General features: G+C 66.9%; 56 protein-coding genes (1 of these 56 running past the window's edge). 24 read left to right on the top strand and 32 right to left on the bottom strand.

Annotated features, from left to right (window positions below):
• Positions 1-665, top strand: partial view of an oxygenase MpaB family protein gene (locus ACFXNW_RS16215; protein WP_379418465.1) — the 3' portion only. 184 nt of this gene lie to the left of the window's left edge; the window shows 665 of its 849 coding nt (coding positions 185-849); its start codon lies off the left edge, out of view; its stop codon occupies positions 663-665.
• A 10-nt stretch (positions 666-675) separates the two neighbouring features.
• On the opposite strand, the gene ACFXNW_RS16210 is transcribed toward ACFXNW_RS16215, so the two are convergent.
• The gene (locus ACFXNW_RS16210) at positions 676-1302 is read right to left on the bottom strand and encodes a TetR/AcrR family transcriptional regulator (RefSeq protein ID WP_379418464.1); all 627 of its coding nucleotides are present in this window, start codon (positions 1300-1302) and stop codon (positions 676-678) included.
• A 131-nt stretch (positions 1303-1433) separates the two neighbouring features.
• Here ACFXNW_RS16210 and ACFXNW_RS16205 point away from each other — a divergent pair, with 131 nt between their 5' ends.
• Entirely contained in the window at positions 1434-2294 is an 861-nt protein-coding gene (locus ACFXNW_RS16205) for an oxygenase MpaB family protein (protein ID WP_379418463.1), read from the top strand.
• Between the two features lie 9 nt (positions 2295-2303).
• On the opposite strand, the gene ACFXNW_RS16200 is transcribed toward ACFXNW_RS16205, so the two are convergent.
• Both ACFXNW_RS16200 and pruA read right to left on the bottom strand, forming a co-directional pair.
• Positions 2304-3206: a proline dehydrogenase family protein gene (locus tag ACFXNW_RS16200; protein WP_379418667.1), complete on the bottom strand. Its 903-nt coding sequence runs from the start codon at positions 3204-3206 to the stop codon at positions 2304-2306.
• A gap of 44 nt (positions 3207-3250) precedes the next feature.
• Complete coding sequence (gene pruA / locus ACFXNW_RS16195) at positions 3251-4891, bottom strand: L-glutamate gamma-semialdehyde dehydrogenase (RefSeq protein ID WP_379418462.1); 1641 nt, start codon at positions 4889-4891, stop codon at positions 3251-3253.
• A 105-nt stretch (positions 4892-4996) separates the two neighbouring features.
• Here pruA and ACFXNW_RS16190 point away from each other — a divergent pair, with 105 nt between their 5' ends.
• Positions 4997-5392 (top strand): hypothetical protein, encoded by a 396-nt coding sequence (locus tag ACFXNW_RS16190; RefSeq protein ID WP_379418461.1) that lies wholly within the window; start codon positions 4997-4999, stop codon positions 5390-5392.
• Between the two features lie 25 nt (positions 5393-5417).
• Here the strand turns inward: ACFXNW_RS16190 and dapC are convergent, their stop codons facing one another.
• From dapC to ACFXNW_RS16175, 3 genes are all read right to left on the bottom strand, one after another.
• Positions 5418-6509 carry a succinyldiaminopimelate transaminase gene (gene dapC, locus ACFXNW_RS16185; RefSeq protein ID WP_379418666.1) on the bottom strand — a complete coding sequence of 364 codons (1092 nt, stop codon included), beginning with the start codon at positions 6507-6509 and terminating at the stop codon, positions 5418-5420.
• Positions 6510-6547: 38 nt separating this feature from the next.
• Positions 6548-6871 carry a ferredoxin gene (gene fdxA, locus ACFXNW_RS16180; RefSeq protein WP_163824164.1) on the bottom strand — a complete coding sequence of 108 codons (324 nt, stop codon included), beginning with the start codon at positions 6869-6871 and terminating at the stop codon, positions 6548-6550.
• A 109-nt stretch (positions 6872-6980) separates the two neighbouring features.
• Positions 6981-9566 (bottom strand): bifunctional FO biosynthesis protein CofGH, encoded by a 2586-nt coding sequence (locus ACFXNW_RS16175; protein ID WP_379418460.1) that lies wholly within the window; start codon positions 9564-9566, stop codon positions 6981-6983.
• A 99-nt stretch (positions 9567-9665) separates the two neighbouring features.
• Between ACFXNW_RS16175 and ACFXNW_RS16170 the strand changes: the two genes are divergently transcribed.
• A complete protein-coding gene (locus ACFXNW_RS16170) occupies positions 9666-10163 on the top strand; it encodes a PH domain-containing protein (protein WP_379418459.1) in 498 nt (165 codons plus the stop codon).
• A complete protein-coding gene (locus tag ACFXNW_RS16165) occupies positions 10160-11944 on the top strand; it encodes a PH domain-containing protein (RefSeq protein ID WP_379418458.1) in 1785 nt (594 codons plus the stop codon). Before ACFXNW_RS16170 ends, ACFXNW_RS16165 begins: the two co-directional genes overlap by 4 nt.
• 138 nt (positions 11945-12082) lie before the next feature.
• On the opposite strand, the gene ACFXNW_RS16160 is transcribed toward ACFXNW_RS16165, so the two are convergent.
• The 5 genes from ACFXNW_RS16160 to typA all read right to left on the bottom strand — a co-directional run bounded on the left by ACFXNW_RS16160 (position 12083) and on the right by typA (position 17381).
• Complete coding sequence (locus tag ACFXNW_RS16160) at positions 12083-12538, bottom strand: hypothetical protein (protein ID WP_379418457.1); 456 nt, start codon at positions 12536-12538, stop codon at positions 12083-12085.
• Positions 12535-12693 carry a hypothetical protein gene (locus tag ACFXNW_RS16155; protein ID WP_175582958.1) on the bottom strand — a complete coding sequence of 53 codons (159 nt, stop codon included), beginning with the start codon at positions 12691-12693 and terminating at the stop codon, positions 12535-12537. Before ACFXNW_RS16155 ends, ACFXNW_RS16160 begins: the two co-directional genes overlap by 4 nt.
• A 10-nt stretch (positions 12694-12703) precedes the next feature.
• A complete protein-coding gene (gene mshB, locus ACFXNW_RS16150; protein WP_379418456.1) occupies positions 12704-13591 on the bottom strand; it encodes an N-acetyl-1-D-myo-inositol-2-amino-2-deoxy-alpha-D-glucopyranoside deacetylase in 888 nt (295 codons plus the stop codon).
• Positions 13588-15324 carry an ABC transporter family substrate-binding protein gene (locus ACFXNW_RS16145; RefSeq protein WP_379418665.1) on the bottom strand — a complete coding sequence of 579 codons (1737 nt, stop codon included), beginning with the start codon at positions 15322-15324 and terminating at the stop codon, positions 13588-13590. The genes mshB and ACFXNW_RS16145 overlap by 4 nt, the downstream gene beginning before the upstream one ends.
• Before the next feature lie 155 nt (positions 15325-15479).
• Positions 15480-17381, bottom strand: coding sequence for a translational GTPase TypA (gene typA / locus ACFXNW_RS16140; RefSeq protein WP_379418455.1), 1902 nt, complete (start codon positions 17379-17381; stop codon positions 15480-15482).
• Between the two features lie 152 nt (positions 17382-17533).
• On the opposite strand from typA, the gene ACFXNW_RS16135 reads away from it, so the two are divergent.
• Complete coding sequence (locus tag ACFXNW_RS16135) at positions 17534-17710, top strand: hypothetical protein (protein WP_280233269.1); 177 nt, start codon at positions 17534-17536, stop codon at positions 17708-17710.
• 52 nt (positions 17711-17762) lie between these two features.
• On the top strand, positions 17763-18062 hold the full coding sequence (locus ACFXNW_RS16130; protein ID WP_379418454.1) for a 4a-hydroxytetrahydrobiopterin dehydratase: 300 nt from the start codon (positions 17763-17765) through the stop codon (positions 18060-18062).
• Here ACFXNW_RS16130 and ACFXNW_RS16125 read toward each other — a convergent pair.
• Positions 18001-19257: a mannosyltransferase gene (locus ACFXNW_RS16125; RefSeq protein ID WP_379418453.1), complete on the bottom strand. Its 1257-nt coding sequence runs from the start codon at positions 19255-19257 to the stop codon at positions 18001-18003. The two genes, ACFXNW_RS16130 and ACFXNW_RS16125, sit on opposite strands and share 62 nt — an antisense overlap.
• 362 nt (positions 19258-19619) lie before the next feature.
• Between ACFXNW_RS16125 and ACFXNW_RS16120 the strand changes: the two genes are divergently transcribed.
• Both ACFXNW_RS16120 and ACFXNW_RS16115 read left to right on the top strand, forming a co-directional pair.
• Positions 19620-20399, top strand: coding sequence for a hypothetical protein (locus ACFXNW_RS16120; protein ID WP_379418452.1), 780 nt, complete (start codon positions 19620-19622; stop codon positions 20397-20399).
• 141 nt (positions 20400-20540) lie between these two features.
• A complete protein-coding gene (locus tag ACFXNW_RS16115; protein WP_379418451.1) occupies positions 20541-20900 on the top strand; it encodes a hypothetical protein in 360 nt (119 codons plus the stop codon).
• 16 nt (positions 20901-20916) lie between these two features.
• Here the strand turns inward: ACFXNW_RS16115 and ACFXNW_RS16110 are convergent, their stop codons facing one another.
• From ACFXNW_RS16110 to ACFXNW_RS16095, 4 genes are all read right to left on the bottom strand, one after another.
• Positions 20917-21633 (bottom strand): DUF1906 domain-containing protein, encoded by a 717-nt coding sequence (locus tag ACFXNW_RS16110; protein WP_379418450.1) that lies wholly within the window; start codon positions 21631-21633, stop codon positions 20917-20919.
• Positions 21634-21880: 247 nt separating this feature from the next.
• Positions 21881-23023, bottom strand: a complete 1143-nt coding sequence (locus tag ACFXNW_RS16105; RefSeq protein WP_379418449.1) for a hypothetical protein — start codon at positions 23021-23023, stop codon at positions 21881-21883.
• A gap of 268 nt (positions 23024-23291) precedes the next feature.
• Positions 23292-23921, bottom strand: a complete 630-nt coding sequence (locus ACFXNW_RS16100; protein ID WP_379418448.1) for a CHAP domain-containing protein — start codon at positions 23919-23921, stop codon at positions 23292-23294.
• A gap of 156 nt (positions 23922-24077) precedes the next feature.
• Positions 24078-25520 carry an MFS transporter gene (locus tag ACFXNW_RS16095; RefSeq protein WP_379418447.1) on the bottom strand — a complete coding sequence of 481 codons (1443 nt, stop codon included), beginning with the start codon at positions 25518-25520 and terminating at the stop codon, positions 24078-24080.
• Between the two features lie 75 nt (positions 25521-25595).
• Between ACFXNW_RS16095 and ACFXNW_RS16090 the strand changes: the two genes are divergently transcribed.
• From ACFXNW_RS16090 to ACFXNW_RS16070, 5 genes are all read left to right on the top strand, one after another.
• Complete coding sequence (locus ACFXNW_RS16090) at positions 25596-26090, top strand: MarR family winged helix-turn-helix transcriptional regulator (protein ID WP_379418446.1); 495 nt, start codon at positions 25596-25598, stop codon at positions 26088-26090.
• A gap of 91 nt (positions 26091-26181) precedes the next feature.
• On the top strand, positions 26182-26832 hold the full coding sequence (locus ACFXNW_RS16085) for an ABC transporter permease (RefSeq protein WP_379418664.1): 651 nt from the start codon (positions 26182-26184) through the stop codon (positions 26830-26832).
• Positions 26825-28024: an ABC transporter ATP-binding protein gene (locus ACFXNW_RS16080; RefSeq protein WP_379418445.1), complete on the top strand. Its 1200-nt coding sequence runs from the start codon at positions 26825-26827 to the stop codon at positions 28022-28024. The genes ACFXNW_RS16085 and ACFXNW_RS16080 overlap by 8 nt, the downstream gene beginning before the upstream one ends.
• Complete coding sequence (locus ACFXNW_RS16075; RefSeq protein WP_379418444.1) at positions 28021-28812, top strand: ABC transporter permease; 792 nt, start codon at positions 28021-28023, stop codon at positions 28810-28812. The genes ACFXNW_RS16080 and ACFXNW_RS16075 overlap by 4 nt, the downstream gene beginning before the upstream one ends.
• On the top strand, positions 28809-29801 hold the full coding sequence (locus ACFXNW_RS16070) for a glycine betaine ABC transporter substrate-binding protein (RefSeq protein ID WP_379418443.1): 993 nt from the start codon (positions 28809-28811) through the stop codon (positions 29799-29801). Before ACFXNW_RS16075 ends, ACFXNW_RS16070 begins: the two co-directional genes overlap by 4 nt.
• A gap of 123 nt (positions 29802-29924) precedes the next feature.
• On the opposite strand, the gene ACFXNW_RS16065 is transcribed toward ACFXNW_RS16070, so the two are convergent.
• Complete coding sequence (locus ACFXNW_RS16065; protein WP_379418442.1) at positions 29925-30374, bottom strand: MarR family winged helix-turn-helix transcriptional regulator; 450 nt, start codon at positions 30372-30374, stop codon at positions 29925-29927.
• A 74-nt stretch (positions 30375-30448) separates the two neighbouring features.
• Here ACFXNW_RS16065 and ACFXNW_RS16060 point away from each other — a divergent pair, with 74 nt between their 5' ends.
• Both ACFXNW_RS16060 and ACFXNW_RS16055 read left to right on the top strand, forming a co-directional pair.
• The gene (locus tag ACFXNW_RS16060; RefSeq protein ID WP_379418441.1) at positions 30449-31081 is read left to right on the top strand and encodes a MarR family winged helix-turn-helix transcriptional regulator; all 633 of its coding nucleotides are present in this window, start codon (positions 30449-30451) and stop codon (positions 31079-31081) included.
• A gap of 115 nt (positions 31082-31196) precedes the next feature.
• The gene (locus ACFXNW_RS16055; protein ID WP_379418440.1) at positions 31197-32858 is read left to right on the top strand and encodes an FUSC family protein; all 1662 of its coding nucleotides are present in this window, start codon (positions 31197-31199) and stop codon (positions 32856-32858) included.
• A gap of 248 nt (positions 32859-33106) precedes the next feature.
• On the opposite strand, the gene ACFXNW_RS16050 is transcribed toward ACFXNW_RS16055, so the two are convergent.
• Together ACFXNW_RS16050 and ACFXNW_RS16045 are read right to left on the bottom strand one after the other, a co-directional pair.
• Positions 33107-33595 (bottom strand): FBP domain-containing protein, encoded by a 489-nt coding sequence (locus ACFXNW_RS16050; RefSeq protein WP_379418439.1) that lies wholly within the window; start codon positions 33593-33595, stop codon positions 33107-33109.
• A gap of 93 nt (positions 33596-33688) precedes the next feature.
• Positions 33689-34279: a GNAT family N-acetyltransferase gene (locus tag ACFXNW_RS16045; protein ID WP_379418438.1), complete on the bottom strand. Its 591-nt coding sequence runs from the start codon at positions 34277-34279 to the stop codon at positions 33689-33691.
• A gap of 96 nt (positions 34280-34375) precedes the next feature.
• Between ACFXNW_RS16045 and ACFXNW_RS16040 the strand changes: the two genes are divergently transcribed.
• Positions 34376-35140, top strand: coding sequence for a hypothetical protein (locus ACFXNW_RS16040; RefSeq protein WP_379418437.1), 765 nt, complete (start codon positions 34376-34378; stop codon positions 35138-35140).
• Positions 35141-35285: 145 nt separating this feature from the next.
• Positions 35286-36296, top strand: a complete 1011-nt coding sequence (locus ACFXNW_RS16035) for an alpha/beta hydrolase (RefSeq protein ID WP_379418663.1) — start codon at positions 35286-35288, stop codon at positions 36294-36296.
• A 91-nt stretch (positions 36297-36387) separates the two neighbouring features.
• Here the strand turns inward: ACFXNW_RS16035 and ACFXNW_RS16030 are convergent, their stop codons facing one another.
• The 4 genes from ACFXNW_RS16030 to ACFXNW_RS16015 all read right to left on the bottom strand — a co-directional run bounded on the left by ACFXNW_RS16030 (position 36388) and on the right by ACFXNW_RS16015 (position 39926).
• Positions 36388-37476 (bottom strand): hypothetical protein, encoded by a 1089-nt coding sequence (locus ACFXNW_RS16030; RefSeq protein ID WP_379418436.1) that lies wholly within the window; start codon positions 37474-37476, stop codon positions 36388-36390.
• A gap of 268 nt (positions 37477-37744) precedes the next feature.
• Positions 37745-38260: a carboxymuconolactone decarboxylase family protein gene (locus tag ACFXNW_RS16025; RefSeq protein WP_379418435.1), complete on the bottom strand. Its 516-nt coding sequence runs from the start codon at positions 38258-38260 to the stop codon at positions 37745-37747.
• A 30-nt stretch (positions 38261-38290) separates the two neighbouring features.
• A complete protein-coding gene (locus ACFXNW_RS16020) occupies positions 38291-38728 on the bottom strand; it encodes a DoxX family protein (RefSeq protein ID WP_379418434.1) in 438 nt (145 codons plus the stop codon).
• A 28-nt stretch (positions 38729-38756) separates the two neighbouring features.
• Entirely contained in the window at positions 38757-39926 is a 1170-nt protein-coding gene (locus ACFXNW_RS16015; RefSeq protein WP_379418433.1) for a serine hydrolase domain-containing protein, read from the bottom strand.
• Positions 39927-40089: 163 nt separating this feature from the next.
• Between ACFXNW_RS16015 and ACFXNW_RS16010 the strand changes: the two genes are divergently transcribed.
• The gene (locus ACFXNW_RS16010) at positions 40090-40968 is read left to right on the top strand and encodes a sigma-70 family RNA polymerase sigma factor (protein WP_379418432.1); all 879 of its coding nucleotides are present in this window, start codon (positions 40090-40092) and stop codon (positions 40966-40968) included.
• Between the two features lie 94 nt (positions 40969-41062).
• Here ACFXNW_RS16010 and ACFXNW_RS16005 read toward each other — a convergent pair whose 3' ends face one another.
• Complete coding sequence (locus ACFXNW_RS16005; protein WP_379418431.1) at positions 41063-42598, bottom strand: alpha/beta hydrolase; 1536 nt, start codon at positions 42596-42598, stop codon at positions 41063-41065.
• Positions 42599-42854: 256 nt separating this feature from the next.
• Here ACFXNW_RS16005 and sdhC point away from each other — a divergent pair, with 256 nt between their 5' ends.
• The 3 genes from sdhC to ACFXNW_RS15990 all read left to right on the top strand — a co-directional run bounded on the left by sdhC (position 42855) and on the right by ACFXNW_RS15990 (position 44271).
• The gene (gene sdhC, locus ACFXNW_RS16000) at positions 42855-43253 is read left to right on the top strand and encodes a succinate dehydrogenase, cytochrome b556 subunit (protein ID WP_379418430.1); all 399 of its coding nucleotides are present in this window, start codon (positions 42855-42857) and stop codon (positions 43251-43253) included.
• Between the two features lie 12 nt (positions 43254-43265).
• Positions 43266-43688 carry a succinate dehydrogenase gene (locus ACFXNW_RS15995; RefSeq protein ID WP_379418429.1) on the top strand — a complete coding sequence of 141 codons (423 nt, stop codon included), beginning with the start codon at positions 43266-43268 and terminating at the stop codon, positions 43686-43688.
• 115 nt (positions 43689-43803) lie between these two features.
• A complete protein-coding gene (locus ACFXNW_RS15990; protein ID WP_379418428.1) occupies positions 43804-44271 on the top strand; it encodes a hypothetical protein in 468 nt (155 codons plus the stop codon).
• A gap of 88 nt (positions 44272-44359) precedes the next feature.
• Here the strand turns inward: ACFXNW_RS15990 and ACFXNW_RS15985 are convergent, their stop codons facing one another.
• Positions 44360-46078, bottom strand: coding sequence for a hypothetical protein (locus ACFXNW_RS15985; RefSeq protein ID WP_379418427.1), 1719 nt, complete (start codon positions 46076-46078; stop codon positions 44360-44362).
• 258 nt (positions 46079-46336) lie between these two features.
• Between ACFXNW_RS15985 and ACFXNW_RS15980 the strand changes: the two genes are divergently transcribed.
• On the top strand, positions 46337-47179 hold the full coding sequence (locus ACFXNW_RS15980) for a hypothetical protein (protein WP_379418426.1): 843 nt from the start codon (positions 46337-46339) through the stop codon (positions 47177-47179).
• 36 nt (positions 47180-47215) lie between these two features.
• Here ACFXNW_RS15980 and ACFXNW_RS15975 read toward each other — a convergent pair whose 3' ends face one another.
• The 4 genes from ACFXNW_RS15975 to ACFXNW_RS15960 all read right to left on the bottom strand — a co-directional run bounded on the left by ACFXNW_RS15975 (position 47216) and on the right by ACFXNW_RS15960 (position 51891).
• Positions 47216-48181 carry a hypothetical protein gene (locus tag ACFXNW_RS15975; RefSeq protein ID WP_379418425.1) on the bottom strand — a complete coding sequence of 322 codons (966 nt, stop codon included), beginning with the start codon at positions 48179-48181 and terminating at the stop codon, positions 47216-47218.
• Positions 48182-48458: 277 nt separating this feature from the next.
• The gene (locus tag ACFXNW_RS15970) at positions 48459-50204 is read right to left on the bottom strand and encodes a hypothetical protein (RefSeq protein ID WP_379418424.1); all 1746 of its coding nucleotides are present in this window, start codon (positions 50202-50204) and stop codon (positions 48459-48461) included.
• Positions 50205-50363: 159 nt separating this feature from the next.
• On the bottom strand, positions 50364-51320 hold the full coding sequence (locus tag ACFXNW_RS15965; RefSeq protein WP_379418423.1) for an alpha/beta fold hydrolase: 957 nt from the start codon (positions 51318-51320) through the stop codon (positions 50364-50366).
• A gap of 121 nt (positions 51321-51441) precedes the next feature.
• Complete coding sequence (locus ACFXNW_RS15960) at positions 51442-51891, bottom strand: cupin domain-containing protein (RefSeq protein ID WP_379418422.1); 450 nt, start codon at positions 51889-51891, stop codon at positions 51442-51444.
• Between the two features lie 78 nt (positions 51892-51969).
• Here ACFXNW_RS15960 and ACFXNW_RS15955 point away from each other — a divergent pair, with 78 nt between their 5' ends.
• On the top strand, positions 51970-52581 hold the full coding sequence (locus ACFXNW_RS15955) for a TetR/AcrR family transcriptional regulator (protein WP_379418421.1): 612 nt from the start codon (positions 51970-51972) through the stop codon (positions 52579-52581).
• 286 nt (positions 52582-52867) lie between these two features.
• Here ACFXNW_RS15955 and ACFXNW_RS15950 read toward each other — a convergent pair whose 3' ends face one another.
• The 3 genes from ACFXNW_RS15950 to ACFXNW_RS15940 form a co-directional block, all read right to left on the bottom strand.
• Positions 52868-53761 carry an Abi family protein gene (locus ACFXNW_RS15950; protein WP_379418420.1) on the bottom strand — a complete coding sequence of 298 codons (894 nt, stop codon included), beginning with the start codon at positions 53759-53761 and terminating at the stop codon, positions 52868-52870.
• 116 nt (positions 53762-53877) lie between these two features.
• Complete coding sequence (locus tag ACFXNW_RS15945; RefSeq protein ID WP_379418419.1) at positions 53878-54999, bottom strand: XRE family transcriptional regulator; 1122 nt, start codon at positions 54997-54999, stop codon at positions 53878-53880.
• Positions 54992-55693: a hypothetical protein gene (locus tag ACFXNW_RS15940; protein WP_379418418.1), complete on the bottom strand. Its 702-nt coding sequence runs from the start codon at positions 55691-55693 to the stop codon at positions 54992-54994. The genes ACFXNW_RS15945 and ACFXNW_RS15940 overlap by 8 nt, the downstream gene beginning before the upstream one ends.
• Between the last annotated feature and the right edge of the window lie 597 nt (positions 55694-56290).

Below are 56290 nucleotides of genomic sequence, written 5' to 3'. Positions count from 1 at the left end.
CGATCAAACGCACCCGCACCACGCTCACTTTCCTGGCCGTGGCCGTGCTGGGCAGCGACGAGGAACGCGCGGCCTATCGCGAGGCCCTCAACCACTCGCATCGCCCGGTCCATTCGAACCGATCCAGCCCGGTGCAGTACAACGCCTTCGATCCGCGCCTGCAACTCTGGGTGGCGGCCTGCTTGTACTGGGGCGGACGTGACATGCACGATCGCCTGCACGGCCCGATGGACGACGCCACCGCCGATGCCTTCTACCAGCACGCCGTCCGCCTCGGCACCACCCTGCAGATGCCGCAGCGTCTGTGGCCCGCCGATCGCGCTGCGTTCGACCGGTTCTGGACCGAGAGCCTGGCGGGCACCTCGATCGATCCCCCGGTCCGGGACATGCTCGACGACATCGTCGATCTGAAGATGTTCCCGCCGCCGGTGCGGGTCCCACTGCGCCGCTTCCACCGGTTCGTCACGGCCGGCCTGCTGCCGCCGCACCTGCGTGAGCAGATGGGCATGGACTGGAGCGAGCAGGACGAACGCAGGCTGGACCGCGTGCTACGCACCGTCGGCGCGGTCGAAGCTCGCCTGCCGGTCGCCGTGAAGACCTTCCCGGTCAACGTGTTTCTGACGGATCTGCGGATACGCCGCCGCCTCGGCATGCGTTTGGTCTAGCGGTTCCCGATCACGGGATCCGGAACGACACCACCACGTGATCGCGCGCGAACGCCCGCGCCGCCGCGTCGTCATCGAGCGGGATCACCGTCTGCGGCGTCAGCGCCAGCGACAGCGCGGTCCTGGCGATCATCTCGGCCAGCGGCAGCGGGTCGTAGTCGGGCAGCTTGCCCTCACGCTGCAACCGGGTGATGAATTCGGCGACGTAGTCGCGGCCGAGTTCGATGACCGGCCCACCCTTGACCGTCAGGTAGGGCAGCACGATTTCCGGCTCGGTCTGCAACAACCGGTCGAGCAGCTTGTTGCCGCGCAGCCCGTCGAGGAAAGCCACGAACAATTCGACGATCTGATCCTCGGCACCGGCATCCCGTTCGATCTGCCGCTGCACGGCCGCGTCGACACCGTCGATGAACTCGCGCGTCTGCTGCAATCCGACGGCTTGGATCAGGTCGGTCTTGCCCGCGAAGCGCCGGTAGAGCGTCGCCAGCGAGAGCCCGCCACGCCGGGCCACCTCGCCCATACTGGTGCGCTTGATACCGAAGTCCAGGAACGCCAGCAGCGCCGCGGACAACACGGTTTGATCCTGATCCTTGCGCTGGGTGCGCACCAGCGGGAGCAGATCGGCCAGCGCGGCCATATCGGTACCTCCGGCAGACTCGGCGAAGCAATGACACACCAAGCATCGCACAATTTCACTCTCGATTGACACGCGCCGTGAGCAAATGAGAAAGTTTCCGCGTTACCTTCTCACCGGAAGTGAGGTCAACGATGACCGCTGTCGCGCCCGCCACCCCCGGCGAACCCGTCCCCGCACCTGCGGCGGACTTCGTCGTCGAGGACTACATCGACGGTGTCTCCGCCTTCCTCGGCGGCACCGCCAACGTCATCATGCAGCTGGGCCTGCGACCGGTCGCCTACGGGGTACTGGAGAGCGACGTCGACAGCGGCAAGGTGATGGTGCATCCGCTCAAGCGGCTGCGCACCACCCTCACCTATCTCGCCGTGGCGATGATGGGCAGCGAAGCTGAACGCGCCGCCTACCGCGAGGCCGTCAACGGCTCACATCGCACCATTCGGTCCACGCCGTCCAGCCCGGTGAAATACAACGCTTTCGACCCGAACCTGCAACTGTGGGTCGCCGCGTGCCTGTACTACGGTTTCGCCGACATGCTCGACAAGCTGCGCGGCGGCATCGACGACGCCGCCGCCGACGCCTTCTACCAGCACAGCGTCCGGCTCGGCGCCACCTTGCAGATGCGCCCGGAGATGTGGCCCGCCGACCGCGCGGCCTTCGACGAGTACTGGGAAACGAACCTGGCCGCCACCCGGATCGACCCGGTGATCCGCGACTACTTCAACGATCTGATCGATCTGAAGATGATGCCGCGAATCGTGCAGGTGCTGTTCGCACGTTTCCAGCGGTTCGTCGTCACCGGCGTGCTGCCGTGGCATCTGCGCCGGGAGATGGGCATGCGCTGGTCGGCGCGCGATCAGCGCTGGTTCGACCGGCTGATGCGGCTCATCGGCGTGGTGGTCACCCGATTGCCCGAGCGGGCCAGGATGTTCCCGCTCAACTTCTACCTGTGGGATCTGCGCAGGCGGATGCGCAAGGGCGCGCCGCTGGTGTGACCGGTTCGGCTATCGGCCTGCGAGCGCTCGCAGGAAGAACCCGAGGTTCGCCGGCCGTTCCGCCAGCCTGCGCATGAGATAGCCGTACCACTGGTTGCCGTAGGGCACGTACACCCGCATGGTGTTTCCGGCTATGGCGATGCGGTCTTGTTCGTCGTCACGGATGCCGTAGAGCATCTGGTATTCGACGTCGCCCGCGCCGCGGCCGGTGTCGGCGAGCAGCAAGTCGGCGGCGGCGATCATCGCCGGATCGTGGGACGCGACCATCGGATAGCCCTCGCCGCGCATCAGCACCTCCAGGCAGCGCCGGTAGGAGGCGTCGACCTCGTCGCGGTGCTGATAGGCCACCTCTTCGGGTTCCCGGTAGGCACCCTTGCACAACCGGATCCGGGAGCCAGGGCCCGCGAAGTCGCGGCAGTCGCCTTCGGTGCGCCGCAGATAGGCCTGCAATACGGTGCCCAGCCACGGGAATTCGTCCCGGAGTTCGGCGACGGCGGCGAGGGTGGCATCGGTGGTGGTGTGGTCCTCGGCGTCGACGGTCACCCAGATGCCTGCCTGTACCGCCTTGGTGCACAAGGTCCGCAGATTCTCGGTGGCGATCGCGGGGCCTTCATCGGGCAGGGTCTGACCGAGCGCCGATAACTTCACCGACACCTCCAATGGCGCCGCACCCGCGGGCCCGAGCGAAACATCCAGCGCCGACAGGTCATTGAGCAGCGACAGATATTCCGCCACCGCCGCGTCGGCCTGCGCGCGATCGGTGGTGTTCTCGCCGAGATAGTCGACGCTGATGGCCCGCCCGCTCGCCAATAAGGTCCTGGCCACCGGGATCAGGTTCGCCCTTGTCTCCCCCGCCACGAATCGCCGCACGATATCCGCGGTCACCGGTGTGCCGGTGACCAGCCGCTTCATCCGCGGCGACCCGGCCGCGGCGAGAATGGCGGGCCGCAGCGGGTTCACGCCTGCGACCCCATATGCGGGTACCGGTGCTCGACCGGTGGGACGAAGGTCTCCTTGAGCACGCGCGGGGCGACCCACCGCAGCAGGTTCAACGGCGAACCGGCCTTGTCATCGGTACCGGACGAGCGTGCACCACCGAACGGCTGCTGGCCGACGACCGCGCCGGTCGGCTTGTCATTGACGTAGAAATTGCCCGCCGCGAACCGCAATGTCGCCGACGCCTGCTCGATCGCATGCCGGTCCTGGGCGAATATCGCACCGGTCAACGCGTACGGTGCCGCCGATTCCACCTCCGACAACACCGTGGCGTAGGCGCCCGGCTCGGCGTCGTCGTAGACGTGCACCGACAGGATCGGGCCGAAATACTCGGTGGTGAAGGCCTCGTCGCGCGGATCGTCGGACAGCAGCACCGTCGGCCGGACGAACCAGCCTTCGCTGTCCTCATAAGTGCCGCCGACTGGAATGCTCAGCCCCGCCGACCTGGCGCGCTCGATGGCGGCCACGCTCTTGTCGTAGGCGCGCCGGTCGATCACCGCACCACCGAAGTTGGACAGATCCGCGACGTCGCCGTAGTTGAGTTTTCCGGTCAGGTTCAGGAAGTCGTCACCCATTTCGCGCCATAGCGAGCGCGGCAAGTATGCGCGGGAGGCCGCCGAACACTTCTGCCCCTGATATTCGTAGGCGCCGCGCACCAGGGCGGTGGTCAGTGCGGCCGGCTCCGCGGAGGCATGCGCGACGATGAAATCCTTGCCACCGGTCTCCCCGACCAGGCGCGGATAGCCGCGGTAGCTACCGATATTCGTGCCTACCTGGCGCCACAGGTACTGGAAGGTCTTGGTGGACCCGGTGAAGTGGATACCCGCCAGCCGGGGATCGGACAGCGCCACCTCCGACAGCTCCACACCGTCACCGGTGACCATATTGATCACACCTGGCGGCAGTCCGGCCGCCTCCAGCAGCCGCATCGTGTAATACGCGGCCAGGGTCTGGGTGGGCGAAGGCTTCCACACCACCGTGTTGCCCATGAGGGCAGGCGCGGTCGGCAGGTTGCCCGCAATGGCGGTGAAATTGAACGGAGTGATCGCGTAGACGAACCCTTCGAGCGGCCGGTAGTCCATCCGGTTCCATACGCCCGCGCTCGAGTGCGGTTGCTGCTCGAGGATTTCACGGGCGAAGGCGACGTTGAACCGCCAGAAGTCGATCAGCTCGCACGGGGCGTCGATCTCGGCCTGCTGCACCGATTTCGACTGGCCGAGCATGGTCGCCGCGGCCACCGTCTCCCGCCACGGCCCCGACAGCAGGTCGGCCGCACGCAGCAGTACTGCCGCGCGTTCGTCGAAGGGCAGCGCGCGCCAGCCGGGCGCGGCGGCGATGGCGGCGTCGATAGCATCGCCGGCCTCGCCGTGGGTGATATCGGTGTAGGTGCCCAAGACCTGCCGATGCCGGTGCGGTGCGACGATCTCGTGCCGGGCGCCGATTCCTGGCCGGTGTTTACCACCGATGACCAGCGGTATCTCGACTGTCTCGGCGGAGATCGCGGCCAGCTTGCTCGCCAGCCGCTCCCGCTCGGGACTGCCCGGCGCGTAGGTGTGCACCGGTTCGTTTTCAGGGGCAGGGACAACCGTGACAGCGTCCATAACCAAGGCTAACTCCGGCACGCGCCGCAGCGCAGAAACCACGCCCACCTGCACCGAAGGTGAATCGCAAGGTTTTCTTCAGCACGAGTCCGGACACTGACGCCCATGTCCGGTTACTCGCGGCGCACCTCGCCGATCATGCTGTTCGCGCTCGTCGCTCTGTCGGCCTTCGCGGTCCTGTTCGGACCTGCGGCCGCCGCGCAACCCGCGCCCGCCTCGCAGACCTACCGGGTCGAATTCGCACCGGGCGCCGACGAAACCACCGTCGAGGGTGGGTTGATCCGCACAACCACCAACACCCACCTGGTGAATGCGCAGGCCGGGCAGGCCATGCGGGTCTCCATCGTCTCGGCCGAAGACAACGCGGTCTTCGATATCTACGCCCCCAGCGGCGCCCGCATCGACATGGCCGCCGCGCTTCCCGAAACCGGTGATTACCGGATCGTGGTCGGCGCTACCCGCGGCAACGCGTCCTACCGGCTCCACATCCAGGTGCGTTGACCCGCGACGTCGTGGTCTGCATCGTTCAGGCGAGCCGGGTCGCTGCTTCCGCGATCCGCTCGTCGGTGGCCGTCAACGCGATCCGCACGTGCTTGGCACCGGCAGGCCCGTAGAAATCGCCGGGAGCGGCGAGGATGCCGCGGTCGGCGAGCCAGTCGAGGGTGGTGCGGCAGGGTTCACCGCGGGTGGACCACAGGTACAGGCCCGCCTCGGAATGGTCGATCTGGAAACCGGCGGCCCGCAGAGCCGTGCGCAGAGTTTCGCGGCGGGCGCGGTAACGCTCGCGCTGCTGGTTCTCATGCGCGTCGTCGCCGAGTGCCGCGGTCATCGCCGCCTGGATCGGGAACGGCACCATCATGCCGGAGTGCTTGCGCACCTCCAGCAGTTCGGCGACCAGTTCCGGATCACCGGTGACGAAGCCCGCGCGGTAGCTGGCCAGATTCGACGTCTTCGACAGCGAATGCACCGCGAGCAGACCGGTGTGGTCGCCGTCGCAGACCTCGGGGTCGAGCACCGACACGGCCCGGCCTTCCCAGCTCAAACCCAGGTAGCACTCGTCGGAGGCGACGATGGCCCCGCGCTCACGGGCGAACGCGACGACCTTGCGCAGATGTTCGACACCGAGCACCTTGCCGGTCGGGTTCGACGGCGAGTTGAGATAGATCAGCGCGGGCGACTGCGGACCCAGCTGGGTCAGCCCGTCCGCGCGCGCGATCCTGGTGCCCGCCAGCAGCGCGCCCACCTCGTAGGTGGGATAAGCGACTTCGGGGATGACCACCAGATCGGCGGCACCGAGCCCGAGCAAGCGGGGCAGCCCGGCGATCAGTTCCTTGGTACCGATGACCGGCAGCACCGCCGCCTGGTCGATCCCGGTGATCCCATACCGGCGACGCAGCGCACCGACCGCCGCCTCACGCAGTGCGGCGGTGCCGTGCGTGGTCGGATATCCGGGAACCTCCGCGACCGAGTTCAGTGCGGCGCGGATCAGCGGGTCGACCGGATCGACCGGCGTACCGACCGACAGATCGACGATCCCACCGGGATGTGCCGCGGCCTTGGCCTTCGCGCCTGCGATGGTGTCCCAGGGGAAATCCGGCAGCAGCGAGCTGACCCGCACGCGTGCTGCCGCGTTACCGGTAGTCGACAACCCAGCGCTCACTCAGACGCCATGGGCGGCAGTTCCTTGATGAACGGCGGATCGAAGTCGACCTTGCCGACCTTCGTGGCGCCGCCGGGCGAACCCAGCTCATCGAAGAAGTCGACATTGGCGTTGATGTAGCCGCTCCACTGATCCGGGGTGTCGTCCTCGTAGAAGATCGCCTCGACGGGGCATACCGGCTCACACGCACCACAGTCCACGCACTCGTCGGGTTGGATGTAGAGCATGCGGCCACCCTCGTAGATGCAATCCACGGGGCATTCCTCGATGCACGCCTTGTCCTTCACGTCAACGCACGGTTCAGCGATGATGTACGGCACTGCCGTTCTCCTAGTCTGTCCTCACCTCGGGGGTACTGCGCCCGGCACAAGTATCCCTGGCGCCTCACACGTTACCCTCGGTCAGCCTGCCCTAACTTCGGGCGTGGCTTCAGTGGATGGATAGTTCGAGTCCCGCGACGGGCCCGCGACCCGCGGGAACGCCGTAGGTGGTGGTGCGTTCCCGCACCGGACGACCGATGCCGGAAGCGATCTCGGTGAGTTCGGCCACGGTCTTGGCCGACCCGTGCTGTGAGCCCGCCATCCGGGAGATGGTCTCCTCCATCAGCGTGCCACCGAGATCATTGGCTCCGCTTTGCAGCATCACCCTGGTGCCGGTGGTACCCAATTTCACCCAGCTGGTCTGGATATTGTCGATGCGCCCGTGCAACATGATGCGGGCCAGCGCGTGCACGGCGCGGTTGTCACGGTTGGTCGGTCCCGGACGCGCCGCCCCCGCCAGGTACAGCGGGGCGCTCTGATGCACGAACGGCAGCGGCACGAATTCGGTGAAACCACCGGTGCGGTCCTGGATATCGCGCAGCACACGCAGGTGCCCGACCCAATGCGTCGGGTTGTCCACGTGCCCGTACATCATGGTGGAGCTGGAGCGGATCCCCACCTCGTGTGCGGTGGTGATGACCTCGATCCAGGCCGAGGCGGGCAGTTTGCCCTTGGTCAGCACCCAGCGCACCTCGTCGTCGAGGATTTCCGCGGCCGTGCCAGGGATGGTGTCGAGCCCGGCCTCTTTCAACGCCACCAGCCAGTCGCGCACGCTCTGCCCGCCGCGCGAGGCACCGTTGACGATCTCCATCGGACTGAACGCGTGCACATGCATCGACGGCACCCGCGCCTTCACCGCCCGCACCAGATCCGCGTACCCGGTGACCGGCAGATCGGGGTCGATCCCGCCCTGCATGCACACCTCGGTGGCGCCGTCGACGTGCGCTTCCCAGGCCCGGTCGGCGACCTCACCGGTGCTGAGGGTGAACGCGTCGGCATCGCCCTTGCGCTGGGCGAACGCACAGAACCGGCAGCCGGTGTAGCAGATATTGGTGAAGTTGATGTTCCTGTTCACCACGTAGGTGACCTCGTCGCCGGATACCTCGCGACGCAGGCCGTCGGCCAGTATTGCGACCGCTTCCAGGTCGGCGCCCTCGGCGGTGGCCAACGCCAGGTACTGGGCGTCGGACAGACCCGCCGGATCGCGTTCGGCCGCGCGCAGGGCGTCGAGCACGTCGGCGTCGAGCCGTTCGGGGACCGCGGCCAGATCGCGCGCCTGTTCGCGCACGGTGTCCCAGTCGCCGAAGGCGCTGTTGAGGTCGCTGCGGGTATCGGTATTGCGGCCGTCGGTATCGATCGCGGTATTGAGGTCGACGCGGCCCGCCGAGTCCCAGGATTCGTCGGGCTCCTGCCACGGCAGGCCGACCGGAATCGTGTCGGGCTTGGCCAGCCCGGTCTCCGGATCGGTGAGTGCCGCCACGTGCGCACCGATGCGCGGATCCACCCACGGATTGCCCGCGAGCACGTACTTCGGGTGCGCGGAGGTGCGTTCGATCAGCTCGAAGCCTGCGGCGGCGGTCAGCTCCGCGAGGGTGTCGAGGTTGGGCCACGGCCGCTCGGGGTTGACGTGGTCCGGCGTCACCGGCGACACCCCGCCCCAGTCGTCGATGCCCGCGTTCAGCAGTGCCGTGCATTCGGCCTGCGAGACCAGGTTCGGCGGTGCCTGCACCGGGACATCGGGGCCCAACATCAGTCTGGTCACCGCGATGGTGGCCAGGAATTCGTCGATATTCGCGTCGGGGGCGTCACGCATGGCGGTGTCGTCCTTGGCGCGGAAGTTCTGCACGATCACTTCCTGGATGTGCCCGAACGCCTTGTGCTGCTTGCGGATCGCCATGATCGACTCGGCCCGCTCGGCCATGGTCTCGCCGATGCCGACCAGGATGCCGGTGGTGTAGGGCACCGAGAGTCGTCCGGCGTCGGTGATGGCGCGCAGCCGCACCGCCGGATCCTTGTCCGGACTGCCGTAGTGGCAGTTGCCCTTCTCGGTGAACAGCCTGGTCGCGGTCGTTTCCAGCATCATGCCCATGGACTGGGCGACCGGCTTGAGCCGGGAGATCTCCTCCCAGCTCATGACACCGGGGTTCAGATGCGGCAGCAGACCGGTCTCCTCGAGCACCAGGATCGAAACCGCGCGCAGATAGTCGAGGGTCGAATCGTAGCCGCGCTCATCGAGCCACTGCGCGGCCTCCGGCCAGCGGTCCTCCGGCCGGTCGCCGAGGGTGAACAGTGCCTCTTTGCAGCCGAGGGCGGCACCGCGGCGCGCGATATCGAGCACCTCGTCCGGTTCCAGGAACATGCCGCGGCCTTCGGCGCGCAGCTTGCCCGGCACGGTCACGAAGGTGCAGTAGTGGCATTTGTCCCGGCACAGATGGGTCAGCGGGATGAAGACGTTGCGCGAATAGCTGATGGTCTTCGGGCGGCCCGCCGATTCCAGGCCCGCATCGCGCACCCTGGCCGCGCTGCGACATAGATCGGCCAGGTCATCCCCGGTCGCGTGCAGCAACACCGCGGCCTCGTCGACGTTCAGGGTCACTCCGTCGCGCGCCCGGCGCAGAGCCCGGCGCATGGCCGATGGACTCGGCGGTGGGGTTGGAACGGTCGGCTCGGATAGGTCGATCACGCCCTCGATCATGCGCCACACATCCGGAACTGTCTCCCTCCAGGCTTGTGAGCGTTGACAACTGTCCCGGCGCGCGGGCTATTCCGCGCGCGGCGTGTCACGATGGCAACCATGACGCAGCCGCGCACGATCATGGCCGAGCCGGCCTGGCGTCCCAGTCCGAAGGCGAAACTGCTGTGGACGCTGCAATCGGTGCTGGCCTGGCTGATCCCGCTGGTAGCGCTGCTGATCTGGGCGGCCTTCGATGCGGGTAATCGTTCATTGCAGGGCACGGTGACGGTGATCGTGCTCGTCGTTGCGGCCGTCAGTATCGGGGTGGTGCCGTGGTGGCGGTACCGCGTGCATCGCTGGGAGGTCACCGATCAGGCGGTGTACACCAGAGCGGGCTGGCTGACCCAGGAGAGCCGAGTGGCACCGATCTCGCGCATCCAGACCGTCGACACCGAACGCGGGCCGCTGGAGCGGGCGCTCGGGCTGGCGACGGTCACCGTCACCACGGCGTCATCGGCGGGAGCGGTCGAGATCAGCGGGCTGGAGCTGCCGGTGGCCGAGCAGACGGTGACCCGGCTGACCGAGATCGCGGCCAGGCATCGCGGAGACGCGACATGAACGAACAGCCCGGTCCGGATACCGATCATCCCGCCGCCGAGCACGCCGCCGCCGACCACCCTGGTCCCGACAGCGACCTGCCGTGGCTACGGCTGGACAAGCGGATGCTGCTGGTGCACCCGGTCGACGAGGTCATCCGGTTCATCCCGGTGCTGCTCGGAACGCTCATCCTCGGTACGAGCAGCGGCAATCACGTGTGGAGCGTCATCCCGCTGATCGCGATCGTCGGGTACGCGCTCACCCGCTGGTTCACCACCACCTACCGGGTCGGTCCGACACACGTCGAGCTGCGGACGGGATTGTTGCAGCGCAAAAGGCTGTCGGTGCCGCGCTCGCGAATCCGTTCGGTCGATATCGAAGCCGATCTGCTGCACCGGCTACTCGGGCTAGCGGTGCTGGTCATCGGCACCGGCCAGCACGCCGAATCCGGGGAGAAGTTCCAGCTCAACGCCCTGGACGCGGATGTGGTGCCCGCCCTGCGGACCGAGCTGCTCGCGCACACGCGGGTGCCGCGGGTGGCCGCCGACGAACTCGAAGGGCCACCGGCCGAATCGGAGGCCGTCGATCGGTTCGGCAAGGCCACGGTTGCGGAGGGTGGCTCGCGCCCTGATCGTGGCCGGGAGATCGGGCACTGGCGGCCGGCCTGGGTGAAGTACGCGCCGCTGTCGCTGACCGGTTTCGCCATCGTCGCGCCGATCGTCGGCATCGGTTTCCAGTACGGGCTCGGCGAGGTCGTGTTCCGATCCGATGCCGTGCATTCGGTGGAAGGCCGCGGGGTGCTGCTGCTGACCCTGCTCGGGTTCGGCCTGGTGATCTCGGTGGTGCTGGTGATGAGCATCGCGGCCTGCGCACACTATCTGGCAACGTATTTCGGCCTCCGCGTCACCGATAACGGCACGACCCTGCACCTGCGCTACGGCCTGTTCACCACCCGGCAGATCACCCTGGACCTGGCCAGGTTCCGCGGCGCCACCGTCAATGAGCCACTGCTGCTGCGGCTGGCCGGTGGCGCCTCACTCGAGGCCATCATGACCGGGCAGAACCCGCGGCAGAAGATCTTGCCGCAAGCACCGCGGACCGCGGTCGATCACACGCTCGCGCATCTGCTGAGCCCGCATACGGCGAAGTTCCCGAACGGGACATCGCGTGCAGCCAGACCAGGCACCGGTGCCGCCGCGCCACCGATATCGAACGGAGCCGGTACCGAAGTGGCTTCGGGAACCGGCGGGGTAGCCGCGGATTCGGGCGCTGTCGCTTCTGGGGCGGCAGCACCCGGCCGGGTCGGCCTCACCGAGCACGGTCCGGCGGCACGACGTCGCCGGTACACCCACTCGATGTGGCTGGTTCCCGTCGCCGCGGCCCCGCTGCTGCTGATGGTCCTTGCTGGAGAGCCGATCTCGCCGTGGTGGTGGCTGCTACCCATTGCACTGACCCCGATCACCGCGGCGCTTGCCGAAGACCGCTATCGCGGCCTCGGCCACGCCGTCCTGCCTGCCACCGCCACCGCGCCCACGTGGTTGATCACCCGCTCGGGCTCCCTCGACCGGGACCGCGACTGTCTGGAAGCCCCCGGCATCATCGGCTGGACCGTCCGCCAGACTTTCTGGCAGCGCCGCTCCGGCCTCGCGACCGTCACCGCCGCCACGGCCGCGGGCAAGAAGCGCTATCAGGTCATCGACCTTCCGCTGGATCAGGCGTGGGCACTGATCGACGCAGTGACGCCCGGTCGTCTGGGTGATCGTTCGGACGCGCCCACCTACGACGGCACATCGCACGCGTAGTCGGTCGCCACGATCACGTCCGACAACAGCAGCGGTGACCGGACCTACGCACCCGTACGCTTCCCGGCGGCTGAATTCCAGCCGGTGCCGGCGCGACGCGGAATCCGGGCACTGGCAGGGCCGGGTGATCCCGGCGCGTCACCGATCGGCAGTCGACCGCCGCGTCTTGGGCCTGTTGGCCTGGATATAGACGTAGACGAGCGGCGGCGCCAGCCCGAACAGCATCAGCAGCAGGGTGCGGGCGTCGCTGCCGAGCGCGACGTCACCGCCGGGGCCGGCGCCGGCTGCGGCCAGGAACGCGATGGTCCACGCGACGATGGGCATGAGCATGACGATCGGCCGGGTCGACACCGTGCGCGCGCCGAACACCAGCAGCACGTTCACCACACCCGCAAGCGGCGCCGCGATCGGGAACCCGACGCTGCCGAGATACAAGGGCAGATACAGGACCTCCAGGACCAGCGTGATCACCGCGTCCACGACCAGCGCGATCATGATGAGCGCGCCGAGCGCGGCGTTCACGGGCCGGGGCAGTCGGAACTGGGACCGAGACGGGGCCGGTTTGCCCGCCTGGTCGTCCACGGTGGCGGTCACGCGACCGGCGGGTAGCCGAGCAGCGTCAGCAGATGGCTCTGCATGTCGACGAACGCGTACAGCACCGACATGTAGAGCTCGTGCTGCTGTTGCGCGCCGGGACGCAGGCTTTCCACGAATGCCACGATGGCGTTCTGGAGCTCCCAGTTGTACATGCGATCGAGTTTAGGCGGGGGTGGCGAACAGATCGTGCTCGCGTCCGTCCGGCCCGACCACTCCGCGCTCGCCGCGGACCAGCACGAAATGTTCCTCCGGCAGCACCGGTTGGGCGACGTTGTTCGACAGTGCGAATTCGCGACCAGACGGTGCGACGCTCACCTGAGTGGCGTGGGCGCGTAGCGCGGCTCGCTTGGCCCCCAGCACATCCGCGACGTCGATGGTGGTGGTGACGCTACTGCTCGGCACGCATGCCAGCTCACCGTCGGCGGGCAACCGCCAGCCCGGCGGCAGTGCACCGGGCAGCTCTTCGACGGTGCGGCGGGCCAGCGCGGCGGTGTGCGACCGCAGCATGTCGGCGTCGGTCACCGTCCAATAGAACTTCGGGGTGTCCCAGCCGCGGCCTGCTGCTTCGTGCACAGCGGCGGTGGTGATCTCGTGGGCGCGAACATGGTCCGGATGTCCGTAGCCGCCGTTGGGGTCGTAGCCGACCATCACCTGCGGCCGCAGCTCCAGCAGTAGCTCGGTCAGCGCGGCGACCGCTGCCGGGCCCGACCGGACGAACGCGCGCGAATGTTCGGCGCTCGGCGTACCCGCCATGCCGGAGTCGCGCCAGCGGCCGGCGCCGCCGAGGAATCGTGGCGGTGCCGCGCCGAGCGCGGCCAGCGCGCGAGTGAGTTCGAGGATGCGGAAGCCGCCGAGCTGGTCGGCGTTCTCGGCGGTGAGCTGCGCCCACTGCTCGCCGATCACCTCGCCCTCCTCGCCGAGCGTGCAGGTCACCACCGTGACCGGAATCCCGCGACGGCGATAGTGGGCGATGGTGCCGCCGGTGGTGATGGTTTCGTCGTCGGGGTGGGCGTGCACCAGCAGCAGACCACCGGTCGCCGGGTCGGTCATCCGACGCGTCGCCAGTTCGCCGCGTCACCGAAGATGCCGACCTGAATGGCGCCACTGAGTGAGGCACCGTCCACCGACGGGCCGGAGGCCGCGACCACGTTGTCCTGCACGATCGGCAGCACCGTCGCCGCCGCCCACAGCCTCGGTTCGGCCTCGGCGAGCACCCGTCCGGTCTCGATACCGACCAACGCGCCGTCGATCGCGGGCTGGGCACCCGGGTCACAGACACCGGACAGGTTGCTCGGCGCCAGCCGGACCACCTCCGCATCGGGCTCCGGATCCTCCCCGTCCGGCCCGGGCGCCTGCACCGGCGGGCAGCCGTAGCGCGAAGCCAGCACGGTAGCCGGATCCGAGCCCGCGACCTCCCAGCCGACGATGGCGTCGACGGCGCCCTCGACCAGTTCCTTGCCGTACAGCTCGTCGCCGGGCACGCTGCGCACGGTGGCGTCGATGCCCGCGCTGCGCAACTGGTCGGCGGCGGTATTGGCGACCGCGAGCGCGGTGGCGTCATTGGCGACGGCGCCGATACGGATGGTCAGCGACTTGCCATCCTTGGCGACCGGCCGGGGACGCGGAGCCGGTGAGGTCGCCGACACCACCGGCGGCGGCTCGGGCGCACGTCCGAACCCGGACTCGGCGAGCAGCGCGAACGCGTCGTCCTGACTCGGGCGCGGCGGCGCGGTCGGCACATAGCCGGGATCGGACGGCGAAAGCACCTGGGCGCGTACCGGTTCCACCCAGCCGCCGGTCTGCGCGCCGACCGTGGCCAGCAGCGCGGGATCCAGCACTGCCAGTACCGCGGTACGGACCCGTGGATCGACGAGATCGCCGCTGCGGCCGTTGAGTACGAACTGCAACTCGCGTGCCTGCGGCATGATCGCGGTACGCACCGACGGGATCGCCGCCAGCTGGGCCTGAGTCGCTACTCCGCCATGTACCAGCGCCATCTGCGCGTCACCGGTGCGCAGCGAATCGGCGACCTGAGCGGGAGTTCCGCCGCGGCGCAACAGAATCTGATCCGGGACCGCGGGTTTGCCCCAGTACCGGTCATTGCGTTCGAGCAGGATTTCGTCGCGGCCCTGATCGGCGGACTTGATCTTGAAGCTGCCCCCCGACACCGCGATGCCTTCGGCAAGGGTGCGCTCGAACCCGCCCGGCGAATCCTTCACCAGATGCGAGGGCAGCAGATTCGCGAACAGCTGACGCCACGCCGGATACGGCGCCGCCATCGTGACGGTGACGGTTTTACCGCCTGCCGTGGACGCGACATCGGAGATCAGCCGGTACCCCGCCGGATCCACCACACCGGGCTGGGTCGTCATCTGCCGCCACAGGAACCGGAAATCCTCCGCGGCGATCGGCGCACCATCGGACCAGTTGGCTTGATTGCGCAGTTTGTAGGTGATGGTGAACGGCTGCTGCGAGGTCACCTCGGCCTGTTCGACCAGTGCCGTGTCGGGCACCCACAGCGTCGCGCCAGGGACCGCCGGATCGGGCACCGGACGGAACGGGCTCGGCAGCACCATCGAACTCACCGCGGCCGTCGCGGGCGACTGGTCCGAGCGCAGATGCGGATTGAACCCGATGCCGATGTCGTCGATGGCCACGACGACGGTGTTCTTGCCCGGCTCTGCCGGTGTCGTCTTCGGGCTGTCGGTACTCTCGATGGGCGGCGGCGGGTTCGCGGTACACCCGGCGACCACCGGCAGCAACGCCGTCATCACAACAAGCATCGCGCGCCACACAGCGCGCCGTCGCGCCCCCGAATTCACCCTCGGCACTCTACCTCGCTACCTCGCGGCCGGCCGTCCACGCGAAACCGCCGGGCACTGGCCCGGCGGTTTCGGTGTATGACGATCGGTGTTGGCTCTGCTGTCCGAACGCAGCGCTACTGCGCGGCCGCCCGGTCACGGGCCTTGCGCCGCGACAACTCCCGAGCACGGTCGTTTGCGGTGAGTGTGACCTTGCGCACTCGCACAACCTCGGGGGTGACCTCGACGCATTCGTCGGCTGCGCAGAACTCCATGGCGGCCTCGAGGTCGAGCTGCAGCGGCTTGGCCAGCGTTTCCATCACGTCGGCCGTTGAGGACCGCATGTTGGTCAGCTTCTTCTCGCGGGTGACGTTGATGTCGAGATCCTCGGCCCGCGGGTTGATACCGACGACCATGCCCTCGTAGGTGTCGGCACCCGGCTCCACGAAGAACTGGCCGCGGTCGGCGAGCTGGATCATGGCGAACGGGGTGACGCTGCCCGCGCGGTCGGAGACCAGCGAACCGGTGTGGCGCGCCCGGATCTCCCCCGCCCACGGCGCGTAGCCGTGGAAGACGGCGTTGGCGATGCCGGTGCCGCGGGTTTCGGTGAGGAAGTCGGTACGGAACCCGATCAGGCCACGCGAGGGCACGATGAACTCCATGCGCACCCACCCGGCGGCGTGGTTGTTCATCTGGACCATCTTGCCCTTGCGGGCGGCCAGCAGCTGGGTGATCGAACCGAGGTACTCATCGGGGCAGTCGATGGTCAGCTCTTCGTAGGGCTCGTGCACCTTGCCGTCGACCTGACGGGTCACCACCTGCGGCTTGCCGACGGTCAGTTCGAAGCCCTCGCGGCGCATCTGCTCGACCAGGATGGCCAGCGCCAGCTCACCACGACCCTGCACCTCCCAGGCGTCGGGACGGCCGATATCGAGCACACGCAGCGAGACGTTGCCGACCAGTTCCTGATCCAGCCGCGACTTCACCATGCGGGCGGTCAGCTTGTGGCCCTGCACCCGGCCCACCAGCGGCGAGGTGTTGGTGCCGATGGTGACCGAGATGGCGGGCTCGTCGACGCTGATGCGCGGCAGCGCCACCGGCTCGTCCGGATCGGCGAGGGTGTCGCCGATCATGATCTCCGGGATGCCCGCGACGGCGACGATATCGCCGGCCACGGCCAGCTCACCCGGCTGACGCTCGACGCCGACGGTCTGCAGCAGCTCGGTGATCTTGACGTTCTTGATGCCGTCGGCATGCATCCAGGCCACGTTCTGGCCCTTGCGCAGCTCGCCGTTGTGGATGCGGACCAGCGCGAGACGTCCGAGGAAGGCCGAGGCGTCGAGGTTGGTGACGTGGGCCTGCAGCGGGGCGGTCGCGTCGCCCTTGGGGGCGGGGATGTTCTCGAGCAGCACCTCGAACAGGGCGTCGAGGTTCTCCGCATCGGGGGCCTGGCCGTTGTCCGGCGCCACCTTCGACGCCTTGCCCTCACGGCCGGAGGCGTAGAGGACGGGCAGGTCGAGGGCCAGTTCGGCGGCCTCGGCGGCGTCGTCGTCCAGGTCGGAGGCCAGGTCGAGCAGCAGATCGTGGCTCTCCTCGACGACCTCGGTGATCCGGGCGTCGGGGCGGTCGGTCTTGTTCACCACCAGGATCACCGGCAGCGAGGCGGCCAGCGCCTTGCGCAGCACGAACCGAGTCTGCGGCAGCGGCCCCTCGGAGGCGTCGACCAACAGCACGACACCGTCGACCATGGACAGGCCGCGCTCGACCTCACCGCCGAAGTCGGCGTGGCCGGGGGTGTCGATGACGTTGATGACGGTCACGGAGCCGTCGGCATTGTGCCGATGCACCGCGGTGTTCTTGGCGAGAATGGTGATGCCCTTCTCGCGCTCGAGGTCACCCGAGTCCATGACCCGGTCGACCAGTTCGGCCCGTTCGGCGAAGGCGCCGGATTGGCGAAGCATGGCGTCGACCAACGTCGTTTTACCGTGGTCGACGTGGGCCACGATGGCGACGTTGCGAAAATCGCGTGCAGACGACACGCTTGTTCCTCCTGCTGTTGGGTAGATGGTGGCGGCGGTGCTCTGCAAACAGGTGGAGAATCGAACTCACCGGGCATCGCGGCCAGATACACCCTACCGGCACCCAGGTGCACCTGGGATCCCACATTCGACTAAGGGTAGGCTTACTCGCCATGGGTAAGGTCAAGGCAAAGAAGGTTTCGAGCCTCAAGCCGAAGAAGAAGTGCTGTCGCAAGAAGACGCGCTGCTTGAAGTGCCCTGTGGTCATCATGCGGATGAAACGCCTGGAAGCGGCGGGTGTGAGCGGCAAGGATCTGAAAAAGGGTTTGAAGAAGGCGCGTGCCGCCTGAGGGATTTGCGCGCCCGGCCCATGATCGGGCGCAACCGGGGTACAACGAGATAATGACCACTACCCCATTACTGTCCGACACCGAAATATCCGGGGCACTCACCTCGCTGCCCGAGTGGACCCGTTCCGGGGATTCCATCTCGCGCACCATCAAGGCGGCGACCTTTCCCGCCGGTATCGAACTCGTGCGCCGGGTCGCCGTCGCGGCAGAGGCGGCGAATCATCACCCCGATATCGATATCCGCTGGCGAAAAGTCACCTTCACCCTGTCGACGCACAGCGAAGGCGGACTCACCGCGTTGGATGTGGCGCTGGCTCACGAGATAGATCGGCTGGCCGCGCCGTCCGACTGAGCAGCCGCGGCGAGCAGATGATCCAGACGAGCATCGCCAGCACGCCGATGACGTCGACCGTCCCGAGCCAGGACAGCACCCACGGCCGGGGAATGGTCCAGATCGAGTCCTGGAAGAACGACAGCACCCACGGCGCGCCGACCAGCGCGGTCACCAGCCAGTAACCGGCGAAGATGCGAGCCCCCGGCACCGCACGCAACGGCCCGTACAGCAGCCACAGCACCGTCGGCAGCAGCCAGACCCAGTGGTGTGACCACGAGATCGGCGAGACGAGCAACCCGAACAGCTGCACCATCAGCAGGGTGCCGAGCCGGTCGTCGGGCCCGAGCGCGCGCCACGCGAACACCGCGAGCACCGCGACGAGGACGACCGAGGCCAGCCACCACGGCCCGGTTTCGACATCATGGCCGAGCAACCGGCTCAGCGCACCGCGCAGTGACTGATTCCAGACCGAACCGACCGGGCCGATCCGGTCGGCGTCACCGAGCAGAGTGCCGAAGTAGCGACGGGTCTCACCGGCCGAGATGAGAAAGCTGAGCCCGACCGTCGCGCCGAAGACGGCCGCCGACCACACCACCGTCATCCAGCGCCGTCGGGCGAGGAAATAGAGGCCGCTGATCGCGGGGGTGAGTTTGATGCCCGCGACCACACCGACGAGCGTGCCCGAAATCCACCAGCGCGCACTGCGCACCGCCAGCATCACCGCGAACACCAGGAAGACGTTGACCTGCCCGTAGTCCATGGTGGTGCGCACCGGCTCGAGCCACAGCCCGATCGCGGTCCAGGTGATCGACGCGGTGCGCCAACCCGGCTGCCGCGCGGTCTCGGCGCCGAGCAGCAGCTCCAGCGTGATCCGCACGATGCCGTACAGCGCCGCGGCGATCGCCAGCAGCCACGCGATGGCGACGAGCGTGAACGGCAGATAATGCAGAGGGAAGAACACCACCGCTGCGAACGGCGGATAGGTGAACGGCAGCGGGAAATCCGGCGTCTTCTCCGCATAAGTGAAGTCGTAGAGCTTGTCGGTGAGCAGAGCCGCCGAACCGTCGACGTAGACGTGCAGGTCGACCAGGTTCATTCCGTTCGGCGCGAACAGCATCCACACCAAACGAGCGAGCACGGTCGCGGCCAGCGCGGCTACCGCCCAGCGGGTGTGCGTGGCCCAGCGATGCGGTTCGGCCGATCGGGCCGGCACGGCGGGCGGGCGTACGTCCGTCCGAGCGCTCTGCGGGTTCAAATGCGGGACTTTCGAGTCGGGCCGTGGCTGCCGATCGGCGATTCGGCGGCCGGGAGTGGAAAGCTCCGACTACATTAACCGCAGCGTGGGCCGGGACCACCCCGCACCTGGCGCACCCACCCCCGAACCACAAGTAACATTTGCATCAACATCCCCACCAGTAACATCGATCGGCGCTACCTTCTGATAACACGTTCGTCCACGGCGAGCTTTTCCGGCACCGCTGCTGTACAACGTGCGGCGTTGTCCTTAGAGTGACCCCCGAAACGACGGCTTTTCAGCGTCGACCAGATGTACCCGAGGTAAGGACGGCAAGACCAGTGCTTCGCACCCGAGGATCGCGGATCGCCTTGTCCGCGCTCGCCATTACGGCGAGCGCCATGCTCGCCGCGCCCGCGACATCCATCGCGGCTCCGGCCCCGGCTCCCGCCGCGGTGCCGAACAGCGTCCCCATGGTTCCCGAGGGCGTCCCGGTGGACGCGCTCGCCGCCCTGACGCCTGCCATCGTCGGCCAGATCGCGGCCGCTGAGATCGCGAGCCCGCAGGCCACCCTGTTGGACCAGGCCAAAGCGCTGCTGGCCACCCTGAATCTGCCGCCGCAGATCAAGTCGACGCTGGAACGCATCATCAAGTTCCTCGACGGCAGCGGCGGCGGAGGCCCCGAGCTACCGGAGCAGGGACCGGCCATCGCGCAGTTCCTGTACCCGACCATCGGTAAGGGCTGCATCTCCGCTTCCGCCGATTCGGTCGGCACCGCGCTCGCGGTTCCCGGCCCGGCCCAGCTGCCCCCGCCCGGACCGCAGGCCGGCCAGACCGGCTTCGTGTTCACCGCGCTCGGCACCAAGACGCCGACCGATGTGCAGAACCCGCCGATGACGGTGCAGTGGCTCAACCTCGATACCCGCCAGTCCGGTGTCCAGGCGCTGACCAACGAGGCGAAGATCAACCCGGATGGCCCGGCCACCCTGTCCGCCATCGCGAACACCGGCTCCGGCCGGATCGTCGCGGTGATCGGCGGTTCGCTGACCACCAAGGCCGCCGACGCCGAACCGCGCACCTGCAACTTCCTGCCGACGCTCGGTTTCTTCACCGTGGCTTGAGTATTGGCTCTTCGAGGCCCGGCAGCGTTGCTGCCGGGCCTCGTTGCTGTTCAGAGCAGTTCTGACCATGGCATGGTCAATGGTTCATGAATCGCGGAAGACCTCTCCCGAACCACCCCACCTCTGTGGTAGACCGAAGCAATGGCGACTATCGAGCGTTCGATGAAGTCCCGCGATTCGGTCCGCAGCCGGCGTTCACACCGGTCGATTCTGTCCATTCGGTCCGAAGGTTCGATCCTGTCCATCGGTTCGGCCTATTCGATCCTGTCCATCGGCAGCGTCGGGTCGGTGCTGTCGATCGGTTCGGTGGGATCGTTCGCGTCGGTGATCTCGTCGGGGTCCTTCGCCAGCCTCGGTTCGGCGCTGTCCGGGCTGTCTCGCTGGTCGCTGCTGTCCTGGCTGGGCAACCACGCGGCACCGGAGACCAGGCCCACCTTGCGTGTGGTGCCCGACGACGAGCCGGATCTGCGGGTGGCACCGGTCTGTCACTGCCAGACGTAGCGGCCCGCCCGGCGGGTTACCAGGCCCCGTAGTCGGCAGTGAGCACGTTGTTGAGGTCGACGCCGATGCCGTCGATGGTGCGGTCGTCGATCTCGAATTGGTGCAGATGCGCCGCGGCGTTCACATGGCCTTCCGGCGTGCCCCAATCATGCTGCCAGTACCAGGAACCCAGGCCTGCGGCGGCGGCGAGGTCGATGGTGGGCGAGTTCGCGTAGACGCCGGTGTTCTCCCTGCCGACCACGGCATGCCAGCCGAGCAGGTAGGGCGCGATCATCGTGGCGAAATCGGCGGCGGAGGGGTTGTCGTCGATCGAGGCGTAGATCGGCACGCCTTCGGGGCCACCGGCCGCCAGATGCAGTTCCAGGCCGCGTTCGGCGTGCCGTTTGCCCGCTTCCAGGCCGCCGCGCCAATCGGCGGTGGGACCCTTGCCGAACTGGTAGCAGGACACGATCTTCAGTCCGGCCGAGTTCAGGTCCTCGACTTCCGAGGCGAGCAGCGGTTTACCTTCCATCCATTCCGCACCGGGGCGACGGTCGGAGACGTAGCGAATGACACCGATATGGCCCGCATCGCGGATGGCGGCAGCGGAAGGGACTCCGGCGGCGTAATCGACGAGGGTGCCGAGAGAGTCGGCCGCGGCGCGTGGCGCTGTGAGGTTGGCTCCGATCGAACCGACCACAGCCGCGGCAGCCGCGTAGCCGAACAGATCACGCCGGGACAGAGAAGAACGCATCGCAGAACTCCTTCACGCCCCCCGACAGGACCACTGTGTTCAATTCGTGTCGATCGCGGCGCTTTTCCGTGGTTTACGCTCCGCTGCCACCTCCGGGCGCGTCGCTCACGGCACAGCGTGCCCGGCGCACCTTCCCCAAGTGTCACTCGCGCGCCGGGAGCCTCGAACGTGGACTCATTTCACCACATTCACATGCGAATCGCCAGACCCACTGGGCACTCTCATCACTCGTGCCACAACGGTGTGTTCACACCGTGCCGTCGATGCGCGCGCCCACGTCGATCGTGCGCCCGGCGGGATCGGCCAGCTCCTTGCGGACAACCTGCGCGACCTGCGCGATCACCTGTTTACGGATACCGGCCAGCACGCCGAGGGTGGCCGCGCGCATACCGACCGCGCTGAATTCGAGCCGGATGTCGTGTCGATCCGGCGGCGGCACATCGATGACGATCAGCAGCGGGTCCGCCGCTCGCGCGGTGAGTACCAGCGGTATGCGCACGTCGGCGCGGTAGTGGTTGGCCTTGAGCACGTCGACGGTGATATCGAGCCAGACCGGCAGCAGCAGATCGAAGGTGACGTCGGAATGGTCGGGATCGGGGCGTGGCCGTTCGGTGAGTTCGGGCAGCCGTACGGCACCGCGCACCGTCACCGTCGCCGAGGCCCGTGGCCCTGTCCGGAACGGCCCCACCTCGATCGGGCGACCCGACAGGCGCTGAACCACGTCGAAGACCCGCTCACGGGTGACGATCAGCGGGAAAAAGCGGTGCCCGAACTCGTCGTAGCCGATCCACTCGAACTCGCCGGCGCCGCGATGCTCCGACGGTGTGCCCGCGACCATCGATTCCACGTCGAATATCCGTGAGCGTCGGGCCTGCGGGTCCGCGAGCATGGCGTTGACCCGGTTGGCGATCTCACGCTGTAGGACGCCCGCGATCGGATCCAGCAGCCATTCACCGGCGGTGTCCACGGCCTGCGCCCGCAACACCACGCTGACGTCGGCGGGTTTGATGGGCGGAATATCGATGACGATGAGCAGCGGCGCCGCGGTGCGGGCGTGCAGGGTCATATCGATGGCGACGACCGTCTCCAGCCGCAGCTTCTTGCCGCCGAGCAGCACTTTCACCGCCAGGGAGACCGGAACCCGCATCTCGAAGGTGACGTGCGGTCCGCTGCGGATCACCACCGGGCGACCCACCTTGCCCTCGGCGACCAGCCCGGCCAGACCGGCGGGCCCCACCGAGAACGGGCCGAACTTCATGCCCTTGCCCGCGATGCCTGCGACCGCGGCCTCGATCCGGTCGGTCGTCACCGCATGGGTGACGAAACGTTCGCCGAATTCGGCGTAGTCGATCCAGGACGGATCTTTGCGCGCTTGCTCTATCGGCTGCATCAGACGTTCCGAGACCCTCACCTCCAACGGACTGTTCGACACGGTACGCGATACGGGTGTCTACCAGACCGCACGTAGGTGACGGCCATGTCATGAGATGGGTGATCCCCGTCCTGCCGATGAGGGGACAGCAGGACAGGGATCGGCGGTGGCGCTGCCGGGCGCCTCCGAGGTACATGCTAGGCGCCGATTCCGCGTCCGACGAGCCCCTTGAAGTGCGGGAAGCATTTTCGGGGCCGGACAGGCCGCCGCACGCTCGATTGTGCGATCAGATCCGGCCGTAGCCGACCACGCCGGGGACTTCCGCGACGGTGAATCGGTGGATGCGCACCGTGCCGAACTCGTTCCCACCAATGGTGGTGAGCACGCCGTTCTCGGCGCTCAGCACGATATTGGTGTGCTGGGTGAAGGGGCTGTTATCGCCGTAGAGCAGGACGTCACCGGTACGCGGTTGATATCCGGCGCCGAACGGCACGAATCGCCCGGCGGATTCGTAGTACTCCTGGAGCGTGTACACCCCCGGAATCCGCCACGCTCCCGAATGCGGATTCGACAGCGGCGTCCCCGCCTCTCGCATGACCCAGCTGACGAAGTCCGCACACCACGGCTCGGTGATGCCGTCGGCGTATTTCGGCCCGTCGCCCGGATCGTCGAACTCTCGCTCCAGAACGGCTACCACCTGAGCTTGTTGCGGCGTCAATGCAGATGTATCGATCTCGGGGAACTGCCCGAGCGATTCGCCGACGACCGCCCCGCCCGGACTCCGCTCCTGCCACCAGTGCACGCCGGCCGCGCCCGCGACCACCAGCGCGATGATCACCACGCCGGCGACGGCCCACCCGACAGGACCGAGGCCCCGCCTGTCCGCCCGAACCCCTGTGACTCCCCGCTCCGCCATCTCGGCTCCATTCGTCCCCGGGCTTCGCACGATGCCCTACTTGATTGGACGTTCGGCACCGCACTTCGGTTCCCGGCCCGAGAGATCAGTACAGGAAAACGCGTTGGCGGCGGGCTCGAACAGCCCCGCCGCCAATGCGTTCGGTCGATCTGCGCGCTACGCGGAGACCTCGGCCTTCGCTTTCTTCCCCATCGGGATCAGGGTGGTCAGCACGATCGCCGCGACCGCAGCGGCCACCGAGATGAGGAACGCGGTGTGGAAGCCGTCGCGTGAGGGCAGCGAGTGGCCCGCCAGCGTGATGGTCATGTTGGCAAGCACCACGCTCATCACCGCCGCCGAGGTGGAGGTACCGATCGAGCGCATCAGCGAGTTGAGCCCGTTCGCCGCGGCGGTCTCGCTGATCGGCACCGCACCCATGATCAGCGCGGGCATCGCGGCATAGGCGAGGCCGACCCCGCCGGCAACGATCACTCCGGCCAGCGCGATCTGCCACACGCTGTTCATCATCACCAAGGCGCACAGATATCCGATGCCGATGACAGCCGACCCGATGGCCAGGGTGAACTTCGGCCCGCGTGCTGCCGAGAGCCGCGCGGACACCGGTGACAACAGCATCATCACGATCCCGCCAGGGGCCATCGCCAGACCCGCCTGCACCATGGACAGCCCGAATCCGTATCCGGTCGCCTCCGGCGCCATCAGCAGCTGCGGGAAGGTGAGCGACATGCCATACAGCGCGAACCCGACCGCCACCGACGCGATATTGGTGAACAGCACCCGCGGCCGTGCCGACACCCGCAGATCCACCAGCGGCGAACGCTGACGCAGCTCGAACGCGCCCCAGCCGAGGAACACCAGCACCGAGACGGCGAACAGACTAAGGATCGAGGCACTGCCCCAGCCCCAGTCGGCACCCTTGCTGATCCCGATCAGCAGCGCCAGCAGCGCGATCGACAATCCGACCGCACCGCCGAAGTCGAAGCGGCCGGGGGTGCGTACCGGCGATTCCGGCACGAACACGAACACCGCGACCAAGCAGAGCAAACCCAGGCCGGCCGAAATCCAGAACAGCATGTGCCAGTCGGCGTTCTGCGCGATGAAGGCCGAGAACGGCATGCCGATCGCACCGCCGACACCGAGCGTCGCGCTGATGGTCGCCATCGCCGCACCCACCTTTTCCGGCGGTAGCTCATCGCGAATGATGCTGATGCCGAGCGGAATCGCGCCGACCGCCATACCTTGCAACGAGCGTCCGACGATCGCCGGAACCAGCGCGGTCGACAGCGCGGCGATGATCGAACCGGCGATCATTGCGCCCAGATTCACGAACAACACCCGGCGCTTGCCGAACATATCGCCGAGCCTGCCGCTGATCGGCGTGGACACCGCGCCGGCAAGCAGCGTCGCGGTGACGACCCAGGCCGCGTTGGACGCGGAGGTGTTCAGGTAGGCCGGCAGCGACGGAATGATCGGGATGACCAGCGTCTGCATCAGCGAGACGACGACACCCACCGTCGAGAGTGTCGCAATGAGGACAGCGGGCGCGGGTGTGCGCCTGTTGTCTGTCGTGTTCGAGGACACGTCGGCTACAGCGGTCATGAATGTGTACGATACATACCATGTGTATGGTGCACAATTTGGATTTCGAGTGACATGCGCGACATAGTGTTGGCCATGTCCGATTCGGGTGATTTCGGTTCGGCGGCGGAGAAGCCGCTGTCACGGCTGTCGTTCGAGCTGACCCTGCTGTCCCGCCACACCCCCGCGTCGAGCCGCCATCCCCGCTTCCAGCTGGACCGTTCGGCGTTTCTGATCCTGACCCGGCTCGATCTCGGCTGCCCGATGAGCCTGCGCGAGCTGGCCGAAGCACTGCGCCTGGACATCTCGACGGTCAACCGGCAAGTCGGCGCGATGCTCGATCAAGGGTTGGTCGAGCGGGTGCCCGATCCGGACGGTGGTGTGGCCCGCAAGGTCCGCCCGAGCGACAAGGGCAGGGAGCTGCTCGACGCCGACCGAACCGTCGGCCGCGACGGCATCGGCCGGGTGGTGGCCGAGTGGCCCGCCGAGGACGTCGAGCAGCTGCACCGGCTCATCAGCCGGTTCAACCAGTCGGTCGAACGCCTCGAGGGCAATCCCTGGCCGCGCCCCGGTTCCGGACCGCACGCCTGAATCACGCACCGGCAACGCGGAATACCGCCCGCCCTACCGCCGGGTAGCTACACTGACCCGCGACGGGCGAGGATTCGGGGAGGCGGACACTCTGGACACGCTGTGGACTTTCGTGGTGAACCGGCGGCACCAGCTGCTCACCGACTCCTATCTCCATGTGTCGGCGGTCGTGCAATCGGTTGTGCTCGGCGCGATCGTCGCCGTGGCGATCGGCGTGCTGGTCTACCGCAGTCCGCTCGGCTCGTCGGTGGCCACCGCCGCGGCGAGCACCATCCTCACGATTCCCTCGTTCGCACTGCTCGGCTTGCTGATTCCACTGCTCGGGCTCGGTGTCGCACCGACCATCACCGCGATGGTGCTGTACGCGTTGCTACCGATCCTGCGCAACACCATCGTCGGGCTCGCCGCGGTCGACCCGGCGATCACCGACGCTGCTCGCGGCGTCGGGATGAACCGGCTGCGGGTGCTTGCCCGCATCGAAATCCCGCTGGCCTGGCCTGCAATCCTCACCGGCATCCGCATCAGCACCCAGATGCTCATGGGCATCCTCGCCATCGCCGCCTACGCCAAGGGGCCGGGGCTCGGCAACCTGATCCTGTCCGGCCTGTCCAGACTCGGCACGCCGAACGCGGTGCCGCAGGCTTTGACCGGCACCGCGCTCATCGTGGTGCTTGCGCTGGTGCTGGACGGCCTGCTGCTGCTCCTCGGCCGATTCACCACGTCGAAAGGGATCCGTGTCTGACTCCGAACCCGTGTCCGGCGTCGAGATCGTCCTCGACTCGGTCACCAAACGCTATGGCGACCAGCAGCAACCGGCGGTCGACAATGTCAGTATGACCATTCCGGCCGGCGAGATCGTGGTCCTGGTCGGGCCGTCGGGCTGCGGTAAGACCACGACCATGCGGATGATCAACCGGTTGATCGAACCGACTTCGGGCACCATCACCATCGGCGGCGAGGACGCGTTGTCCATCGATCCCGACCACTTGCGCCGCGGGATCGGCTATTCCATCCAGCAGGCCGGGCTGTTCCCGCATATGACCGTCGCCAAGAACATCGCGACGGTGCCAGGACTGATCGGCTGGGACCGCAAGCGGATCGCGGCGCGTACCGACGAAATGCTCGACCTGGTCGGACTGGACCCGGGCATCTATCGCAACCGGTATCCGCGCCAGCTCTCCGGCGGCCAGCAACAGCGGGTCGGGGTGGCGCGGGCGCTGGCGGCCGATCCGCCGGTGCTGTTGATGGACGAGCCGTTCGGCGCCGTCGACCCGATCACGCGCGGACTGTTGCAGGACGAGCTGATGCGGTTGCAGTCGGAATTGCGCAAAACGATCGTATTCGTCACCCACGATTTCAACGAGGCGGTCAAACTCGGTGATCGAATCGCGGTGCTGGGCAATCAATCCCGCATCCTGCAATACGACACACCGGCGGCGATCCTCGCCGACCCGGCCGACGACACCGTCGCCGGATTCGTCGGCGCGGATGCCTCACTCAAACAGCTCACCCTGACCAGGGTCCGCGATGTGGACCTCGGCTCCTGCCCGACCGCCACCGAGGACGAGCAGGTCGACCGGCTGCGTCTCGAATTGGACGGCCGCGACTGGCCGTGGGCTTTGATCCTGGACCGGCAGCAACGCCCGGCGCGCTGGGTGTCGGCGCCCCAGCTCGTGCACGCGGATTCGCTGGACGGCGTGGGAAGTCCGGTGGGCGAACTGGTTTCATTGCAATCGACCTTGCAGGACGCGCTCGAAGCACTGCTCGCGGACAGCACCGCGACGGCGGTGGTCACCGGGCGGCGCGGCGAGTACGCCGGGCTGATCACTATCGACACCCTCGTCGGGCACCTTTCCCAGATGCGGGCCGAGCACGCGAGCAGCGCAGCGCGATCGCCGGAGGACTCTTCCGCCGAAGCGGGCAAACCATCATGACGGCGTCGGCCGCCACCGCACCCGACGCAGTGCGCACAGCTTCCCCCGCGACACAACGACGGGCCGAGCGGCTGCGGCTGCTGGTCCAGCCCGCGCTTGTGGTGTTACTGGCCGCAGGCGTGCTGATCTGGGCGTTCGATCGCGATCTGACGATCACTCAGCAGGCCAGTCTCAATGCGTCGAATATCGCGAAGGTGACCTGGCAGCATGTGCTGATCACGGTGACGGTGGTGCTGATCGTGGTGGCGCTGGCGGTTCCACTCGGCACGCTGTTGTCACGGCCGCGGTATCGCAAGCTCGCACCGTTGTTCGTCGGTATCGCGAATATCGGCGCCGCCGCACCGGCCATCGGCCTGATCGTGCTGTTCTACCTGGTCACCAAGACCACGGGATTCTGGATCGGCGTGGCGCCGATCGCCTTCTATTCGCTGCTTCCGGTGCTGCGCAATACGATTCTTGGCTACCAGCAGGTGGATCGAACGATCATCGATGCCGGTCGCGGGCAGGGCATGTCGACGCTTACGGTACTGCGCCGCATCGAATTCCCGCTCGCCGTGCCCTATATCCTGGCCGGTCTGCGCACCTCGCTGGTGCTCGCGGTCGGCACCGCGACCTTGTCGTTCCTGGTCAGTGCGGGTGGGCTCGGCATACTCATCGACACCGGCTACAAGTTGCGCGACAACGTGACCCTGGTGGTCGGGGCCGTGCTCGCGGTAGCGCTCGCGCTGCTGGTCGACTGGCTCGGTGCGCTCGCCGAGGAATTCCTCGGGCCACGGGGGCTGAAATGAGCGCCCGCGCCGGAGCATTACGGGTGCGCTTGACGCTACTGGCGGCGGCCGTGTTTTTGTTACTCACTGGCTGCGGACTGGAGGCGGGCAGCGCGGTGCCGCTGCGGGTCGGACCCGGCAGTATCCAACCTGTTCCGGCGCTGAAGGGTGTGCCGATCACGGTGGGGTCCAAGGACTTCACCGAGCAGAACATTCTCGGCTATCTCATCGAATTCGCCATGGTCGCGGCCGGCGCCGACGTGCGGGATCTGACCAATATCCAAGGCTCCAACAGTCTGCGCGACGCCCAGCTGCACGGCCAGATCGACATCGCCTATGACTACACCGGCACCGGCTGGATGAACTACCTCGGCAACGAGGCCCCCGTCCCGGGCGAGCTCGCCCAATTCGACGCCGTCCGCGACGCCGACCTGGCCGAACACGACATGGTCTGGGCCGCAATGGCGCCGATGAACAACACCTACGCCCTGGTCACCAATGCCGCCACCGCCGCCGAAACGGGTGTGCGCACGCTGTCCGACTACGCCCGCCTGGTCGCCACCGACCCGGGTCGCGCCGCCACCTGCGTGGGTACCGAATTCAACGTCCGCCAAGACGGATTCCCCGGTATGGCACGCAAATACGGCATAGACAACGACGCCGTACAGAAGCGCCTCGTCCAGGACGCCCTCGTCTACACCTCCGTCGCCGACGGCCGCCAATGCAGTTTCGGCTCCGTCGCCGCCACCGATGGCCGCATCCCCTCCCTCGGCCTCATCCTCCTGGAAGACGATCAACACTTCTTCCCCACCTACAACGCGGCCCTTGTCATGCGCCGCGATTTCGCCGAAGCCCACCCCGAAGTCATCACCGTCATGCAACCCATCTCCGCCCTGCTCACCAACGAAACCATCACCGAACTCAACCGTCAGGTGGACGTCGACGGCCGCGAGCCCTCGGAGGTCGCCCGCGACTGGCTGGTCGCCGAAGGGTTTGTCACCGAGGGGTGATCGCCTGCCCGGCGGCCCCTTTCAGTTGCCGGTTGCGATGCACATCTCGCAAGTTCGGTCGCGCGCCGTGCCATGTGCGCCAGCTGTGTTTCGCCCCGGGGCAGCGTTCCTCCTACCGATCGGTCAGGCCGGGTCACTGCCAGATCTATCGGCCTCCCGCCCCTGCATCCCCGCGACGAAACGGGTGAGTAGGTCGGCGAATTGGGTGCGTTCGGGGGTGGTCCAGGTGTGCATGGCGGAGGTGAAGGCGTCGATGCGGCGTTGGTGGGCGGCGTGGAGGGCGGATCGGCCGGTGGGGGTTACGGCGAGTAGGGAGCGGCGGCCGTCGGATTGGTCGGCTGTGCGTTCGATGTAGCCGGCGTCCACGGCGGCGGCGACCAGACGGCTGGCGCGGGGGCGGTCGACGGCGAGGGCGTCGGCGACGGTGGAGACGGTGGGGTCGGGGGTGGAGGCGACCACATCGAGGACGTCGAAGGCCTGGCCTGCGGGTTCACCCTCGGGAGCCAGGGTGCGCCGGGTCTGGCGGCGGCGGATCTCCACCATGGCGCGTTCGACTCGCTCGACGTCATTCATGGCAAAAATCGTAGCGCTGGACATCTAGTTGTAATATGACAACTAAATCGGCAACTGCTTGAAGGAGTCCCCTCATGCGCTACCTGCTCTGCGCCTTGGCCGTACTCACCCTCACTGCCTGCGCATCGCCGCCCTCGGAATCGGAATCGGCCGCCACCTCCCCACCGCGCTCCAGCCCAGGCCCGGGTCCCGGCCCTGGTTCCACCTCCGGTTCCGGTCCCACCTCCACCCCCAGCCCCAGCCCCACCTCCACCTCCACCTCCGGCTCCGGCTCCGATCAAGACCGCACGATCGGCTTCCGGCTCAAAAGGCTGGATCAGCTGATCGAGACCACCTTCGATCGACTGCTCGGCAATGCCGGAGTGAACCGTCGCGAATGGCAGACGCTCAACGTCATCCGCCGCGGCCCCACCGACGAAGCGCAGCTCACCGACGCCCTGCGTCCATTCTGGGAAGGCAACGGCGAGAAGGTTTCCGACGTGATCGACAGCTTGTCGGCGCGCGGCTGGATCCACCGCGACGTCGACGGGCGGTACACGTTGACCGCGACCGGACGTGATGCGCACGCGGCCGCAGCGACGGAGGTCGGCGGCCTGCGCGACCTCGTATCGGCCGGCGTCAGCGCTGCGGAGTTCACCCAGATGATGGACGTGCTGCAACGCATGACTGTCAACCTGGAGAATGCCGGGTCGACGTCCGGCAATTGAGCCGGGTCTCCGGCAGGGCCGAGCCCTACACCTCTACCGGGCGATACGCTCCCGAGAGTGCTCACCACCAGCTGACACCACTCGATCTGCCCGCACCCCGCCCAGGAGCTACTGCATGCCTGAACCGGACGGCCCGAAACTACCGTCGCCCGCACCGGCGCGGGCCGTGCTGTTCGGATTGCCGCCCGCTGGACGACGTTTGCCCGGCGCCACCCGCACCGCCATCGCCTTCGGCGCGCCTGCCCTGCTCGCCGCGCTACTCGGGCATGAGCAGCAGGGACTGATCGCGGCGCTCGGTTCGTTCGCGGTGATCTTCGGCGAGGGCCGGGTGTATCGGCAGCGGTGGCGGGCGATCGGCTGGGCGGCGCTCGGTCTGATCGCGGCGGCCTGTGCCGGTGGGTTCGCCGGGTCGGCGATCCATCGCCATACCGCCGCTGGTGGCGCCCATGCCTGGCTGCTGGTTCTGGTCGCTGTGATGGCAGTCGTGGCGGTGATCAGCACCTTCGTGAATTCATCGCTGCGGTTGGGGCCGCCGGGCGGGTTCTTCTTCGTTCTCGCTGTCGGGATCGGCGCGACGGTGACGGGCTCCGGGGTTTCGCCAGGCGCTGTGGCGCTGTGGGCATCGGTGGGCGCGGTGAGCGCAATGATCGTCGGCATGTCGGGGGCGCTGCGCTTCCCGCACGCACCGGAGGACAACGCCGTCGCCACGGCCGTCGACTCGGTGCACGGCTACGACACGCTCGTACGCGACTCCACCGACCTCGACGCCGCCCGCTACACCGCAGGAATGAAGATCCAGACCGCGTGGACCATGCTCGACGACGCCCGCCGTACCGACCCGGACGACCCGCTCGTGCGCACCCTCGCCGAGGCCCAAACACGATTCGCCGACGCCCTGCATCGCAACAGCGCCGACGACGCCGATGCCCTGTTCGATACCGGCCGCCCTGCGCCGACGCCGTGCCCATCCCTGCGATTTCGCCTGGCCAGGTCCCTGTCCCCGGACAGCCATGCGGCCGTCGCGGCCGACCGCATCGGTATCGCCGCGGTGCTCGCCGGTTCGCTGACCGTCGCGCTGTCCATCGGTCGCCCGGACTGGGCGGTACTCACCGTCGCGGTGCTGCTGCATCAGGGCCCGGACCGGGTACGCGGCACCTACCGCGGCATCCACCGGGTCGGCGGCACGGTGCTCGGCCTGGCATTGTTCGCCGTCATCTACGCCTTCGAACCGCACGGCATCACGCTGGTGCTTGTATTGATGGCACTCCAGTTCGCGATCGAATTGTTCGTCGCCCGAAACTACGGCCTCGCGGTCATATTCATCACCCCGCTCGCGCTGCTGATGGGCGGGGGCGGGCACTACGGCGATCCGTTGCCCACGGCTTTCGACCGGCTGGTCGAGAGCGTCATCGGCGTGGTGATCGGGCTCGGGGTGCTGTGGTTGGTCGACCGCCACTCTCATCGCCGGGTGTTGCTGCGCAACGACCTTCGCGTCATCGAATCCCTCGACCGGCTACTGCGTGCGCTGTCCGGCGAGCCCAGTCGGGTACCGGAGATACGCAAGGAGCTGGAGTTCGAGCTGATGGGATCGACCCTTGCCGAAATCGACGCCGCTCATAATGAACCCGCATGGGCCCGCGCGCACTGGGCCCACCACGAGCGCGTCCACGATCTGGGCCACAGAGTGCTTGCCGCATCGTGGAATTCGGGGCCAGACCGACCCGCCGACCCCACTCAGCTCGCCCGATGGACCCGGAATCTGGCCGATCTGACCTAGCCGGTAGCCGTCGATGCGACATCGATCGCCGGTACGAATCGCGCGCGAAGATTGCCTTCGGAGCCGCTCCCTCCGGGATTTCTCTGCGAACGACAAGGTCCGTCCAGCCAGACCTTCTCGATCGAAGAGCAATCCTGTGCATCCCGAGTCCTGTTGCGGAGCTTCAGAACTCGGGATGCGGCGGGCGGGTTCTCTGATGTCGGCGCATGGCATCTACCTCCTTCGGCGTCGTGCGAGTCATGGGTGGATCAGCTGTAGAGCCGGGAGATGAACGCGCTCAGGTTCCCTCGAACTCGTTCGACCTTTTCCTCGGTGCTGAGGTCCTCGCGGTAACGGCTACCGAGGGCAGGCCGCTTCTTGCCGCGCGCGTACAGCGAGCACGCAAGGTCGGTGCACATATAGGTGCCGACCGAGTTACCGCGCCGGCCCGATTCGCCCGCCTTGTGGGCGGTCAGCAGCGAGACGCCACCGCCGGTGTGCGTGGTGAGGCAGATCGTGCACATCTGGGCACGACCGGACCCCCCGGTTTCATAGCGGAACGCCACGCCGACGAGCCGATCGTCACCGGGCGCGACGAAATAGCAGCGGCCGGGAAAGGACGGGTCGCTCCAGCCCAGGAAATCCAGATCGTCCCAGGGGCGCTGGTCCAGGTCGCGAGGGACGGGTAGTCGTTTGGCTTCTCCCTTGGAGCAGTTGATGAACGACGACCTGATGTCGCGTTCGGTGATGGGTTGCATGGTGGTGCTCCCTTCGGATCGTTGATCGACAAACCGAAGAGACGTTAGGGGAATCGCACCGCCCCGGACAACCGGTTTTCCTTCAGGGCGGTGTCAGTCCGCGCTGGTCACCGGCCTTTCGAAGCTCAGCGCGACCAGTTGTTGTCCCGACGGTGTTGTCGCTTCCCTCGGCTCGCCCACCTGCACGAACCCCGCCTTCACCAACGCACGACAGGAGGCGGCATTCTCCGGGACCGTACGCGCATCCAGCACCGTGATCCCCGCGTCTCGTGCCGCCGAGGCGAGCGCCGACACCGCTGCGTGCACCGCGCCGCGACCGCGCGCCCACGGCGCCAGCCAGAACCCGATCTCCGCGCGATCACCGCGCACATCGAACAACACGATGCTGCCGAGCAGTTCGTCGGTCCCGGTGTCGGAGATCGCGAGCACCGCCAGCGAACCATCGGCGAGGCCGTCGGCGATGACTCCATCGATCTGGTCGCGCACGATCTCGGGTGTGTACTTCGGCAGCGGCAGATGGCCGTACCGTTTCACGTCCTCGTCCTCGGCCCCACGCGCGAACGCCTCGGCGTCGGCGTGACGCAATTGCCGAACCCGTACGCCGTGCCGATCACGAGGGAGGGCGTCGACCAGTCTCAATTCGGCTACCTTTCCTGAGTTCTGTTCGCTGCCGACGATACTCACCGCCGTGTCCGCGCAGGCCACGCGAAATCGTCAGATCAGCGCACCCGCCTGGCTACACTCGGGCGGCACAGGTATCCACTGAGGAGGCGGTGGCTCATGGCGTTCGCGAGGTCGATATCGGTGTTCGGCGCGGCACTCGCGCTGATGCTGACCGGTTGCGGATCATCCGACGACGACACCGGCCCCGCCACTCAGCTGGCCACCACGACCCAGGCGGGACCGGCGGCCCAGTCGGCACCGGACAGCACGAGCCCTTCGGCAACCACTGCCGAGACCACCACAGCATCCGACACGGCAACCGAAGTCGTCTCCCTCACCGCTGTCGACGCCGCAGGCATGCCCACCGACGGGTTCACGGTGATCAGCCCCGACCCCTACGGCGCCCTCAACTGCCGTGACGCCACCGCCAGCTTCTCCGCCACCACCGCGAATATCTACCACTGTGGTGCCTCGGCCGACGCCGCCGACGTCTGCTGGCCGACTCCGGCGATGAACGAACTGCTGTGCGCCAACGACCCGTGGAAGCGTGAACTGCGCCGCTACACCGTCGACCCGCCGCTCGAACCCGTCGCCGCCACCGAATCCCCCGAGCCCTGGGCACTCGAACTAGCCGACGGACGCCACTGCCGGATCCGCGTCGGCGGCGCGTGGGGCGGCCGGTCCGACGGCATGGTCGGCGCGTATTCGTGCACCGGCGACTCCGAGGTCGTGTTGCAGGCCTCCGACGCCCGCACCTCCATCGACAAATCGTCGGATACCTGGCAGGTGGCCATGGGAGAGCTCGGTGCGGGCGAAGCCGATTTCCCGCCGCCCACCATGGTGGATGTGCGCACCGCCTATTTCGCGGCCGCAGCGAACTGACCGGAACCCGCTGCGTCGGGGCGCGGTGGTTCGGTAACGTCCCCACAGGACCTACCGAGCACCACGGATGCACCGACCACGAACAGGCGGGATATCAGTGAAGCTACGAATCCGAACCATCGTCATCACCGGCTGTCTCGCAGTCATGGCGGTAATTGCCCCGGTCAGCGTGCACGCCGCACCTTCCAACGATCCGATCGTCGCTTCCGGCGCGCTGCTCGCCAGCCCCGTCGCACCGAACGGGTCACGGATCACCGGGGTCCGTATCGCTGATGACCGCAATGTGAAATTGCAGGTGTACTCCACCGCGATGGGCCGCGACATCTCCGTCTCGGTGCAACGCCCGCGCGATGCGAGCCAACCCCGCCCGGTGCTGTATCTGCTCAACGGCGCCGACGGCGGTGAAGGCACCGCGAACTGGGTGAACCGCGCACCGGACGCGCTGGAATTCCTCGGCGAGAAGGACCTCAACGTCGTGCAACCGATCGGCGGCGCGTGGAGCTACTACACCGACTGGCGTGCTCCCGACCCCGTGCTCGGGGTCAACGAGTGGAAGACCTTCCTCACCAAGGAACTGCCACCGCTGATCGATGCGGCCCTCGGTACCAATGGCCTGAACGCGATTGCCGGTCTGTCCACCTCGGGCACCTCGGTGCTGAATCTGCCGATCGCCGCACCCGGCCTGTACCAGGCGGCCGCTGCCTATAGCGGCTGCGCGCAGACCAGCGACCCCTTCGGCCGCGAAGCCGTCCGTCTCAGCGTCGAGGTGTGGGGCGGCGGCAATGTCGAGAACATGTACGGCCCGCCCAACGACCCGCTCTGGGTCGAGAACGACCCGTATGTCAATGCCGAGGGCCTGCGCGGCGTCGACCTGTTCATCTCCTCCGGCAGCGGCCTGCCCGGCCCCTACGACACCCTCAACGGGCCCTATGCCCTGCCTGGGATCGACGGCCTGGCCAATCAGGTCGCGATCGGCGGCATCATCGAGGCCGCGACCAACTACTGTTCCCACAATCTCGCCGCCCGCCTCGCTCAACTGGGCATCCCCGCCACCGTCGATTTCCCGCCGGTCGGCACCCATTCCTGGGGTTATTGGCGCGATGCGCTTATCCACTCCTGGCCGGTACTGGCGCGCGGGCTCGAACTCCCGGCGTGAACGCAGGTGCGGCTCACAAGGCTACGACCGACCTCCGACATCGAAGCGGAAGTCGGCTGCGTAGCCGTATATACACGGGTGCTGGAGCTGTCTACTTCTCGCCACCGATAATCGGGCCGGGGACATTCTGCGGCTGAACCACGACGCCCTGGGGAGCCGGCGCAACCTGCGGCTGGACCGCGGCACCCTGAGGAGCCGGCGCAACCCGCGGCTGAACCACGACACCTTCGGGAGCCGGACCCGGTGCGACCTTCGGCTGATCCGTCGCGCCTTCGGGAACCGAACCCGTGCCCATCCTCGGCTGCATCATCGTGCCCTCGGGGGCCGGCGCATCCTGCGGCTGAACAACCACGCCCTCAGGAGCCGGTGCGACCTGGGGCTGAACCACTACGCCCTTCGGAGTCGGCTCAGTCTCCGGACGGACCACGGTTCCCTCGGGAGCCGGTGCGATCTGCGGCCGGGCCACAGACCCCTCCGGGGCAGGCGCGACCTGCGGCTGGACCACCGCGCCCGCGGGAGCGGGGCCCGGCGCCACTCGCGGTTCGGACCCATTGCCCGGCACCGGCACACCAGCAGGCGCCGGCTCATGCGGAGCATCCACGGACCCGGCGTGCGGCGCATCCGCCGGACCGGGCTGCGGTACCTGCCTCGGCTGCATCTGCGTGCCGGAAGGGTTCTTTCCCACTGGCGCCGTAGCGCACTTGTCGGCACCCGACGCGGCCGCAGGCGATTTGTCGGATCCACCGGTGATCAGCATGGTGCCCACGATCAACATCGCGGCGAGGGTCGCCACCGCCGCAGCAGCGGCAGCCAATTTCTTCAGCGGTGACGGCTCCGGCCCGAACGGCATCAGCGTAGGTTCCGGAGGGGGATCATCACCGGGGCCGAGCGGCATCAACGTAGGTTCGTTGCGGCGCTTCAATTCGGCGTCATAGGCATCGAACGCGTCCTTTGCGATCATGTAGTTCCAGGACGCCGCTTCCTGGGCATTACGCAGCCTCTCGATGTCGTCTTCGAGTTCGTCGCGCAGCTCCGGATACTCCCCGATCAGGCTGTTGAGGCGAGCCCGCTCCCGCGCAGCTTCCTCCCACGCTGCCTCGTACTTCTCCATTAGTTCGGCTTTTTCGTCCCGGTAGCGGACGAGATCTTCGGTTTCGTATTCTTCGATTCCGATGGGCATGACATTCCGTTTCGTTCGATACCGGCCGGCCTTTCTGGCGGGCACAAAAAACGTATGTCCGGGCCACCTCCCGGCGCGTCCGTGTAAACACCGCTGATCCCTCCGTGGCAGCACGGTGGTGTGCCCGACCGCCGCAGAATTCACCTCACCGGACACGGGGAAGAAGATCCGCGCCGACCGAGTTCGGAGATCGCGAGTTCAACGGCCGTGCACGCACCAAAGCCGCGGACGGAGTCCGAACTCCACCCGCGGCCCAGGTCTCGAACGATCAGCCCTCCACAGGCGTCCACTGCTCAGCAGGCGGCCGACCCGGCAGCGGCTTACCGATGACAGCCAGCGCCACGAAGAAGTTCACCTGCCCGATGGCCATCGCCAGTGTGGCCATGGCCTTCTCGTCGTAGTGCTCGCCCGCGCGGGCAAATAGCGCATCCGATACCCGTTCGCCGTGTGGCGAGGGCTGGGCGATGGCTTCCGCCAGGGCCAGGGCCGCTCGCTCGGCCGCGGTGAAATACGGGGCATCCTGCCAGGTGGCCACGGCCGCGATGCGTTCCTCGGATTCACCCGCGGTGCGCAGATTGCCCGTGTGCAGAACGACGAGGTAGGTGCTGCCGACGATCTGGCCGACGCGCAACTGGACCAGGCTGATCGTGGTCCTGGGAACGGTCCCGTTTCCGGTGGCCTTGAACAGTGCCGCACCGACTTCTGCGAGTTCGGGGACGAGCTGCTGCGGATTGCGCAACCGCGACTCGGTGCGCTCCTGCGTGGCCGTCGTGTTCTCCTGCATGATTGTTTCTTCCTTATCTCAGTGGGTTGATCAGACGTACTGCGGACGACGCCCGAGGGCGCCGAGCTTGGTCAGTGGGTAGGCGGGGTCACTCTGCTGCGGCAGCCACGCACGGGCAGCCAGCGTGCACGCGGCGAACATGGCGGGCATGGCCCACTTGTCGGCACCGTCGCCCACCGCCAGATGCGACGCGGCGGCTCCGCCGTAGACGAAGACCAGTCCGGCGTAAGCCCATTCTTTGGTCCGCGGATGGCCGGGGGTGAGAATCGCGGCGAGCGCGGCGGCCTTGGCGGTGCCGAGCACCGTCGCGAAGTACATGGGATAGCCGAGGTGATCGAATGCTTCACGGACATAGGAGATCCGGGCGAGGTCCCAGTACGATCCCACGGCCGTTTCGGCCACGACCGCGGTGACCGGAATCCAGCGGGCGAGCTTCAGTGCACGGGTCATCGAGTTGCGAGTTTTCATGTCACTCCTGGTGGTAGTTGTGGTCGGGTCACGCGGCTCGCGCGTGCCCGGAGTCGGTGACAGCGCGGTGGATGGCCGCAGCCAACCGCGCGTTTTCGGGCGCGTTGAACGCGAAGGCCGCGCGGCGGCGGGTGTATCCGTAGGTGAGTCCGCTGTGCGGGTCGACGAATCCGTCCGAACCCGCCGATCCCGCGTGCCCGAAGGCATGCACGCCGAGGAACTCGTGCAACAGTCCCTTGGCCTCGAAACCCAGCGTGTATGGCGCTTGGCCACGCACCAGATCAGCGCCACTGGAGTGGATTTCGGAGATCATCTCGACGGTGTCGAGTGAAAGCAACGGCGGCCGGCCGTCGACGCCCGAGACCGCTGCCGCATACATCCGCGCCAACCCACGCGCACTGCCGACACCGCCGGCCGAGGCCTGCCCGAGCCGGCGCAGCTGCGTGTCATTGGGCAAGGCCATCACATCCGCCGCGGTGAACCCACGGGCGTTGAGATTGTAGGAAATACCCGCCATCCCATGGGGATTGGGCGAGTTCGCCGCGAAAGCCGCCTCCATCTCAGGAGTCGCCTGCCACGGCAGAATGGGCAGGTAGCGGTGGTCCAGTTCCTCCGGCAAGCCGAGATACACATCCAGCCCGTACGGGGCCCGAATCCGCTGCTCGAACAGTTGCTGCACGGTGCTTCCGGTGACCGCACGCACCACCTCGCCGAGGATCGCGTACATGACAAATCCGCCGTACCCGTGCGCGGTGCGCGGTGCGAAGTAGGGCCGCTGCCCGATCAGCCGCTCGGCGATGACGCGTTCGTCGGCGAGTTCGGCGACGGTGAATCCGCCGCCCGCGCCGATGATGCCTGCGCGGTGGACGAGCACATCACGCACGGTGATGTACTCGTTGCCTGCGGCCCCGAACCGCGGCCAGTACTCGGCGACAGTCCGGTCTATGTCGATGACGCCGTCCTGGATCAGCATCGCCATCACCAGACCCGCCGCGCCTTTGCTCGACGAATGCAAGCCGGTCAGCGTGGTGCCGGTGACCTCGGCCCCTGCCCACAGATCCACCACCTGACGCCCACACAGGTACGCGGCCAGCTGCGGACCGGACTGCCCGCCCTCCTCCTCGACGACGGCGATGAACTCGTCCCGTACCTGCTCGAACCCTTCGGCGACGGTGCCGTGGACCTCGATCGTGCTCATAGTTTTCCCTTCGGTGGCGGCCGGGCTCCGACCCGGCAGCCGCTGCTGATCGGCTTCTGGTGCACTGACGTACGGCGATCGAAAAACGTGACCGCAGGCGGATACGGTCACGTTCACCGTCGCCGGTTCGTCATCGGTATGAAGGATGGATCGAGGAGGACCCGTGAACGATGAGCAATTCCTGGCGGACCGGTTCGAGGAGCACCGCACGCACCTGCGCTCGGTCGCGTATCGGATGCTCGGCTCGGTCACCGACGCCGATGACGCGGTGCAGGAGGCGTGGCTGCGCTTGGCGCGGACCGACACCAGCGATGTCGGCAATCTCGGCGGCTGGCTGACCACGGTCGTCGGGCGGGTCTGCTTGGACATGCTGCGCACGCGCAAGGTCCGGCGGGAAGAGCCGCTCGAGATCGAGAACCTGCCCGATCCGGTGGTCAGTGCGCCGTCGGGTTCCGACCCGGAATACGAAGCACTGCTGGCTGATTCAGTCGGTCTGGCGTTGCTGGTGGTGTTGGAGTCCTCGAGCCCCGCCGAACGGCTGGCCTTCGTGCTGCACGATATGTTCGCCGTGCCGTACGAGCAGATCGCCCCGATCGTCGACCGCACGCCGCAGACCGCCAAGAAGCTGGCCAGTCAGGCCCGCCGCCGCATTCAGGGCGAAGCACCCTCTCCTGACACCGACCCGCCCCGTCAGCGCCGTGTCGTCGATGCCTTCCTCGCCGCCGCCCGTGATGGGGAGTTCGACGAACTCGTGCGCATCCTCGACCCCGACGTGGTGCTGCGTGCCGACGCCGGCGACCTGCGCGTCCTCCGCGGGCGCACGCTCGTGGGCGCACAAGCCGAGACGTTCCGTCGCATGGCCACCCTGTGCATCACCCATCCTGCCGTCATCAACGGCGGCGCCGGGCTGGTCAACACCATGGACGGTGCGCCCTTCTCGATCATGAGCTTCACCGTGGTCGAAGACCGGATCACCGCAATCGACATTCTTTCGGATCGAGAGCGGCTCGAGGGGCTGGATCTGAGCGCGGTTCTGGGGTGAGGCAGCCGGGCCACCCGCCGACGTCGCGATGCCGCCTGCCTGGCGCCCGGTCGAACGAGGTGACCACGGCAGCCATCGGAGCGCCCTCGGCAGATCAGTCGAACGGCGACTTATCGATACCGCACCCGGTGTTCTTCGGCGGCAGCTGCCCGGTGAACAGATAGTCCCGTTTGACCCGCTCGGCACAGCTACTCGGCACATACATGCTGCTGTGGCCTGCACCTTCGATCACCACCACCTGCGCGTCGGCGAGCTGCGCGGCGCCTGCGTACGCGCCTGCCATCGGCGTCGCCGGATCGAACCTCGTGTTGAGCACCAGGATCGGCGCGGCGGTGCGACGGTTCCAGGGCCCGGTGTACCGATCGGCATCGTGGCCCTGCCAGAAGGCGCAGGTGGCGCTGCTGAACACGGCGACTCGTCCGAAGTACGGCACCCGCTGGTCCTCGGCCACGGCCGCGCTGCTGTACATCGCCGGGTCGGTCGGGACACTGCTGTCACTGCATTGGATCGCGTGGAAGGCCTCGGTGCGATTCCCCGAGTACGACCGATCACGCGCCACGGGCAGCAGGCCAGGGACGGTGGTTCCCGCCTCGAACAACCGCTGCAACAGCGCCGCGAGATCCGGATAATTCGACGACTGCGACAGACTCGCTGCCGCACCGACGACCGACGCGTACGTCCACGCCTCACCGTCGAGCCGGATAGGTGCCAGTCGCGCACGCTCCGCCAGGGCGATCCATTTCAGTGTCGGGTCGCCCGCGGAGAACGCACACCGCGGTCCGGCTTCCGAACACTGCTTCAGGAAAGCGTCGAAGGTGGCGGCGATCCCGGGGGCTACGTTCTGCCGAGTATCCAGCGGAACCGTCGTTCCTTGGCCCCCATGACCATTGACGTTGCCTTCGAAGTCCATCGACCCGTCGAACGCCATCGCCCGCACCCGGCTCGGGAACATGTTCGCGTAGACCGCGCCGACCTGAGTTCCATAGGAAATGCCGTGGTAGGTGAGCTTCTCGTCGCCGACAGCACGGCGCAACAGGTCCAAGTCGCGAGCGGTGTTGGCGGTGGAGGCGTGATCCAGGATCGGACCGGCTTGCTGCCTGCACCGGTCAGCGAATTCCTTGGACCAGGCGAAGAATCCGGCTTCCTCCCCTGCGGCAGTGGGCATCTCAGGCATGGACCCGAGGAACGCCAGCTGTTCGTCCTCACCTGCGAAGCAATTCACCGGCGCACTCTGCCCGACCCCACGCGGATCCCAGGAGACCACATCGAACCGTGCCCGCAATTCCTCCGAGAACAACCAGGGCCACCGCCCGCGTTCCCGCAACCGCTCTACCCCGGACGGCCCAGGCCCACCGAAGTTGACGAACAGCGTCCCGATTCGCCGACCGGGATCCGCCGCAGGCAGCTTGATCACCGCCAGATCGATCTGCGCACCGCGCGGCTGGTTGTAATCCAACGGCACCCGCGCAGAGGAGCATTGGAACCCATCCGCACAGTCCGACCATTGCAGTGCAGGCGTTTGCGCCGCTTCTGCCAGCCGATCGATATAGGGATCGGCCTTCTCCTCGGCCGACGCGAGCACCGGCGAACCGAGCACACCGACCCCGACGACCAGCGCAGAAACCGCCACCCGAATCCAGCGAGAACTCGTGGTTCCCAACCACAGAACCAACCGAAAGCCCTCCTGTGTACAGATCACCGAACCAGGTGATCCTGTCACACCAGGAAGGCGCCGACAGTGCGGTCTTCCTCACCGCCGGCGAAAAGAGATCTGAGCCACTTTCGGCCTGCCACCCATCACATTCGGTGTCGCCTTTCCGTCTGTCCATTGGTTGTGCGGGTTGCGACCTGCGGCAGCTCTGTGACGTCCACAGGAAGGAGGATTCATGACCGCAACAGACATTCCTCATGTCGAAGCACGTCGGGTCCGTACGCAGTTCTATCGCGGCGGGCTGTCGATGTGGGCGTGGGTGGCACATCGGATCAGCGGCATGTTGATCTATGTGTTCGTACTGCTCCACGTGTCGGACAACTTGCTGCTCCGGGTATCGCCCGAGGCCTACAACGAGACGGTCTCCAGCTACAAGACCCTGATCGTCGGCATCGGCGAGATCGGATTGGTAGCCGCGCTGCTGGGCCACGGTCTCAACGGCGTCCGAATTGTCCTGGTCGATCTCTGGAGCAAGGGCCCGTCGAAGTCACGGCAGATGCTCTGGGTCGCCACCGGGCTTTGGGTGGCGCTGATGCTTCCCTTCCTCGTTCGCCATCTCTCCCACTACGTCTGATCGGCAGTCCCTATGGCCTACAACCTCGCATCCGCCACTGTCGGCGGTAACTTCGAAAAGTTCGCCTGGCTGTTCATGCGGTTGTCCGGCGTGCTGCTACTCGTGCTGGTTTTCGTGCACGTCTATTCCAACTTGATCGCGGGCGACGGTGTCTTCAAACTCGACTTCGCTTTCGTGGCCGGAAAATACGCCAGCCCGTTCTGGCAGCTGTGGGATTTCGGCATCCTGTGGCTGGCCGTGCTGCACGGCACCAATGGTGTGCGCGCGATCATCCTCGACTACGTATCGAGTCCGGCAAAGGCGTTCTGGCTCAGGATGTTCATCTACGGCGCTGCCGTGTTGATGCTGGTGAGTGGCACGTTCACAATCTTCACCTTCGACCCGTGTTTGACCGCCGCCGATCCGAACGACCTGCCGTCGTTCTGTTCGGAGTGACCGAAAGGATGCGTTCCATGAACGGTGCGCTCATCTTCAATATCGCGTTGGGCTGTGCGGCAGTCTTCATCACCTGGTTCTCGGTGTTCGCCATCATGAAGATCTTCCGCGACTGATGGCCGTCGACAGGAAGTTCGCCGCGCTGCTCGGTGGATCCGTCACGATGGCTGCGATTCTCGCGCTGGCCACCGCCGCGGTGTCGATGTTGCGAACCGCGACGCTACTCGGCATTTCGCTCGGCATCGCCTTATCCGTGTTCGCCGTCATGACCGGAACTCTCGTCATCCGCCAGATCAGCTTCGGATTATCCGCCGACAGGCTCTTTCGCCGAATGGAGGCCGAGAACGACGCGCGATGCTACGTGGAACTTCCCCGGTCGCCGTCCGGACGGGTGCCTGCGGAAGCGGCAGCGCAGTACCGAACCGAATGTATAAGTGCGGTGACCGCCCGGCCCGACGATTGGCGTGAGTGGTTCCTGCTAGCAGGCGCCCACCAGATCGCGCGCGATCACCGCAGGGCCGTCGAAGCATTGCGGCAAGCGACAGCGCTGAGCCGCAGCACACCGGTCACGACCCCGCCGTGACTGCCCTTCCCCATTCGACATCAGTAGCTACGGTGACGCCCGCTGATCGGCAACAACCGTCGGCCGAGGTGACCTCCGACGCCTGGGTTCAGCGAGCACCCGAGGAGCCGACGCCACCTCGCGGGCAGAACGAGCCCGTACACGGCGGCTCTTCCTCCGCGGGAAGCGACTGCCAGCTGATGTGCACTACCCCATTGGACTTTCCGGTGCCCGAAGTCCCCTGGTAATAGCGAACGTCCGTTGCGTCCGGTTCGGTGTAGGAACGCCCGCCGCCACCGGCTCCGCCGCCGCCGGAGTCACTGGCGATACTCGATCCGTGCCCACGGCCGCCACCGTTGTATCCGCCGCCGCCCCCACCGCCGGCGCCACCTTGCGAGCCGCCCGCCGGAGCGTCGGTGCCACGTCCACCATGCTTGGAGTTATTGCACCCGTGTCCCGGAGGCCGCCCACCGCAACCGCCAGAGCCTCCCTCACCGATATCGGAATTGCCGTCGCCGCTGTTGCCGTCGTGGGCCGGGTTCCCGCCTGCGCCGCCGTCGCCGCCCGCGCCGTCGTCTGCGCCACTGTTCCCACCCGCGCCGCCACCACCACCGGCGACGACCAGATAGCGCTTGCCGACCGGTGCGTGCGTTCCGCACGGACTGATCGTCGACTCGACCGCGGTGGAACCGCCGCCGCCCGCACCGGAGGCGGCGCCCGAACCCGGCGCCGTCCCGTGCCTGCCGCCGTGTCCGTCACCGAATCCGCCGTTGTCGTGCCCCCATTGCCCGACCGTCACAGCCAACTCGGTTCCCGGGGTGACGTCGACCGTCGCGGTCACACCCCCACCCGCGCCACCGATACCGGTGTCGCCGAAATGCCCTCCCCCGCCCCCGACCGCGTCGATGGTTACCGCGGTGACTCCCGTAGGAACACAGAAGAATTCGGTGTGTCCGCGGTATTCGAAGGTCTGGTAGCCGATCTTGCCGGTAGTGAGGATCACCGACCCGTTGCCTGATTCAGTACTGCTGCTGAAGACATGGTCGTGCACTCGATCACCGTCGACGTGGGACAGTCCGCCCCCACCGCCGTCACCGCCGCCGTTCAGGTTCTGGCCACTGCCGAGCTTCCCACCCTTGCCTGCGCGATACCCGCCGCCACCGCCGCCACCGGCACCTCCCGGCGCGTACGGCGGTGTACTCCCACCCGATACGCCCGCCTCGCCGTGGGTGGTGTGCAGGCATCCGCCACACGGTTCGGGCCCTGAACTGTTGCCGCCGACTGCACCGGCCTGCGCCGGGTTCCCGCCATTGCCGCCTTCACCGCCCCGGCCACCGTTGCCCTCATGTGAGGAGCCGCCACCTCCACCGCCCCCACCCGCGACGACCAGCGGGATTTCCCCCGACATAACAGCGGTCGCACCACCGCCGCCTCCACCGTCACCCGCATTCGGCGCAGGCTGCTCACCACGAGCCCCGCCACGGCCGTAACCCGATCGCCCACCATCCGCCCCACCCTCGCAACCCACGTAGATGGTGAGCACCTCATGCGGCTCCACCGAGATCATCCCGGTCGTCACACCCCCGAACCCACCGCGAGTACCTTCGCCGATGTTCTGCTGACCCGAGCCACCTTTGGCCAGCACCGATAGGTCCCGAACGCCCTCAGGCACCTGGAAGGATTGCCCGGTGTCACCATCGCATTCGAAACGTTGGCTCGTCGGCGCGGCCTGCGCCGGCGGCGGCGCGACCGCGACACTCCACGCCGCCGCGAGCACAGCACAACCCGCGATAGAGAAAACCCGCATACCCGACAACAAGCTGGACATAATTCCACCTCATCGAGCGCCAGAATGGTGAGACGACACTACGCTCAACCAGCGGTTTTACTGCTGACCGCGTCGCACTCCGGGCGTGTCGGAAGTAGCGCCGGACGTTCTGAAAGCCGCCGATAGGCAGATCAGCACCGCCCACGGCTCTCTCAGACCTGCCGCCCGAGCAGCAAGTCGGACAACGTCGGCCATTGCGCATAAACCTCCTCGCGCGAGACCACAACATCGACTCGTGCATTCGATACGCTTGCGGTCATGAACCGGCCGGACTGGAGCGCTCCGCCGACCTACGAGGAAGCGTTGGACATCGCCCGCAGTCTGGCGGCGGATCCTGACACTCTCACCCCGTATCGGCACCAAGAGCTCGAAACCGCCCGCTACGGGCGAGGTTTCGCGTTCTTGCAGACGATCCGCAACGATCACGGAAATATGGACGGTTATGTCCTGGTGGCCACGACGGCTCACGGCAGTGGCGTGCTGTTGCCGGGCGAACGAACCATCGATGCGGTGATCGCCGAACACCTGGCCCGCGCCGAACATGCCAACAGAGACATCCCCGACAGCGAACTCTCGGTGGCGCACCGCGTGGCGCTAGAAGCCTACGATATCGGTCTCACGTGCATAGACGAGCTGCCCGGGCGCAGAGCGATCGATGCCGAAACAGCCGACTACGCCGCGTTCGTCCTTATCGTCCTCCTTCGCAACCACATCCCCGGAGCCTCCGGGCGTAATATCCTCGCCCGCAATGATTCCCTGATGCGTAGCCCGACTCCCGGACGTCGACACACCCAACCCTGCCCGCGTTGCGAGCGGCCGGCGATCTACCTGGACAGCTACCCTCGCGCGGTCTGCGATCACTGCCGCGGCCGCACCACCGACCGCACTGGGCGCCCGGTTACCGGATTCAACACCCATCTCAGTGGTGGAATGATTGCCTATTACACCGACATGATCGAGCGCTCGGACGGCTCTGCCTCCCCGCATGAAGAATGCGTCGAGGTCACGAGGACCGGCGCGTGCTTGATAGACGGACACCCCGCGACCATGCAGGAGGCGCGGTTCGGTGGGATAGTCGTCCAGACGGCCCCCGACTACTAGTGCCGACGCGACTGCGAGGCTCCACGGCGTCGTGGGTCATGCAGGCTGTTGCCACAAGCTCATGAAGATGATTTTCGCGTCGATCTGTGAGTTCGCTCCGGCTCCACCGATGCCCTGGTGTGCCTCGGCGAAAGTCCAGGCGCCGACATTGAGTTCGTATTGGGCGTTGGCCTCCATCGTCCAGCGCACCTCGATGACCGCGCCGGTTCCGAAACCGCCGCTGTCATAGCTGTAGTCCTCCGACGGATCGAACAGGGTTCCGCTGACTCGGCCACGGAAACGCTTCTCGAACGCGAGGGCCTGCAGAACCCCGTCACGCATCACCGTCATTTCGCATCCGGCCTCAACTGTGGCATCGGCGTCCAGCCCTGCGGATGCGACGCCGAAGTCTTGGGTGGACCGCAGCGAGCGCGCCATGCAGTGGACGCGGCGATCGGAGCGAAGCGCCACACCGAAGCCTGCGTGTGCGTTGACGAAGACGCTGCCGTCGGAGCCGAGCGTGTTACCCGCATGAGAGTCGAGTGCGGAGCGGCCGGTCTCCATCGTGAGGATCCGGCTGCGCGGTGGGCCGCCGTTCAGGTCGTGCCAGAACCAGGAGAAGTCGTAGGGAATCTGGAAGATCCGCGTGGGCAGACCTTCGAAGTCGCGGAGCATGGCGAAGGAGTTGTCGAGCTCGATCGGCGATACCTGCCGCGGAGGGTTTCCGTCACTCACCGGCAGTTCGGTGGTGCCGAGGATTCGGGCACGTTGGCGTTCGGCCGCCGACCGCAAGGCGTCGGCGCTACGCGGATCGTTGCGGACGTGGTCGAGAAGCGGCTGCCGCAACGCCTCGGCAGAGGCGCGATCTTCGGCGTCGAGTTCGCGCCTGCGCGCGGTCTCGGTGCTGTGATGTACGGCGAGCGCATGGATCGAATTCCGGACTGCCTGCCTGCTCTCCTCCGGGACCCGGTCGTCGAAATCGATCTCCACCGTCGATGTGACGGCGTCGGGATAGGTGGTCATCGTTGCTCCTTTCACGCTGAGCACCGCCCCCGTATCGTTCGCCATCCAGCAACCGGCCAGCACGAGTACCGAACTACTCGACTTTTCCTCCGGAGCCAGTGAGCCGCAGCCGGGACCTCGGCCTCGGCGGGTAGCCCTTCTGCGCGAGGTATCTACTCGTGGAGCGTCGGTGCATGTTTCGAACTAGCGCAAAGCCCTGCGCGTCGCGAAGAGCAGGACCTGCCGGTGGCAATCGGCCCCCTTCATCCGGAGAATGGCGCCGACTGCTCTGTTCAGGTCACCGGACGGTGAGCTCGGGCTCGTTGGGCACGTGCTGTGCCGTCAGCGCGAGAGAGTCTCCGGTGTCGTGCGCGATCGGTTCGGACGCGATCAGAATGTTCGGTTCCAGGTCGGGCGCAGGTTCTTTGTCGATCGTGCTCGGCGCGTGGTCGTCGGCCGCATACCTGACCGCCAGCCCCTGCTGGTTGCGGGCGATCGTTTCGGGGTGCGTTTCTATCGTCTCCGTACGCGCAGCGTGCTGCTCTGGTCCTGCGGAATCCGGAGTCGTCTGCTCATCCGCGGCAGTGAGCGCCGGCTCCGCAGGAGGCTGGTCCAGCGCTGCGGGTGCAGGCTCGACCGACCGCTCGCGCAGCGCAGCAGGCACACGGTCCACCGACCGCCCGCTCGGCGCAGCGGGGGCCGACTCCACCGAACGCTCGTGCAGCGCAGCGGGCGCACGTTCCACCGACCGTTCACTCGGCGCAGCTGGCGTCGGCTCCACCGAATGCTCGAGGGGTGCCGACTCGGTCTGCTCGCTGATCTTGATCCGGTGGAGTGTCTTTCGCACTGCAGCCGCCAACCGGGCGTCGAGCTCGGCTTCACCGGTGTCAGCGTCGGCATCGGCACTGTCCGGCTGCACCGCGGCAGACCGCCCGGCGGGCAGCGGTGTAGTGGCCAGCCACAGCTCGGTGAACGGAGGCGCGGGCACAGCCTTCGCGGATTCGGTGGCGGGCGCCTCGATCTCGTTCTGCTCAGTGGGCTGCTCGGTCGCGGCAACTGTGCTCGGTTCGCGCCGATCAGCGTCGGCCGGAAGCGGCACCTCCACATCGGCGGGCCGTTCCTGAACACTGGTCTGGTGCTCGCCGACGGGGCGAGCGGTCGCGGGCTGCTCGGTGAGGATGCTCGGCAGGATCTGATTACCGGCTCCGCCGACCTGGGTGAGCGCCGCCAGCCGCTCCTGGAGATCTTCATGGTCGGGCACCGCAGCGGTCGCCTGCTCGATCGCCCGCCCATATCTCTCGGCGACCAGCCGGTGCGTCACGAGTGCGACACCGATCATGATCGGCGCGATCGCGTGGATGCCGATGCCGGTGAGGTCGCCTGTCTTGAAGTAGGGGAAGATGTTCAGGGCGATGCTCGCGGTCAGCAATACGCCCTCGACGGTGTAGACCTGCCACAACCGCTCGATCACGCCCCACTCGGCGGTATCGCCGGTGGACAGCATCAGCGCGACGAGGACCGCGCTGATGAGCGCTTCCAAGCCGTAGGACAGCCAGAACATCGGGTTGGTCACGCCGCCGGTTGGGGCGATGTTCTGCTGCACCGTGACCGCGGAGAACAGCATCGAGAACGCGACCACACCGGCGAGCAGCCCAAGCACCCGCGGCTTGCGCTGATGCAGCCGAGCGACTTTCGCATGCGGGCTGCTGCTGTGGCGCTGTTCCCCGATCGCCTGCGCGGCCCGCAGCAGATCCGCTGCCTCACGTTCGGCCAGCTGGGACGCCGTGCGCCGCACCCGCTCCGCGGCATCGGCGGCGGCCTGGATCCGCGCCCGCTGCTCATGGCGTTCGTAGTCACGCACGAGCTCGGCCAACTCGCGGGATGCGGTGAGCTCACGCTCCGACAGGGCTGTCAGCAGAGCCGGATCGTCCTGGTGCGCCAACCGCTCATGCGCAATCTGCACCCGGTCCGGCAGCGCACCGGCCATCAAGTCATCCACCGGCGGCGCCATCGTCGGCGCGTGGGTCGTCAAACGACGGAGCATCAGCACACAACCTTTCCGGCGATCGAGTGTTCCAGACGCACTGCGCCAGAGCAGACCCGGCCGTCGACATCATTCCGTAGGCAGCGACGACCGTCACACCCGACACCGAAAGATGTGCCGTCTCCGAAACGTTGAGGGCTGACAGACGTCTGCGACGAACTAGGCGGCGAGCGCAAACGCGGCGGTTGCGGCGCTATCGGTGTCGCCCGCTCGCGTGATCAACCGGGCGATGGCTCGGGCGACCTCGACCGGCTGCTCGAGGATCACCGAGTGGCCTGCGCCGTCGATCATCACCAGGTCCGCGTAGTCGATGGCCGCGGCCATCGCGACCGAATGCGACGGCGGGGTCATCAGGTCTGCGGAGCCGCACAGCACCAGCGTCGGGATCGTCGACAGGGCGGGCAGCGCATCGGTGCGGTCGTAGGTCATGAAGGCGCTCAGGAAGCTCGCCATCGTCACGATCGGCGTCTCATTGTGCATCGCGTAAGCCAGGGCCAGTACGCGGGCGCTGACCTTGCGATTGCCGAATTCGGCGGTGCGGACGACCGGCGCGAAGACTGTGCAGGCCACCCGCTTGGCCTGCTGCATCAAGCGCGGCGCCCGGCGGACAGCCGCTTGGAAACCGGCAATGATCGGGTGCCGCAGCAGCCGCCCGAAGCCCGCGTCGGCGAGCCCGCTCGCAGCGGTCGCGATGAGCCCGACACCGACGATGCGGGTACCGACCTCGTGCTGATTCTGGCTGACATAGGTCAACACGGCCATGCCGCCCATCGAGTGACCGACGAGAACGACCGGCCCGGCGGGGGCGACCACGTCGAGCACATCGCGCAGATCGTGACCGAGTTGTTCGAGGTTGTAGCTCTGCCTCGACGCCGCCGCAGAATCGCCGTGACCGCGATGGTCGTAGCACACGACCCGCGCACCCGGGTTCTCGCGCAGCAGCGCATCGCGGACATCGGCCCACGACTCGGTGCGCAGGCAATGACCGTGCACGAGGACAACAGTCAGATCCGCATCCCGTCGGCCGTACTCGCGCACCGCCAGCTCCACCCCGTCATCGGCCGAAACCGTGGCACGGCGCTCTGCCGAGCGGGCAAATATGCTGGTGATCGACATCAGAGCCTCCGGTCCACGTGCGGTGACGTGGTCAACTCTGCGCCGATTCAGCCGCCTTTTTCAGAGCCCCGAGTGCTGAGCCCCGCTCCCCCGAGGGTGAACAGAACCCCCACCTAGGTGTTCAGAACGGCGGAGGCCCGATGATCGTGATCCCACCGTTGGCGGCAGCGCTGACTGAAAGCAAATCGAAGTCTGTTTGCTGAGCCGAGCCGTCGATCGGCTCACTCGCACCGAGGAAGAACGCCTCACACTCACACCCGGGCTGGATGACAAGCACGCGAGCATGTTCGCTTTCCACGAGAAATGCGTGCGGGGTTTCGCTCGGCACCCATATGTAGTCGCCGGCGTCGAGCATGTGGTCGTCGTCGCCGACCCGGAACCGTAGGGAGCCTTCGAGCACCCACATCGACTCCGCGATCGGGTGGGTGTGTAATGGCGTCCGCTTCCCGCCGTCGAGATCGACCTCGACCACAAGAAGCCCGTCCTGGGCCTCTGCCCGGCCGAGCTTCCAGGTCCATATTCCACCGCCATAAAACCAGCGCCGTTCGCCTTCGCCAGAACGCCGCACCACCCCGGCCGTTGAAGTTTGCATGATGTACTCCTTCGTGGGATTACAGTCCCATGATAGACCTCGGGTACCATGAACGCCATGGGCGAGGACTACCTGGAGTCGGGAAGAGTTCGACAAAAGCTGCGCACTCGCGAAGATCTGATCGCCGCCGCTCGTCGGCTGATCGAAGGTGGCGACACACCCAGGGTCGAAGAGGCGGCTGAGGCGTCGGGGATCTCACGAACGACGGCCTACCGGTACTTCCGGACCCAGGCGGAGCTGCTGGCTGCCGCATTCCCCGAAGTCGCGGTTCGCTCTTTGTTGCCCTCACCTGCGCCGGAAGACACAGTTGACCGCGTTCACGCCGTCACGTCTTCCATCATTGATGTGGTCGAACGTACCGAGAGCCAGCAACGAGCCATGCTGCGCTTGTCGCTGGGTGATGCGCCACATGAACTGCCGCTGCGGAAAGGCCGCGCGATCGGCTGGCTGGAGGAAGCACTCGAACCGTCGCGCGAAACCATGGGCGCGGAGTCGATCAAACAACTGGCAATCGCGATTCGAAGCATCTGCGGGATCGAGGCGCGCGTGTGGCTCAGCGATGTCGCCGGACTCGACTCGCACGACATACGTGCGCTTCAACTCTGGGCAGCAACCGCGCTCGTCGAGCGGGCAGCCGTGGAGCCCCCGCCCGGGAGATCAAGTTCCTGACGCATGGCGCCCTTGGGCGCTACTTGCTCACACGTTGAACCTGAACTCGACCCTCTTGACATCCAACATCCGCACGTCAAATGCCCTGTTCCGCGCCCACCTAACGTTCCGAAGCCGAATAACCTCTGTGCGGCTCCCGACCCCGCCTCCAGCGACTCGCTCGCTGCGATGTTGGCATCAGGGGTAGTCGACTTGTTCCGGTCGGGTACGTAGTTGCTGAGCGTCGGCGACTCGACCGCCTGCATAAGGCAGGTGCTCTATGGACTGCCTATGAGTCACGCTGATGTCAGGCCTCGTGGTCGCTCGGGTTCTGCGGGTGGGCAAGTCCCCGCCAGAACGGAGAATCGCGAGGGTGCTGCTGCGTGAGCACCGGCAGGACGGGTTTCGCAGTCTTACTGCGGACCAGCACGTCATCGAGCGAAGCAACGACGTCCAGCACCGAGCGCGGATCGAACTGACCGGACTGCCTCTTGGCCTTAACGCGCACGTTGTTCGGTGTGGGGCCAGCGTCGATGATGGAGTGGTGCCACAGCCGGCTGTGATGAGCAAAGCGATTACGGAGGTAGACCAGGGCCCTCACCCGGTAGGCAAAACCGCTCTTTGCTACTCCGATGCTGGTCGCGACGGCTTCGGGTAGCGTGCCCAGTGCCCCACGCTCGATGCACTTTGACAGTGTGCCGAACGACCAGGCCTCGACGGCCGACCAGACGGGCAGTTCGCTAAAGTCCTGCGCGCCTGCGTCCCTGGTCTTGAATCGCAGAATGTGGCGCTCCTTGCTCCGCTCAATGTCGCGCAAGCATGACTCGACGGTTCGTTCGCCCTGGCCTACATCGGTGTAAAAATCTTCCTTGAGGTACCGCCCGCATGGCCCGTGCGCATATGCGATCACACGCGCCGTATGGGTCCGTAGCAGTAACTCAACACGGGCGAGTGGCGGTGCGAGCATCGTCCGCAGCGCCTCGTCTGCTTCGTAAATCGCCCGGATCTCATGGAAGGTCGTGCCTGGACGGAAGTCATCGTCGCCCAGGTGTGGAGCCTGCTGGAAGTACCGCGCGTAACCGGAGAACCTGTAGTAGTTGTTCGCGGTGAGGAATGCGGAACACCCAGCCTCATCCTCGATGACAAGACCCCGTTGCTGCAGGAGCTCAATCTGCTCCCCCACGGACAGGCTCGGCTTCACAGACCCCCCGGAAAGAAAAGGCCCCTCCCATTTGAGCTTCAAAGAGAGGCTTGGGAGGGGGACGATTGGAACCAGCATAGCTCATGAGCAGAGTCGGCGCCAGCCGCCGCTGGGCATCAGTTGTTGCCTACGAGGCGCAGTACTGGCCGCTGGTCGGCCTCTCCGAGCAGGTCGCGAACCTGCAGTGGGCTGATCTTCAGGACATCGGCGAGAGCCGGGATACTCACGCCGTGGTCGCCGGCGAGTTCGGCTGCCTTACTCAGCAGTGTCGGCACCTCCCCCGGATACGCGCTCGTCGGATCGGCGGACGGGTCGATGACCACAGCGAGGCGTTGGTACGCCCGGCGCGCGGACGACTCGGTGGTGCGGCCGCGCTCGACCATCCGGCGGACCAGCGAGTGGGGCGAGACGCCCCAAGTCCTGCCCAGCCGGTCGAGAGCGGCCAGATCGAACCGCTGGGGTAGGGCAGCATCCATTGACGCGGCCGGCGTGAGGAATGCGGCGGCGAATTCGTCGGCCTCATTCTCGATGGCTGCACTGTGCTCGCCGGAGTCGGCATGCAGCAGCAAGTGCCCAATCTCATGCGCAATCGAGAATCGGTGGGTAAATACGTTTTCGGTCCGCCGAGGGGTCGTGATGATGATCGGACGGTCGACAATCACAACGGAGAAGGCATCGACGGCGTCGATCTCGCCGAGCGGGCGCACAGCGACGACGATGCCGCGGGACTCAGCCGTGGCGACCAGGTGCTTGACTGGGCCGTCGGGCAGGCCCCAGTGCTGGCGCAGAAGCGCGGCGGCCTCGGCGGGCGCAGTGCCCCGGTTAACCTCAGGGAGGTCGGCCTCGGGAAGCTTGATGTGTCGCTCAAGCGCGAATGTCAACTCCCACACCAAAGTCGCGGTGGCCAGTGCCTTTTGGCGGTCGCTCACGCGCGCCGAACGCAGGCTCCGGAAGTGGGCATTTACGGTGTCGATGCGGGCCAGGGGACGACCGACGCCGAAGAAGCCAGGGCGGACATCCAGGGCCTTCGCCAAGCGGTCGAGCACGTCGGCGCGCGGTGAGTTAACCCCGGCCTCGTAGTGGCCGATCGCGGCTGCCGACACTCCTACCTCGGCCGCCAGGTCGGACTTCGTCACTGAACGACGGACACGAGCTTGGGTTAGCCGCGCCGGTTCGAAACGGCCGTGCGTCTGCCCAGAGCCGGGTAGGTCGAACAGGCGCGGGGTACCATCACGCATCTGGATGCGTCCCCTCCTGCTTCTGCAGCTCGACGACGGGGCCGACCGGGGTGCCACTATCGAACGACTCGACGTCCGAAGTCGCGCGTTCAAAGTCGGCCTCGGGCTGCCAGATGGCTTCATGCCCGTGCAGCTTGACCTTGCCTGCGTCGTCGAGGACAGCGACAGCCCACTCGATCGACTGCAACTGCCGCGGCGACGAATGGACCATGACAAGCACTAGAGGCATTGTGTCACCGACCGCCGCCACCAGGCGCTCGACGATGGCCTCGTCAGTGTTCTCGGCCGCCTCGTTGTCCGGCTCGGGCGCCTCCTCGAAGCCAGGCTCGAAAAGCATAGGGTCTGGAGGCTGGGCAGCAAAGCCGTTCATCCGCGTCGGGCTGGACGCGAAGTTACTGACCGCGTTCGGGGTGCCCGGCACCCGCCAGACATACACCAGGCAGTCGTTGACTACGGGAAACTCGTGCCCTGCAGGGGCTAGCTTGTGCGACTGAAAGCCGCGATCGGCCAGCGCCTGGTGGGCGTCATCGAGGAGATCGCGCCACTGACTGCCAAAGCCCATCGAGTACCGCGACCCCGAAGCCAGGTGCGCGTCTGCTGCGCGGTCGTGCCTGGAACGGACAACTTCGACGAGCAGTTCACGGATGCCGGGAGCGTGGAAGCCGAGAGCATCGGCGGGCGAATGGAAAACCATGTTGGACTCCTGAATTCGCGTCCGGATCCGCGTAGTCGGCCAGAACTGAAACTTCAGTATGACACGCGATTCGCGCACATTCGCTTCAGTCAGGATCGGCGTGGCGCCGCAGCCGCAGGAACCAGGCCAGGCGAGTCGAAATATGGATAACGGTCACCGGCCGCCGCTACCTCCCCGAACTAGTAACCGACACCCTCCTTTACGGCTGACAAAACGCATGCTCAAGCCAAATTTCGCACTGAACGAACCGGCCAGGGTTCTGCCCCGACGGAACGACTGAGCCTCCACCCAGAAGCGACGGACGCACCGCCCTACTTCTTCGCAGACGCTAATCCGCTACGGAATTCGACCGGGGTCCGATCGAATACCTGCACGTCAAACGCACTGTTCACCCCTCGGCTCACGTTCCGAAGCCAAATAACCTCTGCGCCAACACCTGCGGCCCCACTACCGCAGGCCCACTCTCCCGCCACCAGCCCCGTGCACCTAGCTCTAGCGGGCTCAAGCGCGCGCTCATGCCGATTTCAGAATGGGTGGAGCTGTCCCTGGCCTGGCTTGTCGGGTGAGCTGGTCCGGCCCGGCCTCCTCGGGGCTCTG

Source organism: Nocardia sp. NPDC059180 (assembly GCF_042754945.1).
Classification (GTDB): Bacteria; Actinomycetota; Actinomycetes; order Mycobacteriales; family Mycobacteriaceae; genus Nocardia.
This window is presented reverse-complemented; position numbering and strand designations above follow the sequence as displayed.

Coding starts and splice junctions, on each gene's coding strand:
- ACFXNW_RS16210 (WP_379418464.1), bottom strand. CDS start 1,302: ATGGCCGCGCTGGCCGATCTGCTCCCGCTGGTGCGCACCCAGCGCAAG.
- ACFXNW_RS16205 (WP_379418463.1), top strand. CDS start 1,434: ATGACCGCTGTCGCGCCCGCCACCCCCGGCGAACCCGTCCCCGCACCT.
- ACFXNW_RS16200 (WP_379418667.1), bottom strand. CDS start 3,206: ATGAAGCGGCTGGTCACCGGCACACCGGTGACCGCGGATATCGTGCGG.
- pruA (WP_379418462.1), bottom strand. CDS start 4,891: ATGGACGCTGTCACGGTTGTCCCTGCCCCTGAAAACGAACCGGTGCAC.
- ACFXNW_RS16190 (WP_379418461.1), top strand. CDS start 4,997: ATGTCCGGTTACTCGCGGCGCACCTCGCCGATCATGCTGTTCGCGCTC.
- ACFXNW_RS16175 (WP_379418460.1), bottom strand. CDS start 9,566: ATGATCGAGGGCGTGATCGACCTATCCGAGCCGACCGTTCCAACCCCA.
- ACFXNW_RS16170 (WP_379418459.1), top strand. CDS start 9,666: ATGACGCAGCCGCGCACGATCATGGCCGAGCCGGCCTGGCGTCCCAGT.
- ACFXNW_RS16165 (WP_379418458.1), top strand. CDS start 10,160: ATGAACGAACAGCCCGGTCCGGATACCGATCATCCCGCCGCCGAGCAC.
- ACFXNW_RS16155 (WP_175582958.1), bottom strand. CDS start 12,693: ATGTACAACTGGGAGCTCCAGAACGCCATCGTGGCATTCGTGGAAAGC.
- mshB (WP_379418456.1), bottom strand. CDS start 13,591: ATGACCGACCCGGCGACCGGTGGTCTGCTGCTGGTGCACGCCCACCCC.
- ACFXNW_RS16145 (WP_379418665.1), bottom strand. CDS start 15,324: ATGCTTGTTGTGATGACGGCGTTGCTGCCGGTGGTCGCCGGGTGTACC.
- ACFXNW_RS16135 (WP_280233269.1), top strand. CDS start 17,534: ATGGGTAAGGTCAAGGCAAAGAAGGTTTCGAGCCTCAAGCCGAAGAAG.
- ACFXNW_RS16130 (WP_379418454.1), top strand. CDS start 17,763: ATGACCACTACCCCATTACTGTCCGACACCGAAATATCCGGGGCACTC.
- ACFXNW_RS16115 (WP_379418451.1), top strand. CDS start 20,541: ATGGCGACTATCGAGCGTTCGATGAAGTCCCGCGATTCGGTCCGCAGC.
- ACFXNW_RS16110 (WP_379418450.1), bottom strand. CDS start 21,633: ATGCGTTCTTCTCTGTCCCGGCGTGATCTGTTCGGCTACGCGGCTGCC.
- ACFXNW_RS16105 (WP_379418449.1), bottom strand. CDS start 23,023: ATGCAGCCGATAGAGCAAGCGCGCAAAGATCCGTCCTGGATCGACTAC.
- ACFXNW_RS16100 (WP_379418448.1), bottom strand. CDS start 23,921: ATGGCGGAGCGGGGAGTCACAGGGGTTCGGGCGGACAGGCGGGGCCTC.
- ACFXNW_RS16095 (WP_379418447.1), bottom strand. CDS start 25,520: ATGACCGCTGTAGCCGACGTGTCCTCGAACACGACAGACAACAGGCGC.
- ACFXNW_RS16090 (WP_379418446.1), top strand. CDS start 25,596: ATGTCCGATTCGGGTGATTTCGGTTCGGCGGCGGAGAAGCCGCTGTCA.
- ACFXNW_RS16075 (WP_379418444.1), top strand. CDS start 28,021: ATGACGGCGTCGGCCGCCACCGCACCCGACGCAGTGCGCACAGCTTCC.
- ACFXNW_RS16070 (WP_379418443.1), top strand. CDS start 28,809: ATGAGCGCCCGCGCCGGAGCATTACGGGTGCGCTTGACGCTACTGGCG.
- ACFXNW_RS16065 (WP_379418442.1), bottom strand. CDS start 30,374: ATGAATGACGTCGAGCGAGTCGAACGCGCCATGGTGGAGATCCGCCGC.
- ACFXNW_RS16060 (WP_379418441.1), top strand. CDS start 30,449: ATGCGCTACCTGCTCTGCGCCTTGGCCGTACTCACCCTCACTGCCTGC.
- ACFXNW_RS16055 (WP_379418440.1), top strand. CDS start 31,197: ATGCCTGAACCGGACGGCCCGAAACTACCGTCGCCCGCACCGGCGCGG.
- ACFXNW_RS16050 (WP_379418439.1), bottom strand. CDS start 33,595: ATGCAACCCATCACCGAACGCGACATCAGGTCGTCGTTCATCAACTGC.
- ACFXNW_RS16040 (WP_379418437.1), top strand. CDS start 34,376: ATGGCGTTCGCGAGGTCGATATCGGTGTTCGGCGCGGCACTCGCGCTG.
- ACFXNW_RS16035 (WP_379418663.1), top strand. CDS start 35,286: ATGGCGGTAATTGCCCCGGTCAGCGTGCACGCCGCACCTTCCAACGAT.
- ACFXNW_RS16030 (WP_379418436.1), bottom strand. CDS start 37,476: ATGCCCATCGGAATCGAAGAATACGAAACCGAAGATCTCGTCCGCTAC.
- ACFXNW_RS16025 (WP_379418435.1), bottom strand. CDS start 38,260: ATGCAGGAGAACACGACGGCCACGCAGGAGCGCACCGAGTCGCGGTTG.
- ACFXNW_RS16020 (WP_379418434.1), bottom strand. CDS start 38,728: ATGAAAACTCGCAACTCGATGACCCGTGCACTGAAGCTCGCCCGCTGG.
- ACFXNW_RS16015 (WP_379418433.1), bottom strand. CDS start 39,926: ATGAGCACGATCGAGGTCCACGGCACCGTCGCCGAAGGGTTCGAGCAG.
- sdhC (WP_379418430.1), top strand. CDS start 42,855: ATGACCGCAACAGACATTCCTCATGTCGAAGCACGTCGGGTCCGTACG.
- ACFXNW_RS15995 (WP_379418429.1), top strand. CDS start 43,266: ATGGCCTACAACCTCGCATCCGCCACTGTCGGCGGTAACTTCGAAAAG.
- ACFXNW_RS15990 (WP_379418428.1), top strand. CDS start 43,804: ATGGCCGTCGACAGGAAGTTCGCCGCGCTGCTCGGTGGATCCGTCACG.
- ACFXNW_RS15985 (WP_379418427.1), bottom strand. CDS start 46,078: ATGTCCAGCTTGTTGTCGGGTATGCGGGTTTTCTCTATCGCGGGTTGT.
- ACFXNW_RS15980 (WP_379418426.1), top strand. CDS start 46,337: ATGAACCGGCCGGACTGGAGCGCTCCGCCGACCTACGAGGAAGCGTTG.
- ACFXNW_RS15975 (WP_379418425.1), bottom strand. CDS start 48,181: ATGACCACCTATCCCGACGCCGTCACATCGACGGTGGAGATCGATTTC.
- ACFXNW_RS15970 (WP_379418424.1), bottom strand. CDS start 50,204: ATGCTCCGTCGTTTGACGACCCACGCGCCGACGATGGCGCCGCCGGTG.
- ACFXNW_RS15965 (WP_379418423.1), bottom strand. CDS start 51,320: ATGTCGATCACCAGCATATTTGCCCGCTCGGCAGAGCGCCGTGCCACG.
- ACFXNW_RS15955 (WP_379418421.1), top strand. CDS start 51,970: ATGGGCGAGGACTACCTGGAGTCGGGAAGAGTTCGACAAAAGCTGCGC.
- ACFXNW_RS15945 (WP_379418419.1), bottom strand. CDS start 54,999: ATGCGTGATGGTACCCCGCGCCTGTTCGACCTACCCGGCTCTGGGCAG.
- ACFXNW_RS15940 (WP_379418418.1), bottom strand. CDS start 55,693: ATGGTTTTCCATTCGCCCGCCGATGCTCTCGGCTTCCACGCTCCCGGC.